The sequence below is a fragment of the Chryseobacterium formosense genome, assembly GCF_900116415.1.
Lineage (GTDB): Bacteria > Bacteroidota > Bacteroidia > Flavobacteriales > Weeksellaceae > Chryseobacterium > Chryseobacterium formosense.
In genome coordinates this window covers 1-57,671 of sequence record NZ_FPAP01000009.1, presented here as the reverse complement: position 1 = coordinate 57,671, position 57,671 = coordinate 1, and the positions used below count along the sequence as shown (strand labels likewise).

57 protein-coding genes (1 of these 57 running past the window's edge) are annotated in these 57,671 nt (G+C 34.4%); 37 read left to right on the top strand and 20 right to left on the bottom strand.

Going from position 1 to position 57,671, the window contains the following annotated elements; translation table 11 throughout:
• Together BM371_RS20180 and BM371_RS20175 are read right to left on the bottom strand one after the other, a co-directional pair.
• Positions 1-92, bottom strand: partial view of a SusD/RagB family nutrient-binding outer membrane lipoprotein gene (locus tag BM371_RS20180; RefSeq protein ID WP_034672435.1) — the 5' portion only. 1,390 nt of this gene lie to the left of the window's left edge; only the first 92 of its 1,482 coding nucleotides appear in the window; it begins with the start codon at positions 90-92; its stop codon lies beyond the left edge, outside the window.
• Positions 93-96: 4 nt separating this feature from the next.
• The gene (locus BM371_RS20175) at positions 97-3,120 is read right to left on the bottom strand and encodes a SusC/RagA family TonB-linked outer membrane protein (RefSeq protein WP_034672436.1); all 3,024 of its coding nucleotides are present in this window, start codon (positions 3,118-3,120) and stop codon (positions 97-99) included.
• Between the two features lie 134 nt (positions 3,121-3,254).
• On the opposite strand from BM371_RS20175, the gene BM371_RS20170 reads away from it, so the two are divergent.
• Positions 3,255-3,839 carry a ribonuclease HII gene (locus BM371_RS20170; protein ID WP_034672437.1) on the top strand — a complete coding sequence of 195 codons (585 nt, stop codon included), beginning with the start codon at positions 3,255-3,257 and terminating at the stop codon, positions 3,837-3,839.
• A 245-nt stretch (positions 3,840-4,084) separates the two neighbouring features.
• Here BM371_RS20170 and yidC read toward each other — a convergent pair whose 3' ends face one another.
• From yidC to BM371_RS20150, 4 genes are all read right to left on the bottom strand, one after another.
• Positions 4,085-5,908: a membrane protein insertase YidC gene (gene yidC, locus BM371_RS20165; protein ID WP_034672439.1), complete on the bottom strand. Its 1,824-nt coding sequence runs from the start codon at positions 5,906-5,908 to the stop codon at positions 4,085-4,087.
• A 446-nt stretch (positions 5,909-6,354) separates the two neighbouring features.
• Positions 6,355-7,962 carry a CTP synthase gene (locus BM371_RS20160; protein WP_034672440.1) on the bottom strand — a complete coding sequence of 536 codons (1,608 nt, stop codon included), beginning with the start codon at positions 7,960-7,962 and terminating at the stop codon, positions 6,355-6,357.
• 176 nt (positions 7,963-8,138) lie between these two features.
• Positions 8,139-8,705 carry a YceI family protein gene (locus BM371_RS20155; protein ID WP_034672441.1) on the bottom strand — a complete coding sequence of 189 codons (567 nt, stop codon included), beginning with the start codon at positions 8,703-8,705 and terminating at the stop codon, positions 8,139-8,141.
• Positions 8,706-8,760: 55 nt separating this feature from the next.
• Positions 8,761-9,174 (bottom strand): hypothetical protein, encoded by a 414-nt coding sequence (locus BM371_RS20150; protein ID WP_034672443.1) that lies wholly within the window; start codon positions 9,172-9,174, stop codon positions 8,761-8,763.
• A 60-nt stretch (positions 9,175-9,234) separates the two neighbouring features.
• Between BM371_RS20150 and radA the strand changes: the two genes are divergently transcribed.
• From radA to BM371_RS20135, 3 genes are all read left to right on the top strand, one after another.
• Entirely contained in the window at positions 9,235-10,584 is a 1,350-nt protein-coding gene (gene radA / locus BM371_RS20145) for a DNA repair protein RadA (RefSeq protein WP_034672444.1), read from the top strand.
• 58 nt (positions 10,585-10,642) lie between these two features.
• The gene (locus BM371_RS20140) at positions 10,643-12,181 is read left to right on the top strand and encodes a M12 family metallo-peptidase (protein WP_051882489.1); all 1,539 of its coding nucleotides are present in this window, start codon (positions 10,643-10,645) and stop codon (positions 12,179-12,181) included.
• 84 nt (positions 12,182-12,265) lie between these two features.
• Complete coding sequence (locus BM371_RS20135) at positions 12,266-12,859, top strand: acyl carrier protein phosphodiesterase (protein WP_034672447.1); 594 nt, start codon at positions 12,266-12,268, stop codon at positions 12,857-12,859.
• 1 nt (position 12,860) lies between these two features.
• On the opposite strand, the gene BM371_RS20130 is transcribed toward BM371_RS20135, so the two are convergent.
• From BM371_RS20130 to BM371_RS20125, 3 genes are all read right to left on the bottom strand, one after another.
• Positions 12,861-13,361 carry a DUF6702 family protein gene (locus BM371_RS20130; RefSeq protein ID WP_034672450.1) on the bottom strand — a complete coding sequence of 167 codons (501 nt, stop codon included), beginning with the start codon at positions 13,359-13,361 and terminating at the stop codon, positions 12,861-12,863.
• A gap of 68 nt (positions 13,362-13,429) precedes the next feature.
• A complete protein-coding gene (locus tag BM371_RS20615) occupies positions 13,430-13,597 on the bottom strand; it encodes a hypothetical protein (RefSeq protein ID WP_177225362.1) in 168 nt (55 codons plus the stop codon).
• Positions 13,598-13,635: 38 nt separating this feature from the next.
• The gene (locus BM371_RS20125) at positions 13,636-13,884 is read right to left on the bottom strand and encodes a hypothetical protein (RefSeq protein ID WP_034672453.1); all 249 of its coding nucleotides are present in this window, start codon (positions 13,882-13,884) and stop codon (positions 13,636-13,638) included.
• A 66-nt stretch (positions 13,885-13,950) separates the two neighbouring features.
• On the opposite strand from BM371_RS20125, the gene BM371_RS20120 reads away from it, so the two are divergent.
• From BM371_RS20120 to BM371_RS20040, 18 genes are all read left to right on the top strand, one after another.
• Positions 13,951-14,529 (top strand): HupE/UreJ family protein, encoded by a 579-nt coding sequence (locus BM371_RS20120; protein WP_034672456.1) that lies wholly within the window; start codon positions 13,951-13,953, stop codon positions 14,527-14,529.
• Positions 14,530-14,590: 61 nt separating this feature from the next.
• Positions 14,591-16,969: a M1 family metallopeptidase gene (locus BM371_RS20115; RefSeq protein ID WP_117601809.1), complete on the top strand. Its 2,379-nt coding sequence runs from the start codon at positions 14,591-14,593 to the stop codon at positions 16,967-16,969.
• Positions 16,970-16,988: 19 nt separating this feature from the next.
• On the top strand, positions 16,989-17,819 hold the full coding sequence (locus tag BM371_RS20110) for a hypothetical protein (protein ID WP_034672459.1): 831 nt from the start codon (positions 16,989-16,991) through the stop codon (positions 17,817-17,819).
• A 145-nt stretch (positions 17,820-17,964) separates the two neighbouring features.
• Positions 17,965-18,243, top strand: a complete 279-nt coding sequence (locus BM371_RS20105) for a co-chaperone GroES (RefSeq protein WP_034672462.1) — start codon at positions 17,965-17,967, stop codon at positions 18,241-18,243.
• Positions 18,244-18,514: 271 nt separating this feature from the next.
• Positions 18,515-20,140, top strand: coding sequence for a chaperonin GroEL (gene groL / locus BM371_RS20100; RefSeq protein ID WP_034672465.1), 1,626 nt, complete (start codon positions 18,515-18,517; stop codon positions 20,138-20,140).
• 142 nt (positions 20,141-20,282) lie between these two features.
• Complete coding sequence (locus tag BM371_RS20095; protein WP_051882490.1) at positions 20,283-21,089, top strand: DUF6602 domain-containing protein; 807 nt, start codon at positions 20,283-20,285, stop codon at positions 21,087-21,089.
• A 129-nt stretch (positions 21,090-21,218) separates the two neighbouring features.
• A complete protein-coding gene (locus tag BM371_RS20090) occupies positions 21,219-21,605 on the top strand; it encodes a hypothetical protein (protein WP_228376689.1) in 387 nt (128 codons plus the stop codon).
• Between the two features lie 112 nt (positions 21,606-21,717).
• Entirely contained in the window at positions 21,718-22,656 is a 939-nt protein-coding gene (locus BM371_RS20085) for a Kelch repeat-containing protein (RefSeq protein ID WP_131430852.1), read from the top strand.
• A 111-nt stretch (positions 22,657-22,767) separates the two neighbouring features.
• Positions 22,768-23,283, top strand: coding sequence for a DinB family protein (locus BM371_RS20080; protein WP_034672471.1), 516 nt, complete (start codon positions 22,768-22,770; stop codon positions 23,281-23,283).
• A 76-nt stretch (positions 23,284-23,359) separates the two neighbouring features.
• A complete protein-coding gene (locus tag BM371_RS20075; protein WP_034672474.1) occupies positions 23,360-24,040 on the top strand; it encodes a hypothetical protein in 681 nt (226 codons plus the stop codon).
• A 150-nt stretch (positions 24,041-24,190) separates the two neighbouring features.
• Complete coding sequence (arr, locus tag BM371_RS20070) at positions 24,191-24,616, top strand: NAD(+)--rifampin ADP-ribosyltransferase (RefSeq protein WP_034672475.1); 426 nt, start codon at positions 24,191-24,193, stop codon at positions 24,614-24,616.
• A gap of 73 nt (positions 24,617-24,689) precedes the next feature.
• Positions 24,690-24,944 (top strand): dihydrofolate reductase family protein, encoded by a 255-nt coding sequence (locus BM371_RS20855; RefSeq protein ID WP_228376690.1) that lies wholly within the window; start codon positions 24,690-24,692, stop codon positions 24,942-24,944.
• A 27-nt stretch (positions 24,945-24,971) separates the two neighbouring features.
• Complete coding sequence (locus BM371_RS20850; protein WP_228423591.1) at positions 24,972-25,235, top strand: dihydrofolate reductase family protein; 264 nt, start codon at positions 24,972-24,974, stop codon at positions 25,233-25,235.
• A 5-nt stretch (positions 25,236-25,240) separates the two neighbouring features.
• Entirely contained in the window at positions 25,241-25,600 is a 360-nt protein-coding gene (locus BM371_RS20060; RefSeq protein WP_034672476.1) for a DUF2200 domain-containing protein, read from the top strand.
• Between the two features lie 42 nt (positions 25,601-25,642).
• Positions 25,643-26,083 carry a DUF1801 domain-containing protein gene (locus tag BM371_RS20055; RefSeq protein WP_034672478.1) on the top strand — a complete coding sequence of 147 codons (441 nt, stop codon included), beginning with the start codon at positions 25,643-25,645 and terminating at the stop codon, positions 26,081-26,083.
• Between the two features lie 53 nt (positions 26,084-26,136).
• Positions 26,137-26,880, top strand: coding sequence for a phytanoyl-CoA dioxygenase family protein (locus BM371_RS20050; protein WP_034672480.1), 744 nt, complete (start codon positions 26,137-26,139; stop codon positions 26,878-26,880).
• A 67-nt stretch (positions 26,881-26,947) separates the two neighbouring features.
• Positions 26,948-27,862, top strand: a complete 915-nt coding sequence (locus BM371_RS20045) for a hypothetical protein (RefSeq protein WP_034672482.1) — start codon at positions 26,948-26,950, stop codon at positions 27,860-27,862.
• Positions 27,863-28,260: 398 nt separating this feature from the next.
• Complete coding sequence (locus tag BM371_RS20040; RefSeq protein WP_034672485.1) at positions 28,261-29,028, top strand: DUF3575 domain-containing protein; 768 nt, start codon at positions 28,261-28,263, stop codon at positions 29,026-29,028.
• A 49-nt stretch (positions 29,029-29,077) separates the two neighbouring features.
• Here BM371_RS20040 and BM371_RS20035 read toward each other — a convergent pair whose 3' ends face one another.
• Positions 29,078-29,293, bottom strand: a complete 216-nt coding sequence (locus BM371_RS20035) for a hypothetical protein (protein ID WP_034676842.1) — start codon at positions 29,291-29,293, stop codon at positions 29,078-29,080.
• Between the two features lie 375 nt (positions 29,294-29,668).
• On the opposite strand from BM371_RS20035, the gene BM371_RS20030 reads away from it, so the two are divergent.
• Positions 29,669-30,019 carry an FEKKY domain-containing protein gene (locus BM371_RS20030; protein ID WP_051882492.1) on the top strand — a complete coding sequence of 117 codons (351 nt, stop codon included), beginning with the start codon at positions 29,669-29,671 and terminating at the stop codon, positions 30,017-30,019.
• On the opposite strand, the gene BM371_RS20025 is transcribed toward BM371_RS20030, so the two are convergent.
• The 5 genes from BM371_RS20025 to truA all read right to left on the bottom strand — a co-directional run bounded on the left by BM371_RS20025 (position 30,014) and on the right by truA (position 34,497).
• On the bottom strand, positions 30,014-31,765 hold the full coding sequence (locus BM371_RS20025; RefSeq protein WP_034672486.1) for an ABC transporter ATP-binding protein: 1,752 nt from the start codon (positions 31,763-31,765) through the stop codon (positions 30,014-30,016). The genes BM371_RS20030 and BM371_RS20025 overlap by 6 nt on opposite strands.
• A 123-nt stretch (positions 31,766-31,888) precedes the next feature.
• Positions 31,889-32,656: an alpha/beta hydrolase gene (locus tag BM371_RS20020; RefSeq protein ID WP_051882496.1), complete on the bottom strand. Its 768-nt coding sequence runs from the start codon at positions 32,654-32,656 to the stop codon at positions 31,889-31,891.
• Between the two features lie 84 nt (positions 32,657-32,740).
• Complete coding sequence (locus BM371_RS20015; RefSeq protein ID WP_034672489.1) at positions 32,741-33,328, bottom strand: Crp/Fnr family transcriptional regulator; 588 nt, start codon at positions 33,326-33,328, stop codon at positions 32,741-32,743.
• 59 nt (positions 33,329-33,387) lie between these two features.
• Positions 33,388-33,729, bottom strand: coding sequence for a hypothetical protein (locus tag BM371_RS20010; protein WP_034672492.1), 342 nt, complete (start codon positions 33,727-33,729; stop codon positions 33,388-33,390).
• A gap of 33 nt (positions 33,730-33,762) precedes the next feature.
• Complete coding sequence (truA, locus tag BM371_RS20005; protein ID WP_081874512.1) at positions 33,763-34,497, bottom strand: tRNA pseudouridine(38-40) synthase TruA; 735 nt, start codon at positions 34,495-34,497, stop codon at positions 33,763-33,765.
• Positions 34,498-34,688: 191 nt separating this feature from the next.
• On the opposite strand from truA, the gene lpxK reads away from it, so the two are divergent.
• The 4 genes from lpxK (at position 34,689) to BM371_RS19985 (ending at position 39,311) form a co-directional block, all read left to right on the top strand.
• Positions 34,689-35,717: a tetraacyldisaccharide 4'-kinase gene (lpxK, locus tag BM371_RS20000; RefSeq protein WP_034672497.1), complete on the top strand. Its 1,029-nt coding sequence runs from the start codon at positions 34,689-34,691 to the stop codon at positions 35,715-35,717.
• 216 nt (positions 35,718-35,933) lie between these two features.
• On the top strand, positions 35,934-36,449 hold the full coding sequence (locus tag BM371_RS19995; protein WP_034676848.1) for a TlpA family protein disulfide reductase: 516 nt from the start codon (positions 35,934-35,936) through the stop codon (positions 36,447-36,449).
• A gap of 254 nt (positions 36,450-36,703) precedes the next feature.
• Entirely contained in the window at positions 36,704-37,795 is a 1,092-nt protein-coding gene (gene dinB / locus BM371_RS19990) for a DNA polymerase IV (RefSeq protein WP_034672501.1), read from the top strand.
• Positions 37,796-37,850: 55 nt separating this feature from the next.
• The gene (locus BM371_RS19985; protein ID WP_228376691.1) at positions 37,851-39,311 is read left to right on the top strand and encodes an alpha-amylase; all 1,461 of its coding nucleotides are present in this window, start codon (positions 37,851-37,853) and stop codon (positions 39,309-39,311) included.
• A gap of 236 nt (positions 39,312-39,547) precedes the next feature.
• Here BM371_RS19985 and BM371_RS19980 read toward each other — a convergent pair whose 3' ends face one another.
• Positions 39,548-41,689: a S9 family peptidase gene (locus BM371_RS19980; protein ID WP_051882498.1), complete on the bottom strand. Its 2,142-nt coding sequence runs from the start codon at positions 41,687-41,689 to the stop codon at positions 39,548-39,550.
• Positions 41,690-42,101: 412 nt separating this feature from the next.
• Here BM371_RS19980 and BM371_RS19975 point away from each other — a divergent pair, with 412 nt between their 5' ends.
• The 3 genes from BM371_RS19975 (at position 42,102) to BM371_RS19965 (ending at position 44,774) form a co-directional block, all read left to right on the top strand.
• A complete protein-coding gene (locus BM371_RS19975; protein ID WP_034672506.1) occupies positions 42,102-42,614 on the top strand; it encodes a YceI family protein in 513 nt (170 codons plus the stop codon).
• A 114-nt stretch (positions 42,615-42,728) separates the two neighbouring features.
• Positions 42,729-43,556 (top strand): 4,5-DOPA-extradiol-dioxygenase, encoded by an 828-nt coding sequence (ygiD, locus tag BM371_RS19970; RefSeq protein ID WP_034676852.1) that lies wholly within the window; start codon positions 42,729-42,731, stop codon positions 43,554-43,556.
• Positions 43,557-43,604: 48 nt separating this feature from the next.
• The gene (locus tag BM371_RS19965; protein ID WP_051882500.1) at positions 43,605-44,774 is read left to right on the top strand and encodes a carboxypeptidase-like regulatory domain-containing protein; all 1,170 of its coding nucleotides are present in this window, start codon (positions 43,605-43,607) and stop codon (positions 44,772-44,774) included.
• A gap of 58 nt (positions 44,775-44,832) precedes the next feature.
• Here BM371_RS19965 and BM371_RS19960 read toward each other — a convergent pair whose 3' ends face one another.
• Positions 44,833-46,338 carry a S8 family serine peptidase gene (locus BM371_RS19960; RefSeq protein ID WP_034672508.1) on the bottom strand — a complete coding sequence of 502 codons (1,506 nt, stop codon included), beginning with the start codon at positions 46,336-46,338 and terminating at the stop codon, positions 44,833-44,835.
• Between the two features lie 282 nt (positions 46,339-46,620).
• Between BM371_RS19960 and pfkA the strand changes: the two genes are divergently transcribed.
• Positions 46,621-47,607: a 6-phosphofructokinase gene (pfkA, locus tag BM371_RS19955; RefSeq protein WP_034672511.1), complete on the top strand. Its 987-nt coding sequence runs from the start codon at positions 46,621-46,623 to the stop codon at positions 47,605-47,607.
• A gap of 33 nt (positions 47,608-47,640) precedes the next feature.
• Entirely contained in the window at positions 47,641-48,645 is a 1,005-nt protein-coding gene (gene gap, locus BM371_RS19950; RefSeq protein WP_034672512.1) for a type I glyceraldehyde-3-phosphate dehydrogenase, read from the top strand.
• A gap of 78 nt (positions 48,646-48,723) precedes the next feature.
• Here the strand turns inward: gap and BM371_RS19945 are convergent, their stop codons facing one another.
• Both BM371_RS19945 and BM371_RS19940 read right to left on the bottom strand, forming a co-directional pair.
• Positions 48,724-50,631 (bottom strand): hypothetical protein, encoded by a 1,908-nt coding sequence (locus BM371_RS19945; protein ID WP_074958914.1) that lies wholly within the window; start codon positions 50,629-50,631, stop codon positions 48,724-48,726.
• Positions 50,632-50,809: 178 nt separating this feature from the next.
• Complete coding sequence (locus BM371_RS19940; protein ID WP_083415642.1) at positions 50,810-51,673, bottom strand: glycoside hydrolase family 25 protein; 864 nt, start codon at positions 51,671-51,673, stop codon at positions 50,810-50,812.
• 64 nt (positions 51,674-51,737) lie between these two features.
• On the opposite strand from BM371_RS19940, the gene BM371_RS19935 reads away from it, so the two are divergent.
• The 5 genes from BM371_RS19935 to deoC all read left to right on the top strand — a co-directional run bounded on the left by BM371_RS19935 (position 51,738) and on the right by deoC (position 56,142).
• Positions 51,738-53,000 carry an NAD(P)/FAD-dependent oxidoreductase gene (locus BM371_RS19935; RefSeq protein ID WP_074958912.1) on the top strand — a complete coding sequence of 421 codons (1,263 nt, stop codon included), beginning with the start codon at positions 51,738-51,740 and terminating at the stop codon, positions 52,998-53,000.
• On the top strand, positions 52,997-53,671 hold the full coding sequence (gene trmD, locus BM371_RS19930) for a tRNA (guanosine(37)-N1)-methyltransferase TrmD (RefSeq protein ID WP_065720771.1): 675 nt from the start codon (positions 52,997-52,999) through the stop codon (positions 53,669-53,671). Before BM371_RS19935 ends, trmD begins: the two co-directional genes overlap by 4 nt.
• Positions 53,672-53,961: 290 nt before the next feature.
• Positions 53,962-54,906 carry an endonuclease/exonuclease/phosphatase family protein gene (locus tag BM371_RS19925; protein WP_074958909.1) on the top strand — a complete coding sequence of 315 codons (945 nt, stop codon included), beginning with the start codon at positions 53,962-53,964 and terminating at the stop codon, positions 54,904-54,906.
• A gap of 16 nt (positions 54,907-54,922) precedes the next feature.
• Positions 54,923-55,393, top strand: coding sequence for an Lrp/AsnC ligand binding domain-containing protein (locus BM371_RS19920; protein ID WP_074958907.1), 471 nt, complete (start codon positions 54,923-54,925; stop codon positions 55,391-55,393).
• Positions 55,394-55,395: 2 nt separating this feature from the next.
• Positions 55,396-56,142, top strand: a complete 747-nt coding sequence (deoC, locus tag BM371_RS19915; RefSeq protein ID WP_074958905.1) for a deoxyribose-phosphate aldolase — start codon at positions 55,396-55,398, stop codon at positions 56,140-56,142.
• 52 nt (positions 56,143-56,194) lie between these two features.
• On the opposite strand, the gene dusB is transcribed toward deoC, so the two are convergent.
• The gene (gene dusB / locus BM371_RS19910; RefSeq protein ID WP_074958904.1) at positions 56,195-57,190 is read right to left on the bottom strand and encodes a tRNA dihydrouridine synthase DusB; all 996 of its coding nucleotides are present in this window, start codon (positions 57,188-57,190) and stop codon (positions 56,195-56,197) included.
• Positions 57,191-57,671 lie beyond the last annotated feature (481 nt).

Genomic DNA, 57,671 nt, shown 5'->3' with positions numbered 1-57,671 from the left:
TTAAGAGAATCATCATTATAAATATCATCTTCACTAGCACAAGAAGTGACTAAAGCTGAGACTGCAAATATTGATAAAAAAAACTTTTTCATAATTCTAAAAATTAACTTTTACATTAAACGATATGGTTCTAACTGTAGGCATTACCCCCGACTGATAACCCTGCACATTACCTCCTGAAGATCCTGCTTCTGGATCAGCCATCGGAAGGTTTTTATGAATAATCCAAAGATTATTTCCTAAAAGACTAAAAGAGGCAGATCTTATCACTGTACCTTCAAAAATTCTATTTGGAAGTGTGTAAGTAATGGAAGCTTCTCTTAGCTTGACATATGAGCCATCATATACAAAAGCTTTTTCAGGATTAATCGAACCAAAAATACCTGTAGAATAACTACCATCAATTCTAATATCATTTGGAGTTCCATCTTCCTTAACTCCCGGTAATATCGTTCCACCACCTTGATCTAAGGTGTTACGAATAGGATTGCCTAAATCATTTAAACCAACCGTATTAGGATATAAGCCTGTCTCTTGTCCGTACATCTGGTCTAATGAAAAAACATCACCACCTTTTCGTATATCAATTAAAAAGCCTACGGAAAAGTTTTTATATTTAAATGTATTTGAAATTCCACCTAACCAATCTGCCTGAATATTACCCAAAACCTGATCATTTTTCAATAAATAATACCCATCTTCACCTACAACCTTATTTCCGTTAGCATCATAAACGAAATCTGTTCCACGTATAGTTCCATAAGCTTCTCCTACTGTTGCATTTAAAGAAGTATGTTGGAAATTCGCCAATTGAAGATTGGTTCTTCCCTCATCCAGATAAATAAGCTTATTTCTGTTTCTAGACCAGTTTACATTAACATTCCAAGAAAAATTTTCTGTTTTGATAGGAGTACCACTTAAAGCGACCTCAATACCTTTGTTTTCCAAATCTCCCGCATTAATCATTTTAAATAAATATTGTGATGCCGCAGTAGTTGGAACAGAAAAAATTTGATCCGTACTATTGGTTTTATAAACTGAAACATCTAAGCCTAATCTATTTTTAAACATTTGCAATTCAATACCAGCTTCCCAAGATTTTGTAATTTCTGGTCTAAGTTGTGAAAAATCCAAATAAGTATTTGAAAGATCAAACAATGCAGCATCAGTTATAGCCCCTCTATTATTTAGCCATCCAAATCGCCCAGGTTCAGGGTCATTACCAACTTCGGCATAATTCAATCTGAACTTACCTAAATTAAGCCAAGGTTGTTTGATCAATTCCGAGAAAATAAAGCTAGTTCCTAAAGCCCAATAACCATAGCCTCCATTTGATGAAGGCAACGCCGTAGATTTATCATAACGGTAAGACCCTTCTAAAAATAGTGTTCTGTCATAATCGAACGATGCTTGTCCGTAAACACCTGATTTTTTATATTCTATATCTGTTTCGATTGGTGCAATAAAGGTTTTAGAGTTTTGTAAAGCATAGAATCCTGGCTTTAAAAGCCCACCGGTAGTAGATGCATTGAAAGCTTCAATATCTCTTTTAATGAAATTATAACCTCCCGTCAGTTTTCCAGTAACTTTTTCACCAACTTTCAAGTCATATGTAGCAATAAAATCGTAATTCTGTTGCATAAAATCTCGTGTGAAAATTTCGTATCCGGAAGATTGATTTGTTTGTGAAAGCCCAAATTCTTCAGCGTGACTTCCTACAGCTTTTCTTATTTCCTGCTTGTCTCTCGAGTAATCAATACCCACTCTTGCTAACAAATTCAAATTTTTAGTAATTTCATAGCTAAGAGATCCACCTGTTAAAAATCTTCTTCTGGTGTCAGATTCATAGTTTTCATATCTGCTCCAGTAAGGATTGTCCCAAAAGTTTGGTGCTAAATTTCCATCTGTAGGGCTTATCATATTCCAGGTAGCATTTTTTTTCGTTCTGAAATATTGCTCTCTTAAATCTAAAACATCAACATTTGTTGCCCACCATTGTCTAAAACCACCGATGATGTTATCACCATATCCTACATTATTTCTACCAACGGTACTCTGATTAGTAAAGGTCATAAAAGCATTAGCCTTTAGTTTACTCGAAAGGTCATATGAATAATTTCCGGTTATGGTATTTTTGTTCAAAGAACTGTTTGGAAGAATACCTGTTTCATAATTATTTGTGTATCCGAAATTATATGTTGATCTATCAGTTCCTCCATTCAATGCGATACTATTAATGATAGAGTATGCTTTTTTAAAAAATTTAGTGGGATCATTTTTTGCAGCTACCCATGGTGTTGCCTTTTGATAATTTGGATGGCCTTCAATAAAAGCATCCCAATTATATACTAAAATACTAGGATTAAAAGCATTTCCGTATGAAGCATCATCTCCGGTAGAAGCAATTAATCCATCATCAATTCCATCACCATTAATATCTCCCATATATGAGCTATCTTCTCCTCCATATCCCTGGCCGTAGTCTTTTTGATATTCTGCAAATGTAGACTTGTCAAAAGTTCCTACAGAAACGGTAGAACTATATGAAATACCTAATCCTGAATTTTTCTTTCCTTTTTTTGTGGTTATCATGATAGCTCCATTCGCAGCCAAACTACCATAAAGAGCTGTTGCTGCTGCGCCTTTAAGAACGTTTACAGATTCAATATTGTTAGGATCAATATCCGATGCCGCGTTTCCGAAGTCAAATCCGTCGCGCCCATTTTTAGCGTCGTTCGTATTAAGATTAGCATTACTTATAGGTATACCATCTACAACAATTAACGCTTGATTATTACCAGTTATGGATTTAATACCTCTCATTACAATATTTGTAGATCCTCCAAAATTGGAATTCATTTTAACATCTAACCCGGCGACTTTACCAGATAGATTATTCAAAAAATTGTTTGTAGGAGATGAATTTACTTGACCAGCGTTTAATTGCTGTGAAGAGTAGCCTAAGGATTTTTTCTCTCTTTTAATTCCGAGTGCAGTAACGACCACACCCTCTATTTCCTGTGTTTTTAAAGTATCTCCTGGCTTTGTTTCTTGCGCATTGGCAACCACAAATGAGGAGGACAGTACTAAAATTAGCACACCTGCTGTTAATTTCTTCATATTAATATTAATTTTGTATGAACAAAGTTGTAAAAAGTTCTTTTATGAAACTGTTAAAATTTAAAAAAATTATTATTTTTAACATAACATTTGGACTTTTACCTCATTTTTGAAAAGACAAACTGTTAAAATTTATGGATTTACTAAAAAAATGGTCAGAAAATTACATCGAAGCGGGATGTGATGAGGTGGGAAGAGGTTGTTTGAGCGGACCTGTTGTGGCAGCAGCTGTAATTTTAGACGAAAAATTTGAGCAAAATCTCGTAAATGATTCCAAAAAACTGAACTTTAAAACCAGGATGGATCTTGATCTTTATATCAAAGAAAATGTAAAATGTTTCGCCATTGCAGAACTTCCTCCTGCGTTTATTGATGAACATAATATACTAAACGCCAGCATTCATGCAATGCACAGAGCTTTAGATCAATTAATCATAAGACCTGAACTTATTTTGGTAGATGGCAATAAATTTCATCCATACAATTTTATTCCGCACCAATGTATTATTAAAGGTGATTCAAAACTTTTATCAATTGCGGCTGCTTCCATTTTAGCAAAAAATTATCGTGACAAGCTCATGATAGAACTGCACGAAGAACATCCCGAATATGGATGGAATACTAACTTTGGTTATGCTACAAAAAAACATCAGGAAGCTCTGATAAAGCATGGTATAACAAAATATCACAGACTTTCTTTCAGGCTTAAGTATGATTAAAAAAATATCAAAAATAAATTATCATGTTAAGAATAGTTCATATTTAAATTTAAAACGATTCTAAATAACAGCTTACTTGTATAAATAATTTAAGTAAAAAATTGGTTATCTGAAATTTACAAATAGATTTTATATTCTTTATTTAAAAATTAATAAAATGAAATTCTGCCTGCTCTCATCAAAATGGCAAAAAAAAAGAGAAGCTACATTAGCTTCTCTTTCTATTTATATATTACAATGAATATTTATTTCTTTTTATTTCTCTGCTGCTCTTGTGTTTTTTGTTGCTCCTGAGCTTTCTCCATCATTTCTCTCATTCGTTTCTGGAACTTCCCTTCAGCTTTTGGCTTTTCTTTATTCGCCTGAATCTGTGCGTGAATTTTCTTCTCATCCAGAATCACATATTTAATGACAAGAATAATCAAAATATTAATCGCATTCGATACAAAATAATACCAAGATAAACCTGATGCAGAAGTATTCAGGAAGAATAAGAAGGTGATCGGGAAAATATACATGATCACTTTCATATTTGGCATACCTTCCTGTTGTGGCTGCTGCATATTTCCTGAAGTCATTACCGTATAAATCAAGATTACAACTGTACAAGCTAATGCAAAAACACTTAAATGGTCTCCTAAGAAAGGAATTTTAAATGGTAATTTAATCAAATCATCATAAGCGGTCAAATCTTTAGCAAACCAGAAACCTTGCCCTCTCAAGTCGATAAAATTCGGAAAGAATCTGAATAATGCATAGAAAATAGGAATCTGTACCAGCGCCGGAAGACATCCCGCCATCTGATTGACACCTGCTTTTCTGTAGATTTCCATAGTTGCCTGCTGCTTTTTCATAGGATCTGCATCCTTGAATTTAGCATTCGCTTCATCAATTTCAGGACGAATTACTTTCATCATGGCACTCAATTTATGCTGTTTATACATAATTGGTGACAAGATTAATTTCACAATAATCGTCATTAAGAAAATTACCCATCCTGCAGATATTCCCCATCCTGCGATAATACTGTATAACCACATGAAGAAATAACGGTTCATTGCTCCGATGAAAGACCAACCTAACGGAAGAATTTCGTCAAAGTTTTTATCGTAAGATTTTAATAATGGTAAATCTAATGGCATAAAGTACCACGTGAAATCCTGATTAAACTCTCCTCCGTTCATGGCAACAAAACCTTCGAAGTTTAATTTTTTCAGATATTCACCTTCTTCAATGGCCTCCTGATTTCCTTTACTTTGCGTGAAACCTGCCTTAGATTCAATTACAGAAGAGAAAAATTGCTGTTTTACACCGATCCAGTTAAGCGTTTCTTTATCTTCCTCCATTGTCGTTCTTCCATCATAATCATAATCCTTATAATTATTAAAAGCATAAGAAAATTCTGAATGCGACTGTTCCTGAGCTCTACCCTTTTCCAGATTTCTCACCTGATAATCCCAGATAAAATCTGCCTTATTATCAGAAGTTACATTAGATAAACCTTGAGTTCTTACTTTAAAATCTAAAGTATACTGATCTTTAAGCTCAGCTTTCGGGTTATTATTTAAAGTATAAATAAACTGAATCGTTGCTCCGTTATAATTTGCAGTGAGCGTTGCAACATTTCCGTTAACCACCGGAGAGAACACCAAATTTTTGGTATTAACTATTTTTCCTGTTTTATCTTTAAACTGAAAACCGTAGCTCGAATTGTTTTTAGTAATTAAATTAAGCGGAAGATCTGCCTTATCGGTTTTGTGGTCGTAAGCTTTATATTTTAAAAGCTCTACTTTTGAAACCTGCCCTCCCAAACTTGAGAACTCAAGCTTCAGTTCGTTGTTTGCCAAATTGGAAACCTGAATCGAATTCGGAGTTACATTGGGGTTGATATTGGCTGCCGGAGTAGGCGTTACTGCTTTCTTCGCCTGTTCTGTTTTCTGTTGTTCAGCTTTTACTTTTTCTTCTTCAGCGCTATTTCTTTGGAAATAAAACATGAATCCGAAAAGAACCAAACATAAAACCGCAAAACTGATAATCTGACTTTTATCGAGTCCGTTGTTCTGTTGCATTTTATTTTTATTAAAATTTTTAAATATTTATTTTAAAACATTTCAAATAATTTTAAACTAAAAGCCTGAAATTATCCGAAACATCAAGAAAAATAAGCTGTAAAGATTTATTAAGAAATATCTAAAGATATTTTTAAGTATACCATCTTAAAATTCGCTTGCGAATTCTTAATAATTCTTCTATTCTTAATGCCTTAATGTTTTAAAAACTAAAACATAATTACATTTATAGTATTCCTATATTTTAGAGTCGACAAAAATACTGTTTTTTTATCAAAACTCTATACTATAATGTGTTACTATATAATAAACTCAGGCTGAGAATAATCAGTCTGAGTTTATCTATGACGTTTGTAATTTCAGAATTACTTTATTTTCAAACCTTATAGGTTTTTGAAACTTATAAGGTTTCGCAAAACTATAAATCTATCAATTTAATTTTACAATTATTTCGAAGTACAAGCTTTTATAAAGGCTCTGAACAAAGGATGCGGTGTTGCAACCGTACTCTTATATTCAGGGTGATATTGTACCCCGACATAGAACGGATGATCCGGCATTTCTAATGCTTCTACCAATCCTGTTTCCGGGTTTGTACCTGTTGCTAAAAAGCCGTTTTTCTCGAATTCTCCGACATAATCACTATTGAATTCATATCTGTGACGGTGTCTTTCGGTAATATTTTTTGAACCGTAGATATCGTTTAGTTTTGAACCGTTCTTCAAAGAACATTTCCACGCTCCAAGACGCATTGTTCCACCTTTATCTACCACATTTTTCTGCTCTTCCATTAAAGAAATTACAGGATGTTCCGTAGAAGTATCAAATTCCATTGAGTTGGCTTTAGAATATCCTAAGACGTTTCTTGCGAATTCAACCGTCATGATCTGCATTCCCAGACAAATTCCCAACATTGGAACTTTATTTTCTCTTGCATATTGAGCGGTAAGCACTTTACCTTCAATTCCTCTGTCGCCAAAACCTGGTGCTACCAAAATACCAGAAACTCCTTCTAAGGATTCTTTGATATTTTCTTTAGTTAAATCTCCACTGTAAACCCATCTTACTTTTACTTCCGTTTCAAGATCTGCACCTGCATGTTTAAAAGCTTCGGCGATTGAAATATAAGAGTCCTGAAGAGAAACATATTTTCCGACCAATGCGATTTCAACAGATTTTTTAGGATTCTGGAATTTTTTAAGGAATGTTTTCCAGTCTTTAAGATCAGCTTCTTTGTCACTTTTCAGATCTAATTCTTTAAGAACTACATCATCAAAGTTTTGTTTCTGAAGGTACATCGGAACTTCATAGATGGTTTCCAAATCTTTACATTCAATCACATTATCCAAAGGAACGTTACAGAACTGAGCCAGTTTTGCTCTTTGATCTTTAGGAATTTTGTGCTCTGTACGGCAAACCAAAACATCCGCCATAATTCCGCTTTCCATTAACTGACGAACAGAATGCTGAGAAGGTTTTGTTTTTAATTCTCCACTTGAAGCCAAATATGGCAATAAAGTAAGGTGGATTACCATAGAGTTTTTCTCGCCCAATTCCCACTTCAACTGACGAACAGTTTCGATGTAAGGCAAAGATTCAATATCTCCCACAGTTCCGCCGATCTCTGTAATAATGATATCGTAATTCTGTTTCGATAAGATTTTAATTCTACGTTTGATTTCGTTCGTAATATGAGGAATTACCTGAACTGTTTTTCCAAGGAAATCTCCTTTTCTTTCTTTTTCGATGACAGTCTGGTAGATTTTTCCTGTCGTAACGTTGTTGTTTTGAGAAGTCGGCGCATCAAGATAGCGCTCGTAGTGACCTAAATCCAGATCCGTCTCCGCACCATCTTCGGTTACATAACATTCTCCGTGCTCATAAGGATTCAAAGTTCCCGGATCGATATTGATATAAGGATCAAGTTTTTGGATGGTTACATTGAAGCCGCGTGATTTTAGCAGAAGTCCCAGAGAAGCAGAAACGATTCCCTTTCCCAAAGATGAAGTCACACCTCCTGTCACAAAGATGTACTTTGTATTCTTTTTACTCATTAGATTAGGTTTGTGCAAAGTTAGGGGAAAAAGAAATGCAAAGCAATTTTGTTATCATTTTAAATTCTGAATTTAATTTAATTTTAATTGAAACACCAAGTATTTAAAAGAAAAAAGGCTTCCCAAAAAAACTTCGAGAAACCTTTACCTAAACCAAATTATATATATGAAAATTATTATTTCACTAATTCAAAAAACAAATTAACCTCAACATCTTTTCCAATCCCTGCTCCTGTCGGATCAAATTTAATATTATAATCTAAACGGTTAACCGTAAACTTCGCCTGAAAACCAGCAACCTCTTTTCCCTGTTGGTTTTTTGTAACCCCACCAAAAGTTACCGGAATACTTACTTCTTTAGTAACGTCTTTTATAGTCAATTTACCTTTCAAAGTATAAGTATTATTTTTACCTTTTATTAAAGAACTGCTTTCAAACTGCATAGCTGGGAATTTTTCAGCATCAAAGAAATCTGCGCTTTTCAAATGCTTATCTCTCGGCTCCACTCCCGTATTAATAGATTCAGTTTGAACTGAAAAGTTAAATTTAGCATTATCTAAAGTAGCTCCCGGCGTAGAAACTGTTCCTTCAAATTTATCAAACCTGCCCTGCACAAAGCTGATCCCCATATGCTTGATATTGAAATTCACAGATGAATGCATAGGATCTACTGTCCAAGTAGATTGTGCAAAAGTGATCATGCTTACAAAAGCAAAAACAAAACTTAGTATTATTTTTTTCATTTCTTTTTTAAATTATATTACAAATGTATGCAGCGTTTCTTAATGAATCATTGATCTATGATAAGTTCTTATTTTTGGATGAAATTATTTTCATATAAAATAAATGAGTAAAGAACATCAGAAAAAATACTAGTCCTGAAATTCCATACATCATTATCATTAAAAGATTTTCATTTGTAGAATCTGAAAAATACAAGAATGGATTATTCCCTGAAATTAGTATGAAAAACAAATATATAATCTCAAACAGAATTGCAATCTTCAATATAGAGCCATAACTTCTTTTAAAAATAATTACTGTTACCAAACCTATTCCTGTTATAATCGAACACATGATAAGAATAAATATAGAATACATTCCAAAACTCCCTCCCGGTAATTTCAAAAGCTTAACAGTCGATTCCGTAAACTGAGTATGCAAAAGCGACATGACTACAAAAATCATCAAACTCAAAAAAATATTTTTCATAACTGAAAATTAATCAAAAATTGAAAAGAAATATTCAAAAAAAATTTTGAAATTCGCAGTATGGCAAAACTCAAAACAGCATATTTCTGTCAGAACTGCGGTTCGCAATATCCACAATGGACCGGGCAATGTAAAAACTGCGGCGAATGGAATACTTTAGTAGAAGAAGTTTTAGAAAAAACCTCATCCAAAACACCTCCATTTTCTAAATCAAAACAGCATGTTATTAATATTATTGAGGTTGAAGCGATTGAAGAACCGAGAATAAAAACTCCCTCGGATGAACTCAACAGAGTTTTAGGTGGTGGAATTGTTTTAGGTTCCGTCACATTAATTGGTGGTGAACCGGGAATAGGGAAATCAACATTACTTTTGCAGCTTGCCTTGAAAATGAAAAAGAGAATTTTTTATGTTTCAGGAGAAGAAAGTGCTTCACAGATTAAAATGAGAGCCGACCGTTTAGCCGAAATTAAAAACCCGAACTGTTTTCTTTATACAGAAACTTCGCTGGAAAAAATTCTTCACGAAGCAAAAAAATTAGAGCCTGATTTTGTCATTATCGATTCTATTCAGACCTTACAGTCACAGTTGATAGAAAGTTCTCCCGGAACCGTTTCGCAAATCCGTGAATGTTCCAATGAAATTATTAAATATGCCAAAGAAAACAATGTTCCTGTATTTTTAGTCGGTCATATCACAAAAGACGGCCAAATTGCAGGCCCGAAAGTTTTAGAACACATGGTTGATGTTGTTTTGAATTTTGACGGGGACAGAAACCATCTTTTCAGGTTGCTAAGAGCCAATAAAAACCGTTTTGGTTCAACCTCAGAAATCGGCATCTATGAAATGATTTCGCAGGGTTTAAAGGAAATTAAAAACCCTTCTGAAATTTTAATTACTAAAAAATCTGAAGAACTTTCCGGAAATTCCGTTGCCGTAACTTTAGAAGGAAACCGACCGATGCTTTTAGAAATCCAGGCTCTGGTAAGTACGGCAGTTTACGGAACTCCGCAGAGAAGCTGCACCGGTTTCGATTCAAAAAGGCTGAATATGTTATTGGCTGTCCTTGAAAAACGTGCAGGTTTTCAATTGGGCGCAAAAGATGTTTTCCTCAATATTACAGGCGGAATTAAGACTGATGATCCTGCTCTGGATCTTGCTGTTGTTGCCTCTATTCTTTCTTCCAATGAAGATATTGCCATTTCCGAGCATTATTGCTTTGCCGGAGAAATTGGTTTAAGCGGAGAAATCCGTCCCATTGCACAAGCCGAACAAAGAATTACGGAAGCCGAAAAACTGGGTTATGAGAAAATTTTCATTTCTAATTTAAATAAACTTCCAAAGAAAAAGTTCGGAATCAAGATTGAAGAAGTGAGCAAAGTAGAGGATTTTCATGAAAGACTTTTTTAATTAAATTGATATTAAAAACTTTATATTTACAAAACAAAACTCTTAACCTCACATGATTATGAAAAATAGCATTATTCTTTTTATGTTATTTTGCAGCATTACCTTTTTTGCTCAGAACAAAATATTTCAGAATACGATTAATGAAAATAATCTCGAAGAGCAGCAAAAACTTAATAAAAATTTAGCGTCGACTTATATGCTGACGAAATATTATACTCAATCTTTATTTAATATAAAATCTGATCTTGAAATAAATTTACCCAGCGACAGAATCATCAAGGCAAAATTTTCAAAGTCTTTTCTGTATAGCAACAAATCTGAATCTTCTGTTTTCACTATCGAAAACGAACCAAAATCTGAACTTGTTCTTTCAAAGGCAGAAAACGCAATTACGGGGATGTACACATCAGTTTCAGGAGAAAAAATAATTTTCCATCAGCTTGACAGCAATCTGTTTGCAGTTTCGGTAGTAAGTGAATCAGCTTTAATCAATAAAGATGCAACAACAGATTTCATTTTGAACGAATCTTCTGTTTCACAAAAGGTTAATTCTAATATTTGCTTAGAATCTACTGCAATTTGCCCTGCAACCACCATTGATGTACTAATTGTTTACACTTCTGCAGCAAGAGCATCTTGGGGCGGTGTTGCACAAAGCAACTCTTTTGTAGCAACGGCAATTACAAATTTTAATACGGCGCTGATTAATTCCGGCGTTACAAACACTTCCATTAATCTTGTATATTCGGGGGAGATCATTTATACAGAGTCAGGAGATATTTATACAGACTTACCAAGATTCAGAAATAATAATGATGGATTCATGGATGATGTTCATAGCTTAAGAACCACATACGGAGCCGATCTTTGTGCTCTTGTTACCTCTACCCCCACCAACATTTGCGGGTTAGGATATTTGAACTCTAACCCGACTAACTATACAGCCAACAGTGCGTTTACCGTAACATTATTCAATTGTGTTGTTTCCAATTACAGTTTAGCGCACGAAATGGGGCACAATATGGGACTTAATCACGACTGGTATGTTTCATCTTCTACAACGCCTTGTGAAAATCATCACGGATACATCAACCAGACATCAATAAGTTTAGGAACTTCAAGCTTGCCTTCGCAACGATGGAGAACAATCATGGCGTATAATAATGAGTGTGCAGACTCCGGATTTTCTTGTACAAGAATAAACAGATGGGCGAATCCGAATGTAAATTTCAATTCTGAACCTACCGGAATTGCAACGGGAAACATCAATCCTTCAAATGAAGCCTTTGGTTTTGCTCGTTTTGCCTGTGTCGTTTCTCAATTTATGCCGACTGCCAATCTGGGAACGTTTGAAATAAAAAATCAGAATATCACAGATTTTACTGTATTTCCGAATCCTGCAAAAGATGAAATCAATATATGGATTAAAAATGATGAAATTTATTCTTTCAAAGTAATCAATGCTTTAGGACAGATCGTTCTAACGACTGATAAAAAAAGTATTAATCTGCAAGGTTTGCCTTCAGGAGAATATTTTCTGAGTGTTTATTCGGATAAAAATTCTTTAGTAGGTAGTAAAAAGTTTATTAAAAAATAAAAATATTTACTTTAAAATTGTAAATTAATCCTCCTTAAAAATAATTTCGGAGGATTTTTTTGTTTTTAAATTCTAAATTGCAGTATGAACTATCTCGCCCACTCGTTTCTCTCTTTTTCTGACGGACAAATTGTCGGACAGTTTTTGGAAGACTTCATCCGAAACAAAGAACGTTTTTCTTTTCCGAAAGAAATTCAGGACGGAATTACGATGCACCGAGCAATTGATACGTTTACCGATTCTCATCCTGCAATTCATGAAGCAAAAAAAGTTTTCAGTCCGCTTGTGAGATTATATGCAGGAGCTTTTGTAGATGTTTCGATGGATTATTTTCTGGCAACCGATTTTTCTTTAAACTCATTAAAAGGCTGGAAAGAACATTCATTAAAAGTGTACCGTGTTTTGAATGAAAACAAGCAATTTCTTCCTGAAAACTTCAAAAAAATGCTTGCAAAAATGGAACACGACGACTGGCTATTCAATTATCGTGAAGATTGGGGAATTAAATTCAGCATTCAGAATGTTTTGAATAAGGCGAAATATTTAGATAAAGACATTCCTGTTTTTCAGGCATTTTTAGACAACAAAGACATTTTGCAGAAATGTTATGATGATTTTTTTCCTGATTTATTAGCACATGCAAAAGCAGAAAATGTATTTTTACAATTAGAAAAATAGCTTAAAATTGCTGATATAAATATCTATTGGGATACGTTAGTTTTTCACTTTTCCTTTCTCCATCAACAATAATATGAACGATGTTGATCTGATCATCAAACAGATTGTATAAAAAACTTACGGCAGCTTCAATTTTTTTCGGATTTGAGACAGATTCAGATTCTAAATAAACATTTACAGACTCACTGTCTTCTTCATAGCCGACAAAGTTGATTTTAAGAAACTGATTATTGGTTTTCAGCTTAAAATATTCTGAACTGTAATTTTTTAAAGCCTCGTTAAGTTGAGGTTTGTATTTCGGATCATTAAAATGAAAAGGCTTACCATATTTTTTGGATAATCCGTTTTCTAAATCATCAAGAAAAAACCTTCCGGTAATCTCAAAATTTTTAGATTTTGAATTGTAATTCATTTCTACCGAACCAACATGATAAGGATGTTTTTTGCTGAATGAAGCCATCACAAATAAGGAAATAATAAAGAAGACAAAATATTTTTTCATTTCAGTAAATCAATAATTTTTCGGGATCTTGTCTCATATCAAAGAATAGAAGAATACGTATTTTGTTTTCATTTTCTTTTCTGAAATACATTCTTACGTGTTTTTTTGCCGATTAATGCAGAACGAATATCTTTTGAATATCTTTGAAATTGATTAAACTTTCCATTCTTCAAATCTAAAGTCACTTTATTCACATCCTGAAGTAAACTCACGATTTGTTTGTTAGTCCAAGTCATTTCAAGAAACTCTATTTGATTTCTTAAAGTAAGCTGAGCTATTTTTGAGAATTCAATCTGCATATTTCTTCGTCAACATATTTAAGAAATTGTTCTTCAGAAACCATATCTTTCTCTTCAAGACGATCTGCATAATCTGCAAGTTTATCAATAAACCATTTTGGCGTTCCATCTTCATAAAATTCTTCCTCTTGCACAGAAACAGATTTCACTCCTTTTAGTTTTTCTAAAAGTTGCTTGATAAACGCAAAATCCTCAGAATTTTCAAGTTCTATATTCACAATCATGACATCGAAATTTATACAAAGTTAAAATAAATTTTGTATCATCGCATTTCCTTAAAATTATTAGAAATGCAGGATTTTTTATTCTATCTGAATCTCGGTTGGGAACATATTATCTCATTGGACGCTTTGGATCATCAACTTTTTGTGCTGGCTTTAATTGCTATTTATTCTTATTCCGATTGGAAGAAAATTTTGGTTTTGGTAACAGCTTTTACGATTGGACACTCGGTAACTTTAGCCTTAAGCATTTTAGATGTCGTAAGAGTTCCTTCTGCATGGGTAGAATTTCTGATTCCTTTGACGATTGTTTTAACTTCACTTGGTAATATTTTAATGAAAAGTAAGAAGCAGTCACAAAATAACATCAATTATTATTTAGCCTTATTTTTTGGCTTGATCCATGGGATGGGTTTTGCCAATACTGCAAGAGTGATGATCGCCAAAAGTCAGAGCATCGCATTGCCGCTTTTAGGGTTTAATATTGGCTTGGAAGTCGGGCAAATTGTGATTGTTCTTGGTATTTTAGTTTTACTTTTTGTCCTTTTAAATATATTTAAAGTCAACAAAAAAGACTGGGTTTTATTTGTGTCATCGGGAGTTTTTGCGCTTTCATTAAAAATGACCTTAGAACGACTTCCATTCTAAAAAAATCTGATATATTTTCAACGACTTATTATTATATTTGAATATTATTAAATCATCCGAAATGAAATTTACAATTTCTGCACTTTCAGTTCTTTTTTTTACAGGCGTTTTTGCCCAAAACATTCAGAATAATCCGGGAAGCAATCACGGAAACCGTTTTGAGCAGCTGGGAACAATTCTCCCGACTCCGAATGTTTACAGAACAGCTTCCGGAGCTCCTGGACAAGCGTATTGGCAGAACAGAGCAGATTATGACATCGTGGCATATCTTGATGAAGATAAAAGAAATTTGAAAGGTTCAGAAACGGTAACCTATCACAACAATTCTCCGGATGATTTGGATTATATCTGGCTTCAATTAGACGAAAACCAACAGTCGACGGTAAAAAAAGCAGATTATCAGTTCTCTTCTACCCTGCCAAAATCTTTAAATGACGAGCAAGTGAAAGTTTCAGAATTGCCTGTAAAAGATAATGGATATGGTGTAAATCTTGAAAAAGTGACGGATGCTTCAGGAAATCCTTTGAAATACACGGTCAATAAAACGATGATGCGTATTGATCTGCCTAAAGTTTTAAAAAAAGGTGAAAAATTCATTTTCAAAATCGATTGGAATTACAATATTCCCAACCGAATAAAAATGGGAGGTCGTGGCGGTTATGAAAATTTTGCTGAAGACGGAAACGACCTTTACACAATTACCCAATGGTTTCCGAGAATGTGTGTCTACAGTGATTTTGAAGGATGGCAAAATCATCAGTTTACAGGAAGAGGGGAATTTGCTTTAGTTTTCGGAAATTATAAAGTCTCGATAAATGTTCCTGCAGACCATGTGATCGGAGGAACAGGAGAATGTAAAAATTATGAACAGGTTTTAAGTTCAGAACAATTAGCGAGATATAAAAAAGCTCAGACTTCAAACGAACCTGTAGAAATTGTCACTTTGGATGAAGCTAAAAAAGCAGAAAAAAATCATTCAAAACAAAGAAAAACATGGGTTTTTGAGGCAAAAGATGTAAGAGATTTTGCCTGGACGGCTTCAAGGAAGTTTGTTTGGGACGCAATGGGTGTTACCATCCCTGAAAACAATAATAAAGTAATGGCAATGAGTTTCTATCCTAAAGAAGCTTATGGTTTGTACAGAAAATATTCTACGAAAGCAGTTGCGCATACGATAAAAACATATTCTGAATTTACGATTCCTTATCCTTATCCGGTGGCGCAGTCTGTGGAAGCTTCCAATGGGATGGAATATCCGATGATCTGCTTCAATTTCGGAAGAACGGAAAAAGACGGAACGTATTCCGAAGGGGTGAAAAACGGGATGATAGGAGTAATCATTCATGAGGTAGGGCACAACTTTTTCCCGATGATCATCAATTCAGACGAAAGACAATGGAGCTGGATGGATGAAGGATTAAACACATTTACCGAATATTTAACGGAAGAAAAATGGGATAACAAATTCCCTTCAAAACGTGGTCCGGCCTGGACGATCGTTGATTACATGAAACTCCCGAAAGATCAATTGGAACCCATCATGAGCAATTCTGAAAATATTATTCAGTTTGGTCCGAATGCTTATGCAAAACCGGCGACAGGTTTAAATATTCTTCGGGAAACGATTATGGGAAGAGAACTTTTCGATAAAGCTTTTAAAACCTATTCTAAAAGATGGGCATTCAAACATCCTGAACCCGCAGATTTTTTCAGGACAATGGAAGATGCAAGTGGTGAGGATCTCGACTGGTTCTGGAGAGGATGGTTCTACGGAACAGATCCTGTAGATATTTCCATTGATAAAGTAACCGTTGCCAATCCTGATTTTGAAGTTACAGCTTCTTCAACCGAAGAAAAATATAAAGTTGAAAAACCTTTGCAAAATGAGTTTGAAGACATTTCGAAAATCAGAAATAAAGAAGATAAAACAATTAATTTCGAAGTAGAAAAAGACAAAGATCTTCAGGATTTTTATTACCGTTATGACCGAGGTCAGGAGAAAGTTGACACCAATAAAGAATATTCTTTAAAGTCTGAACCAAATGCTGCTTTAGACAAAAAAGAACAGGAGAAATTCAAAAATATTAATGCTTATCAAATTGATTTTGTGAACAAAGGCGGATTAGTGATGCCTATTATCCTTGAGTTTACCTTTGAAGACGGTTCAAAATTACGAGATAGAACTTCAGCCCAAATCTGGAGACACAACGAAAAGAAAGTTTCGAAGACTTTTTATTTCGATAAAAAATTAAAATCAATTCAGCTTGACCCGATGAGAGAAACGGCGGACATTAATACATCAAACAATTTCTGGAACAACGACGGCGGCTCTTCCGAAACTTCAAAATTCCAGGTATTTAAAGAAAAACAGAAAGCCACAGTAAGAGGCGGCGCCAACGGAAAGGTAAATCCGATGCAGGCTGCAGGAAAGAAAAACTAAACAATCTATCAGAATAAACATGAAAAAATCCATTATACTGTTATTTATCTTTTCATTCTCTTTTGTTTTTTCCCAAGAAGATGTCTACTTCGGTAAAAAGCCCTCTGTAGCGGCAGAAATCATCATGGAGAACGGTGATGTAAAAACCGGTTATCTACAAAATTTTCAGAATCCAAGATTCGTACATGCAGACATGCTATTGTTGGGAAATATTGAGAAAAAGCTGAGATTTGAAATTGATGAATTTAAGTTTAAAGAAGAGCAATCTTCAGCTATTGAAAAAATTGGTATAAACGATATTAAGAGAATTATCATTCTCGACAAAAAAGACGGTTCTGAGAAACTTGTTTATGACAAAATGAAGCTTAAAACAATTAATGTAAAAGGTGAAATTATTGATGTTAACAAAACAGTTATTTTACCTTTAGAACAGGAAGGAAAAGCAAATCTTTACGGAATAAACATTGTTTTCACCCAGAATAACAGATATACAAACAACATTTATCTGCCGTATATGAAAAAACCAGATGAAGAATATGGATATATCGTCATTGATCTTAACAGAGTAAATTTCTTCAACTTAGGAAAAATTGATGATAAGTTGAAGAAAGCAATTTATGAAGTAACGAAAGATTGTATTCCTTTTGCAGACAATTTAGATAAACGCATAAAAGAATTTGAAGATGATGTAAAAACCGCAAGAAAAGAAGGCTTTGAAAAAAAGAAAGAATTAAGAAAATTAGCCAAAAACAGAGGAGAAGGTTTTGATGCAATGAAAATTGACTATGAATATGCCAGTAAACCTTACATGGATCTTCTTGACGAATACGAGCAAAAATGCAGAAAATAAAATACAGGCTTCCTAAATTCAGGAAGCTTTTTTTCTGCCAAAATTTCACACTTCCCCTCAAAAGTCTGCCAAAATTTTTAAATAAGCCTCTTGGCATACAATTAGCGAAAGACTATACAGAAATAATTAAAAAATTAAATATATTATGTCAGTAAACTTTAAACCATTAGCAGACAGAGTTTTGATCGAGCCGATCGCTGCAGAAACTAAAACAGCTTCAGGTATTATTATTCCGGACACCGCAAAAGAAAAACCACAGGAAGGTACAGTAGTAGCAGTTGGATCAGGGAAAAAAGATGAGCCAACAACTGTAAAAGTGGGTGACAAAGTTCTTTATGGAAAATATTCAGGTTCTGAATTGAAACTGGAAGGAAAGGATTATTTAATTGTAAAAGAAGGAGATCTTTTAGGAATCATCGGGTAAGATTTTTTCTTGATTTAAATTTTAAACATTAAGAAATTTAGTTAGTTAAATTTCATCTTAAAGACTGATTAAGAATATCTTCGACATTTAAGCGTCCTGCTTAATTTTGCCAAAGGCAAATTCTTAAAATATCTTTTAATAAATTTTTTTTCTTAAATTCTTAATGTTAATATATAAATCTAACAAGCTAAAATTAAAATCAAATTATAAAATTAAACACGCGAATCGCTAAGGACAAAAGCCAAAAGCTATTCGCCAAAAGCTTAAAACAATGGCAAAAGAAATAAAATTCGATATTGAATCAAGAGACGCTTTAAAAAGAGGGGTTGATGCATTGGCTAATGCAGTAAAAGTAACATTGGGACCAAAAGGTAGAAACGTGGTAATCGAAAAATCTTTCGGTGCACCTCACGTAACGAAAGACGGTGTTTCTGTAGCAAAAGAAATCGAACTTGAAGACAGAGTAGAAAACATGGGAGCACAAATGGTAAAAGAAGTGGCTTCCAAAACCAATGATATCGCAGGAGACGGTACAACTACCGCTACTGTTTTGGCACAGGCTATCGTAAGAGAAGGTCTTAAGAACGTAGCTGCTGGTGCAAACCCAATGGATTTGAAAAGAGGAATCGACAAAGCGGTAACTGCAGTTGTTGAAAATCTAAAATCTCAATCTAAAACGGTTGGAGATTCTACAGAAATGGTAAAACAGGTTGCTTCAGTTTCTGCTAACAACGACGAAACAATTGGATCTTTGATCGCTGAAGCTTTCGGAAAAGTAGGTAAAGAAGGTGTTATCACTGTAGAAGAAGCTAAAGGTATCGATACAACTGTTGACGTTGTTGAAGGTATGCAGTTTGACAGAGGTTACCAATCTCCATATTTCGTAACGAATCCTGAAAAAATGGTTGCTGAGGTAGAAAATCCTTACATCCTTTTAGTAGAGAAGAAAATTTCTTCAATGAAAGAATTGCTTCCTGTTCTTGAACCAATTGCTCAAGGTGGAAAATCTTTATTAATTATCTCTGAAGAAGTTGAAGGTGAAGCTTTAGCAACTTTAGTGGTAAACAAATTGAGAGGTTCTCTTAAAATTGCTGCGGTAAAAGCTCCAGGATTCGGAGACAGAAGAAAAGCAATGTTGGAAGATATCGCAATCCTTACAGGAGGTACAGTTATTTCTGAAGAGCAGGGTTTCACTATGGAAAACATTACGTTGGATATGTTGGGAACTGCTGAGAAAGTATCAATCGATAAAGATAATACTACAATCGTAAACGGTGGTGGTGAAGAAAGCAAAATCAAAGGAAGAGTGGCACAGATCAAAGCTCAGATGGAAACCTCTACTTCTGATTACGATAAAGAAAAATTGCAGGAAAGACTGGCTAAATTAGCAGGTGGTGTTGCCGTTCTTTATGTAGGTGCAGCTTCTGAAGTTGAAATGAAGGAGAAAAAAGACAGAGTAGATGATGCACTTCACGCTACAAGAGCAGCAGTTGAAGAAGGTATTGTTGCAGGTGGTGGTGTTGCTTTGGTGAGAGCTATTGCTGCTTTGGAAAACCTTACAGGAATCAATTCTGATGAGTCTACAGGGATCAAAATCGTGAAAAGAGCGATCGAAGAGCCATTGAGACAAATCGTTGCTAACGCAGGTGGTGAAGGTTCTGTAATTGTTGCTAAAGTTGCGGAAGGAAGTGGAGACTTCGGATACAACGCTAAAACTGACGAGTATGTCAACATGCTTGAAGCAGGTATCATCGACCCTACGAAAGTAACAAGAGTTGCCCTTGAAAATGCAGCTTCTGTTTCTGGAATGCTTCTTACGACTGAGTGTGTAATCACTGAAGTGAAAAAAGACGAGCCAGCTATGCCAATGGGTGGTGGAATGCCGGGAATGATGTAACGCGGCGTGTCGCTGAGACAATATTTTTTAAAACCGTTCAGATTTTTCTGGGCGGTTTTTTGTTGGATTCAATATAGTAAAGAAGTTTCTTTGAAGCTTTAACTTTTATATTTAAATTTGATAAACTAATAACAACTTTAATATGCCAAATTATGTATACAAAGCTATTTTAAAATCCGAAATTGAAAAATTTTGTCATGAATTTTCAAATACCTCAAGAGAAGTATTTTATAATGATGAAGTTGGAAGAATTTTTCATAATGCAGAATATGGCAAATATCGAGAACGAATTGTAAAACAGTTTTTAAGGTTTGTAATTCCTAAAAGATTAGATATTAATTCAGGCTTTGTATTGACATCTAATAATGAAATAAGTACTGAATGTGATATTATAATATATGATCAAAACTCCACTCCTCTGATCCAAGATTCAGAAAAACAAAATTTTTACCCTGTTGAAACTGTCGTGGGAATCGGAGAAATTAAATCTACTTTGAATAAAACAGATTTGAAAATCGCATTAAATAAACTTGCCAGAAATAAATCACTTCGCAAATCGGTTAATAGTTCTAATACAACGATAAGGAGAGAAGCGACAGGAAATTTTGATCTAAAAATGCATCCCGCAGATAATATTTTTTCTTTTTTAGTTTGCGAAAAACTAGATTTTAACATTGATAATTTTAACATAAATGAATTGTATGATAATGATATAGATTTTTATTTAAAACACAATTTATTATTGAGTATTAAAGACGGTATTTTTTTACACAGATATAATTTCAGAGGAGAATTAAAGCTTGGATTGTATCCAACTCAACAGAGCGAAATGGTATGTATACAGATTGATGATGATGGAATGAGTGCTCTTGAGATCTTTTCACACTATATGTTTATGGGAACTTCAACAGCTACAATATATTACCCTGATCTCATTCAATACCTCTAAATTCTCCCAGCTCCTCAAAGTCTCCCGACTTTGAGGCATTAAAACAAATTCCAAAACATGAACAAACTCCAAATTATAACAACCTTACTCGTATTTATTTTCCTAACTAACTGCAAAAACTCAGAAACCATGAAATACAAAGTCGGTCAAGAGTGGAATTATAAAACTCGCAAAGGAGAAGAAAACTCTACTCTGAAAATTTTAAAAATAGAAGAATATCCAAAACATGGAAAGGTCATTCATATTTCAATTGGTGGATTGAAGGTGGGAAATCCTGATGTGGAAAAAGGTTTTGCAAATGAATTTACGCACATTCCAATTTCTGAAATAGCATTAGATAAAAGTGTTACTAAATTAAAAAATGAAAAAGTCAAACTGCCCGACTCTATTGATGGATATTCTTATTGGAAAAAAGAATTTGACCAGGGAATTGCCGGTATATTTTCAATCTCAGTTTATGAAATTGTAGATTTAATGGAAGAATCAATCATCACTAGAAATGGTGTTATTGAATAGATTACATTATTTTAATGTGCTCGATGTCGCGGATTTCCAATCCATGACTTTTCCCTATATTTAAAAAATATTTCTCCACACAGGAAATCAATTAAACCAAACCTCAACGTCATTGAAAACAAAATTATTCCTCATTTCACTTTTCGGTTTATGTTTAGCCAATGCGCAAATCCTAAACTTTAAACATCTTTCGGATATGTCTATGCGCAGAGGAGCTGTAACCAGTGCCATTGCAGGTGACAATATCTATGTGAGCAATGGGTATAAAGATTCGGATGGCAATGCTACAATTATTGAGAAATACAGCATTAAAGATAACCGTTGGAGTGTCATTAACTCCAGTCTGGTTCCTAAAAGATTTGCCAATTCGGAGACTTACAATAATAAAATTTATATTTTTAACGGTTGGGGAAACAGCCATCTTGAAATTGTGGATCTTGAAACTCATAAAGTAACAAAGGGAGCTGTCAATCGTGCCTATACAGGAAATGCAGGTTCTGCCATCCATAACGGAAAAATATATGTATTCGGCGGCAGTGGGCTAAATAATGCTGCCACCACAGTATTTTCTGACAGATTTCAATATTACGATATTGCTTCAGATACATGGAATCCGTTACCGAATATGCCAACTGCCAGAGAAACAAGAGGCAAAATTGTGAATGATAAGCTGTATGTCATTGGTGGTTTTAACGGTACATCATCTCGTCTGGTCAACGTATTCGATCTCAATAAAAATGAGTGGACTGAGCAATATACGATGCCTGCCGCGATATCCGGTCATTCATTAGCGGTTTCCGGTAATAAGATTTTCATTGCAGGCGGTTATAATAATCAGAATTTCTTGGCCTACTTTGATACAGAAACCAATACGTTGCATCGGTTATCATCCAATATGATTCCCAGACGACATGCTGCTGCGGAAATATATAACAATAAATTATACATCATGGGTGGAAGTACAGCATCCTCAACCAAATCAGCGATTAAAAGCATTCAGGTTGCGGATATTAGCGAAGAAGCACTTTCCTCTCGTGGCCAATCAAATTAAAAACAGATATTCATCAAATAATAGAATACCGCTCTTTAATTAATAGAGTTTTTTCTTTATTCCAAATCAAAGACTTTTCATTAATTTTATAATACCAAACTATAAAATATCATGAATCTAAAAACATTAATGACACACACCGCTCAGTACAACAACTGGGTAGTCAACAAGTACATCGACTGGCTTTCGACAAAGTCCGATGAACAGCTTAATCAGGAAGTTATTTCAAGTTTTCCGACCATCCTGAAAACATTGCATCATATTTGGCAAACGCAGGAATATTGGTGGAGCCACATTGGAGAAAATGATGATTTTGATTTTGAAAAAATCTCTGCAACTATCGACAAAGAAGGAATTTTCAACGGCATCAGAAACAATTCAAAAAAATTGGTGGATTATGTCGAAAGTTTATCCGAAGAAGACCTTGCAAAAAATGTAAAAATCGAATCTCAATGGTTTCAGTGTGATTTTTCAAAGTATGAATATATTCAGCACATTGTTTTGCACGGAACGTATCACAGAGGACAAATTGTAACGATGGGACGAAATGTCGGAATCACCGATGCCCCAATGACCGATTATAACTTTTGGAATATTTATAAAGATTCTGAGGTGACAGTAGGTTAATTAAATATGATTTAAATATTCAAACCGTTTAGAATTCTGAGCGGTTTTTTATATTTTTACGACAAAATCATTATTGATGAAACAAAGATTAATCTTTCTTTTTCTTTTGATATGTAGTTTGCTAATTGCTCAACATTTTCCTTTTAAAAATGAGAATAAATTTGATACTAAAGAATACAAAAGAATTCGAGATTCGTTGATTACCAATCCTCAAAAAAATACATCTCAGACTGTACAAGAAAATAGTATCTTTTACGATACTCACGATGGAACAAATATCATCATGCAATACAATAAAGATGGCGGTCTTTTACAGATAACCAAAGGCTCTTATTGGATTCTCTATAGTTATTTTGATAATCTGCAATTACGATCAAAAAAAGAAAATATAAGTCGGCATTATTCAACAGGTATTTGGAAAGAATTTGACGAAAATGGAAAATTGCTGAAAGAAGAAGATATGGATATAATGCATGATGACAGACCCGAGTATATTGACAAGAAAATAAAGCTTATAAGCATAAGAGAAATTGCCACAAAACTCAATGCTACTTTTCAAAAAAACATGTTCAACGATATTAATTTTTTTGATTTAAGACCTTTCATTGATGACAAAACAGGTAAATGGGTATATCGAATATTATTTACAGATAAAACAAAAGAGAACACTCTTCTATTTTTCGATTATGATGCCCATAATGGGAACTTTATAACGAAAAATTTAATTACAATACCAGAGGGATTTGAATGGCATTAAATTTATTCCTGCTTAAAACTGACACATCCGCTTAAGCAAAAATCGTTTTTATATTCCATACTCAAAACTATTCATTCCAAGAGCGGTTTTCCAATTTAAAAACAAATTCCTAAGTTTACAAGTTGTTCCAACCCTAAAAAAACTCCCACAATGGAAAACAAAAAAGACGAACAGGTTCTTGATAACGGCCCATTTTATCACGGTACAAAGGCTGATCTTCAGATCGGAGATTTGCTGAATGCAGGATTCGGATCGAATTATCATTCTGAAATCATCATGAATCATATCTACTTTACGGCGTTACAAAACGGAGCCGGTTTGGCTGCCGCACTGGCAAAAGGTGATGGTCGCGAAAGAATTTATATCGTAGAACCGACAGGTAAATTTGAAAATGATCCCAATGTAACCGACAAAAAATTTCCGGGAAACCCTACCCGATCTTATCGCAGCACTGAACCTCTCAAAATTGTCGGTGAAATAAAAGAATGGATCAGACTAACGGATGAAGAACTTCAAAACTGGAAAGAAAGGATAGCAAAACTTCATGAAAATCCGGATGCCGAAATAATCAATTAATTTTAGTTGATAGTTGATGGTTTTTAGTTGCTTGCTAAGACAATATCTAATCACATTTCAGTTATAATTAAATATGAAAAAAATAATTCTGGATCTTGCCACCACTTTAGATGGGTTTATAGAAGGACCAAACGGAGAAATCGATTGGTGTATTATGGATGATGACATGAATTTTGATGGTTTTCTTTCAAATATTGATTCCATTTTCTATGGAAGGGTAAGTTACGATTCTTGGGGAAATTATCAACCCGATGAAAATACAGGTTCCGAAGAAATCAATCTTTGGGAAACCATTCATTCAAAAAATAAATTCGTATTTTCAAGTTAGGAAAGAGAAGATCAGAATGCAACTTTTATTAATTCTGATATTGCAGAAAAAGTTACAGAAATAAAACAACAAGAAGGAAAAGACATTTGGCTTTACGGTGGCGCAAGTCTTATTAAAATTTTTATTGAGCTAAATTTAATTGATGTTTACAGAATCTCTCTTCATCCGGTTGCTTTAGGAAGCGGGAAACCTTTATTTGAAGATTTGAAAAGCAGGCTAAATTTAAAGCTATTAAAAACCAATATTTTCAGATCAGGAGTTGTACAATTGATCTACAAACCTGTAAAATAAAAACCATGCAAAGCAAAAATTTCGAAAGGGTTTACAAAATGTCATTTGCCGGAGTTTATCCGCATTATATTGAAAAGGCAGAAAAGAAAGGGCGTACAAAGGAAGAAGTGCACGAAATTATTTTCTGGCTGACTGGCTACAATGAAAAAAGCTTTCAGAAAATTCTGGAAAACAAAACCAGTTTTAAAGATTTTTTTGAACAGGCTCCTAAGATCAATCCCAATGTTTCATTGATCAAAGGGGTAATCTGTGGTTATCGTGTAGAAGAAATTGAAGACGAACTTATGAGAAACATCCGTTATCTTGATAAGCTGATCGATGAACTGGCAAAAGGTAAACCAATGGAAAAGATTTTAAGGAAATAAAGTCATGATGATTTTTCAAAAGAATTTTTAAATTTTAATACGATGGCAAAACCCAACAAAACCACCGAAACACAAGAAAATGTAAGTGATTTTATCAATTCTTATGTAGAGCAGGATCAAAAAAAAGCCGACAGTTTCGAGTTGATTAAACTCATGAGCAAATGGTCTGGCTTTGAGCCTAAAATGTGGGGACCAACCATTATCGGATTTGGCAGCTATCACTACAAATATGCAAGCGGGCACGAAGGTGATATGCCACTCATCGGTTTTTCACCCCGCAAAACAGAATTTTCATTGTATGTTCATTCTCCAAATGAAAACAACCAACATTTATTGGATGATTTAGGTAAATTTAAAATGGGAAAAGCTTGTATTTACGTGAAAAAGTTATCTGACATTAATATTGATGCATTAGAGAAAATCTGCAAAGCCACCATTGCGTATCTCAACGAACATCATGAATGTGCTTGCAGAGAAAAATAATATATCTGTCTAAATAATTTTCTTCATTTTGACGACAATTAACAACTAACATTATGGAAAACATACTATTTCAAGATTATAAAGACTCGGGTTATATCTATTTAGAAAATTATTTTTCTGAAGAAGATTTAAAAGATCTGGAATTAATCTTACATAAATTCCATGATAACTGGTTGAAAGAAAATGAAAAATATTATCAATCCGGGTTAATCAACAGCCATAGTCTTACTTCAAGCAAATTCATTACGCAAGACGAGCGGCTTGATATTTTTAAATTCATTATTCAGGATAAAATTTCAGAGATTGTTCGTTCACTATTTCACGAAAAAGCTATATTTCTGAATACACAGCTGTTCTTTGATCCATTTAATAAAAATCAGGACAATTATTGGCATCGTGATATTCAGTACACCGGAATGAGTATCGACGAACAAAAAGAAAAAATCAAAACACAAAATGTTATTCATTTCAGAATTCCTTTGCAACCTGAAATAGGAATTGAACTTATTCCTTCCACACACAAGAACTGGGATTTGCAGGAAGAAGAGGAAACCAGACTTTCATTAAATGGAAGAAAACCAAATAACAATCTTCAGCGAGGAAAAACAGTCAGCCTAAATCGTAGCGACCTGTTAATTTTTTCCGCCAACATGATTCACAGAGGTTTGTACGGAAATAACCGTTTTGCTTTCGACGTAATTTTCTGTGACGACACCCCTGAATTTCGGACTTTTATTGATTTTAAAAATCATCCGTCTCAAGATGAATTGCAATTTTTAAATTCTGAACTTTTTTGATGTAATATCTACCAATCGTGAATTGTCTTTAAGGTAAATTAAACTTAAACCAAACGCTTTTCCGATTATGAAATACAAATTACTGATCATATTATTCATCGCATTTTTTTCTAATGCATTTGCTCAGGAAGCAGAAAAAGTAACTTTTAAAGACAGCAAGAATTTTTATTACAGAATTGTACCAGAAGGAAAACCTCAAGGAATGATCGTTGTTTTACCGGGAGGAGGCGAAAATGCAGAAAGAGTAATGAATCAAATTTACCTGGATGAATTAGCTTATGCAAAAGACATGCTCGTTCTGTTTACAAATTGGGAAGAAGACGGAGACTTTTTTTACAATGCCGATCAAAAATTTTTAGACAGAATTGTTAAAGATAATGTTGAAAAATATGGCATTCCAAAAAACAAAATTTCTATTGGCGGACTTTCTGGTGGCGGAATGTTAGCGATCACTTATGCAGAAAGAGCTGTTAGAGACAAAAATACATACTTCGTTCCGAGTTCAGTTTTTGCTATCGATCCGCCACTCGATTATGAAAATATGTATTACAGGCTCGAAAGAGATATTGAAAGAAATTTTTCTGATGCTGCTGTGAATGAAGCAAAAATGTTCAACAAAGAATTAGTCGCTGCAATTGGAACTCCCGATAAAAACAGAGATAAATATTTGAAAGAATCGATGTTCACTTACCGAGACAAAGATGGTGGAAATGCAAAATATTTAATGAATATTCCAATCTTAATGTATACTGAAGCCGGCATTATGTGGCAAATGAAAAATAGAGGAAGGAATATTTATGACCTCAACTGTGCTGATATTACAGCAATGATGAATTTACTAAAATTAAGAGGGCACAAAAACGCCGACCTTATTATTACGAATGATCGTGGGATAAGACCAGAAGGTTTCAGACACCCTCATTCCTGGAGTATTATGGATTCTGAAGAATGCTTAAACTGGATTTTAAAGCATTTTAATTAAGGTTTTTTAGTTATGGTATAATGAGCGTTGAAGCGTGATGCCATTTTCCAATTTATCCCAATGTTGTTCAAATTACAAGTTTATTATAGACACCTTAAAATCTTCACAACTTTGATCACCCAACTTCCATCAATCATCAAAAATCTTCTCTGTTTCATACAATAATTTTAAGTAACTAAAGATATAATTTTAACGTAGAGAAAAATCCATCTGAATATTTCAGGTGGTTTTTTTAAGAAAAATTACCAAAGAATTCGCAAACAAAAATGATTATTATTAAAAAATTTACATCAAAAATAAAATTTTAGAACGGTTTTTGATTGAACGGTTCTGTAGACCATGTTTTCATTGAAAATATCGCCAATTACTACCACACCATTTAATCAAAATTTGAAGCTATGAAAAAAATATTGCTATTTGTCCCTTGCTTTCTGCTGTCGGAAGTCACTGCACAGGAAATCACTACCATGTCACAGGCACACTCTACTCCTGAAGATAAAATGAATATCATAAAAACGAACATTACGGGATATGCTTTCAGAAATATTAATTTGTCATATGAAAGATCGATCAACCGTTGGTTTGCGATCAATGTAGGTTTTGGAACCGTTGTAGAAGGAAAAGTTCCCTTTATGAATGCTTTTTTGAGTGAAGAAGATGAAAAAGATTTTCAGAATCTGAGAATTAAAGCAACGAATTTCACCATCGAACCGAGATTTTATATTGGTGAAGGCTATGGAAAAGGATTTTATTTTGCGCCATATTATCGTTATTCCAAAGTTTCATCCAATACTTTTGATTTTACATATGATTATACCGCATTAAACACAACCTACCCTATTCCGCTAAAAGGAAACGGAGAAGCAAGCGGAAACAGCGGCGGATTGATGATCGGTGCACAGTTTTTCTTAAACAAACAGCACAATCTTGTCCTAGATTTCTGGATTGCAGGAGCACATTACGGTTCAGGAAGAGGTGATTTTAATCTTACCAGTGATGTCATTTTGACGCCCGATATGCAGGCTCAGCTAAAAAAAGAAATTGAAAATCTCGATATCCCTTTCGTTGAATATACGGTAGAAACCAATTCTAACGGCGCAAGGGTAAAAGTAGACGGTCCTTGGGCAGGTTTCAGAAGCGGGTTTTCTTTGGGTTATAGATTTTAAAAGAATATAAAATAAAAAACGCCTTCGATTTTGGAGGCGTTTGATATTTTTAACTGGCATAACATTCTTTAAATCTCGAAATAAGATGATCTAAGGTATGTCTCTGTACATAAACTGTTTTTACTTCTTCGTATCTGGGAGATTTGTAAAACACTTCATGGAAATCCATACTGCCGTTACCTACTTTTACAATTTTTTGAACATCGATGTTCAACTTTTTCAATTCATCTTTTAAGACCTGAAATTCGTCTTGGATATTATTCATCTTTATATTTTTGTTTTTAATTAAAAAAATAACAAAATTCACATAACTAACCCCTGTTAAAAACAACAAAAAGCTAATTTTTTAATAAATTTAGCAATTCTATCTGAAATAACCATAGGGTTAGCCATATTTTTTATAGTTCTTCTAAATAACAAAAACTATACCTAAGTTCTTAATTGTGAATTTAAAGTGAATTTAATATTAACTCAATGTTAACAAATGCAGCATTAATGATGCTTTGCATAATTGTTTCTTAATGAATCATTTAGATCATTTTTTGAAAAGAGTTCTTTATACAGAGAAAAAATTTGAGTAGGATTTATTAAAATTTTTAACCTAGACACCATTTAATCATCAAAAAGGAAAATAGAAGCCATGAATTTCATCAAAACAACTTTTGCTTTAGGATTAATTGTATCTTCAACTTTCATTTTTGCACAGAAATATGAACCTGTCGTTCTCGAAACCAAAAAAGGAAATGAAAATAAAAGTGTTTCAGACAAAAAAGAAGACGTTAAATATTTCATACAGTTTGGGATCATGTCTAGAAATCATGATCAGTTTAAAAACAAATATGGCGTTGGTGTCGTTTACGAAAACTGCGTTATCACTACTTACATGTCTGAAAAAGCAAAAAAGAACAATCAGGAAGTTGCCCGATATTTAACCGAAAAATATGGTGAAAGCTGGAAAAAAGATTTAGAAATAATTCCTTACGGATTATAACTTTTCTTCTACTTCAATTTCATGCCTTAGCTGAGCCTTGTATAGCGTGGCATAATATCCGTTTTTATCAAGAAGCTCAAGATGTTTGCCTTCTTCAACGATTTTACCGTGCTCCATCACAATGATTTTATCAGCTTTTTCTATAGTTGAAAGTCTATGCGCGATGATGATTGACGTTCTGTTTTTGGTAATCTTTTCGGTAGCTCTTTGGATTAATTTTTCACTTTCGTGATCAATTGAAGATGTAGCTTCATCCAGAATAAGAATTTTCGGATCAGATAAATACGCTCTGAGGAAAGACAGCAATTGTCTTTGTCCTAATGAAATTGAAGAACCTCTTTCGCTCACCACATACTCATAACCTCCCGGAAGCTGCTCGATAAACTGATCTACTTCAATTTCTTTTGCCGCCGATTTTATTTTTTCTAAAGTAATCTCATCATCGCCGAACGCAAGATTTTCATAAATGCTTCCGTGGAAAAGAAATACATCCTGCAAAACGACACCGATATGACTTCTGAGATTGTACAGTTCGTAATCTTTTAATTCAACATCATCAATAAAAATCTCTCCTGAATTGATGTCGTATAATCTTGTAATCAAACTGATGATTGTAGATTTTCCTGCTCCGGTAGCTCCGACAATCGCAACAGTTTCTCCCGGATTTACTTTAAAATCTATTCCTTTTAAAACTTCCTGCTTTTCATCATAAGAAAAACGGACGTTTTTGAATTCTATCTTTCCGTGGAAATGGTCCTTTTTTACCGTTCCCGTATTGGGCATCGCATAGTCTTCATCCATTATACCCAAAACTCTTTCTGCACCAACAATGCCACGCTGAATATTGTTGAAACGGTCTGCAATCTGTCGCAAAGGACGAATCAGCATCGAAATAAACTGAATAAACGCAATCACAACACCTGCACTGATGGTAATATAGCCTCCGTAAAAAAGGACAAATCCGATGAACAGGGAAGAAATCAGTTCAACAACAGGGAAAAACAAAGAGAAAATAAAAACGGTTCTCAGCAAAGCGCTTTTTAAAGTGATATTGATCTCATCAAATTTTTTAAATTCCGCCTGTTGCCTGTTGAACACCTGAATGATCGGCATTCCCGCCAATCTTTCCTGAACGAATGAGTTTTGATTGGAAGTCCATGTTCTTTCATCGCCAAAAGCTTTTTTTAATCTCTTTTGAAAAAATCGCGTAATGACAACCATTAAGGGTAAAATCGCAAGAGAAATATAACTCAGATGCACATCGACCTGGAACATCATAAAAAGTACAAAAATAATTCTCAGAACATCGCCAAAAACCATCAGAAAACCGTCTGTATAAACTGTCGCAATAGTTTCAACATCACCAACGGCTCTTGTCACCAGCTGACCGATCGGAGTTTTATCAAAAAAAGCAGTTCTGAAATAAATCAGCTTATTATAAAGTTTCTCACGAATATCTCTGATCACATTTTGAGAAATATAATTGGAGAAATAAACCAGAAAGAAATTTAAAATCGTTTCCGCAAAAACAAGCCCTACCAAAATATAAATATGTCTTATCATCAAAGCTTCATCTTTCAGCTTTGTAATGTCGTTATCTACAATCTGCATCGTAAGATAAGGTCTGTAAGTAGAAACAACGGATAATATAACGGAAATAATCAGGGTAAAAATAAACCAACTACGAAACTTCATCCCAATGAAGAACAGCCTTTTTACAATTGCCCACGTATCTTGTTTTTTCATTATAGAAATTGACGTAAAGAATTAATTTGAAAAAATTCTATGCAAAAATACGGCTTTCTAACTTTACAACCTTTACATGGATGTAAAATAGTCATAGAAAAAACAAGATTAGATGATATATTTTTATTGTTTTTCAATCCAGTTCAAAACATACCCTGCAACTTCTTCCCAACCTTTTTCACCCGCAATAAAATGACTTCTTCCTTCAAATTCTTTAAAATCAACAACACTGTTTTTATCTTTATAAGCGTCAGCAATTTTTTTTGAAAATTTTGCCGGGAAAATATGATCATTAGAACCTGCAATGAACAACAATGGCTCATGAGGTTTGTTTAAATCTAATTTTGCTGAAGATTTGAAAAGCGGATCTCTCGCCAGTTTTCTGCTTTCGGGAGCAGCAACGGTTTCATACAGTTTATCGCTCTCTTCTTTTGAATAATTGTTGAAAAATGCCTTATGATACCACTCTTTTGAACCTAAAAATGCAGTATTTCCTTTAAAGAAATTCACAACCGGCCAGACAATTTTTACTGTAGAAAAAGGAGCCATTACGTTTTTGGGAGGCGCACCATCAATGCTTACTCCTGCAACTGCTTTACCCATATCAATCAGTTTCTGAACCATCAATCCGCCGAACGAATGTCCGATGATAATTGGTTTCTCGGGAAGTGAATCGATGAACCCCGACAAATGAGCAACCACTTCATCAAAACCTACATCTTTCAAATGCGACGGTATATTTTTCTTTAAATCTGAAGTATTTCCATCATGCCCCGGGTTTGCCGGAGTGTGTACGGTGTAGCCTTTTGTTTCGAAATAAGTTTTCCATTCTTTCCAGCTTGTATTGTTCACAAATAATCCATGAATTAATACGATAGTTTTTGTTTTCATAACTTTTATTTTAATTGGTTTTAAATTATGAGACAAAGTTCTGCGAATAAAACGAGGATAATTTTAACCTTGGTTAAAATCGTATTACTTACCCGAAATTCTTTTCCGGATCCTGCTCAATGATGGCCCCTGAATTCCCAAATAAGAAGAAATATGATACAACGGAACATTATTAAAAATATCGGGATGCTGTTTGATCAGGTCTAAATATCGTTCTTCAGGAGATTTTAAAATAAACCCTTCAATTCTCGACATGGTAATGTTGAATGCTTCCTGTGCCAATAATCTTCCAAATTTTTCCCAACGGTGCGACTGATTATATAATGAAAGCAAATCGGTATATCGAATAAAAATAATCGAAGCATCCGTTAAAGCCTGAGTATGGTAATCACACGGAATCTGATTGATGAAACTTTTAAAAGAAACCACAAAACCATTGGCAGAATACAAGAAAACATTTTTTTCTTCCCCCGATTTCTCATCAATTGTGTAAGAACGGAAAACACCCTCAATAATAAACCCAAAATAGGTACAAACCGTTCCCCGAAGATTATAGAAATCTCCTTTTTTATAAATTTTAGGCAACCAGTAATTTTCAGATAACTTGAAATCCTCTTCTGTGAGTCCTGCAAAATGATTGAGGGCAAATGCTAGTTTGTCGCTTTCATCCATGTTTTTAGTTCTTAAAAATTAAAATGGCGACTTTGAAACATCAAGTCATCATTATTTGTTTATAATTCCTTATTTCCTATTTCCTCGATTTCCAAAGCCGGATTTTTTGTAATTGCTTTTTTAAATCTGTTTTCAAGAACTCTGTAGATTCCGTATACACCTGCTATTGCAAACAACCAGCTGATAATATTAATTCCTGAAAAACCTGTGTAATTATTTTCGTTTAGGTAATTCGGGTTCTTAAAAACCATGAAAACTTCGTACGAAGTCATAAAGAAAATCTGAAAACCTATATAAAGACCAATCGCCAAAAGACCGAAATGCCATTTTGTTTTGCCGAATCTTTCAGCCAAACCCGCATAATAACGATAAGCTCCCACAAGAATAATTATTGACATCATCGTTTTTAGTTTGGTATAAATTTAATCATTTATTTAAAATTCATACCCAACATCCACCAAAAAAAGTGCATGAGCCGGAGCAGAAGTTCCTGCCGAGTTCCGGTCTTTGTTTTCGATCACTTTTCTCACATCTTCTGGCTGAATTTTTCCTGAACCCACCTCAACCATCGTTCCGACAATTGCTCTTACCATATTTCTAAGAAAACGGTTTGCTGAAATGGTAAATTTCAATTCAGTTCCGTTCTGTTCCCATTCTGCTTTGTACATTTTGCAGAGATTGGTTTTGTTGTCGGTGTGAAGCTTTGCAAAACTCGTAAAATCTTCATATTCAAATAAAATTTTACAGGCTTCATTCATTTTATTAATATCTAAAGGCTTTCTCCAATATTGCCATGCTGAATCCTGAGTGAACGGATTTTTTTCTAAAGAAATATAATACTCATATGTTCTGAAGGTCGCATCAAAACGGGCATGAAAATCATCTTTAACCTGAAAAATTCGTTTGATCCCAATATCTGCAGGTAAAAAACTGTTGAGCTGATGAACCAGTTTGTCATTCAGAATCTGCTCGGTATCAAAATGGGCAAACATTTTTTTGGCGTGAACTCCGGTATCGGTTCGTCCTGCTCCGGTTGTTTTAATTTTTTCCCTTAAAATTGTTGAAAGCGCTTTTTCCAGTTCCTCCTGTACAGAAATATCTTTCGGCTGAATCTGATAGCCAAAATAATTTTTACCATTGTAAGAAAACTCAATAAAATATCTCAATATAATACTATTTGAATGGTATGAAACAATCTTTTACAGTATGACCGGAATCATAAAGTAATTTCAGTTTAAATCGCATCTTAAACCTTTTGCAAAAATACTTTAATTTGATGATAAAAAAATATAGAATTTTGTTGAAAACTCATTCAAAATAGCTTCCTAAAACCTATGAAAATTCTTATTTTTGCAAACGTATGAAAAGATGGTATCTCTATCCTTTTTCTTTAGGTTATCATATGGTTACGGGCATCCGAAATACCATGTATGATCTGGGAATTTTTAAATCTACGAAATTCAAGACTCCGATTATCAATGTCGGCAACCTTTCTGTGGGCGGAAGCGGAAAATCACCAATGGTAATGTATCTCGCAAAATCTCTGTCTAAATATTACAGAACAGGGGTACTTTCCAGAGGTTACGGAAGATTAACGAAAGGATATGATGTGACCAACTACGACAGTAATTACAAAACTGTAGGTGATGAAGCGATGCAGCTTTTCGAGCGTTTTAAAAACCGTTTTGTAATCGCTGTTTCCGAAGAGCGTGTTCCCGGAGCCAAAAAAGTAATCGATGATATGGATCTTGATGTTTTGATTCTTGATGATGCGATGCAGCACAGAGCGATCAAAGCAGGATTTAATATTCTGATGACCGATTTTAATGATCCTTATTTTAAAGATCATCTTCTTCCTGCGGGAGATTTAAGAGAATCCAGAGCGGGAGCAAATCGTGCCGATATTATCATGGTCAGCAAATGTCCTGATGAACTGACCGAAGAAACCAAGCAGTATTACATCTCAAGAATCCGTCCGACAAAATCTCAAAAGGTATTTTTCTCATCAATCGGATATGATGAAAATGTTTACGGAACAAGAGATAAAATGCTTCCCGACAACAATCTGAATTATTACGATATTCTATTAATAACAGGAATTGCCAACCCCAAACCGTTGTTGACGCATTTGGCTAAATTTTCCCAGCGTGTAAAACATCTGAAGTTTAGAGATCATCATAATTTTTCTGATGCTGACATTAAAAATATTGTCGCAGAATATAAAAAACTGGGCGAGTACAAATTAATTCTGACCACAGAAAAAGATTACGTTCGTCTGAAAACTTTCGATTATCTGCGTGACCTGGTTTATTACTGGCCAATCAACGTGGTGATTGATAGAAAGGAGGAATTCAATCAGGTGATTATGAATTATGTGAATAGAAAATAATTTCTGTTTGTCATTGACTTCGTCGAATCTTCGATTTCTGAATGGAACGAAGTGAAATGAAGAATCTCTAATTACTTTTTAGATTCTTCCTTCGTCAGAATGACAAAGCTGCTGAATTTTCTTTTATAGATTATTTCAATCCTTAAATTTCTGCCAATTCATATTATTTCATTCCTATATTCCATTTCAATGTTTAGATTTGTAAAAAATTTAGATATGAAGCAGATCATGACGGTCATGATGTTGAGCATGTTCACTTTGGGTTGTGCACAGGAAACTCCTCAGGTTTCAAAAACCGAATTTTCAAAAGAAGCACTCAATCAAAAGCTGGAAGATGAAAACGGAAAAAGCACCAGCGTTCAGGAAATATTAGATCAACATAAAGGCAAAGTTTTGGTGATTGACTTTTGGGCAGGTTGGTGTAGAGATTGCCTTAAAGCTTTACCTAAAGCTGAAGAATTAGAGAAAAACAATCCGAATATTGATTTTGTATTCTTTTCTTTAGAAAGATCAAAAGAGAAATTCGACAGCAGCTTGGAAAGATTCAGCATGAAAGAAAAAGAAAATTACTGGTTTGCTGAAGGTTGGAAAAACGATTTCAACAATTACATCGACCTCAACTGGATTCCGAGATATATGGTGATTGATCAAAAATCGGGCATCGCAAAATATTACGCAATTTCTCCGGAAGACCCGGAAATTCAGGCAACGATCGATAAACTTTTAAAGTGAGGTTGAGACTAAGGTTTATGGTGATTAAACCTACAAAAATTCATTGAATTTCATAATTAAACTACAAAAGTCACAAAAGTTTTTTTTAAGCTTAAAATTTTGAAAGCAGAAAATTCACAAAACATGAAAATCAAAGATTTTCAAAAACTTAAGTGTTCTTTCAATTATTTTCTTTAACAACTTTAAATTAGAACTAAAGCTTTTGTGACTTTTGTGGTTAGACTAAAGAATCTAAGAATCCATATCTTTGTGATATGGATTCTCCGTTTCCGCTCCGCAAAATAATTCATGTTGATATGGATGCATTTTATGCCTCCGTGGAGCAATATGACAATCCTGCTTTGCGTGGAAAAGCAATTGCCGTGGGTGGTGGTCATCGCGGAGTGGTTTCTGCAGCGAGTTATGAAGCGAGAAAATTTGGAGTTCGTTCTGCAATGCCGAGTAAGACAGCCAAAGAAAAATGTCCGCATCTGATTTTTGTTCCGCCCAGATTTGCACGATATAAAGAGATTTCAAAAAAAATCCGTGAGATCTTTCACGAATATACCGACTTGGTAGAACCACTTTCTTTGGATGAAGCTTATCTCGATGTTACCGAAAACAAAAAAGGAATTGAATCTGCCAATCAGATTGCAAAAGAAATCCGCCAGAAAATATTTGAACAGACCGGCTTAACTGCTTCTGCAGGAATTTCGATCAATAAATTTTTAGCAAAAGTCGCTTCAGATATTAATAAACCGAACGGACAAAAAACCATTCATCCCGAAAAAGCCGAACAATTTCTTGAAGAGTTGCCTATTGAGAAATTTTACGGGGTAGGAAAAGTGACCGCCAATAAAATGTTCAGTCTGGCAATTTATAAAGGAAAAGACCTTAAAAAAAGATCTCTTGAAGATTTAACGAGACTTTTCGGGAAATCAGGCACTTATTATTATAATGTAGTCCGTGGAATTCATCTTTCGGAAGTGAAGCCTCACCGCATCCAGAAAAGTGTTGCTGTAGAACGTACTTTTTTTGAAGATCTTTTTGATGAACAGCAGATCAATGAAAAACTTCAGAATTTGAGCGAAGAACTCCACAACCGACTGCAAAAGAACAATATTTTCGGAAGATCTTTAACGTTGAAAATTAAGTACAAAGATTTCTCATTATTTACTAGAAGTTTTACGAAAGAAGAGTATTTCAGTTCGCCGGAACAATATTTTACGACGGCAAAAAAACTTTGGGAACTCCGCCCTTTCGATAAAGCGGTACGATTATTGGGACTATCATTATCACACCTCAACACAGAAGAAAAAAAGCAGATTTCGGTACAGCTTAAAATTCCGTTTGAGGATTTTGAATAATTATAAAATCAAACTACTTGATATCACAAAATTTACTTTTATTATGAACCAAACCATGATACAATTTTTCCATTGGTATTCTGAAGGAAAAGGAAAGCTATGGAACCACGCTAAAAAACAGGCAGAATATTTATCCGGTTTAGGAATTACCTCAGTTTGGTTTCCCCCGGCTTACAAAGGTACAGATGGAGAGAATTCTATCGGCTATGACGCATATGATCTTTTCGACCTTGGAGAATTTGAACAAAAAAATTCTGTTTCTACAAAATACGGAACCAAAGAAAATTATATAAATGCCATTCGAGCCTTAAAAGAGAAAAATATTCAGGTTATTGTGGATGTTGTTTTAGGACATAAAGCCGGTGGCGACGAGCTTGAAAAATTCAAAGCAGTAAAAGTTGACGAAAACAACCGTGAAAAAGTGATTTCTGATGTTATTGAAATTGAATCTTATACCAAATTTACATTTCCCGGAAGAGGTAAAAAATATTCTGAATTTGAATGGAATTTCACCTGTTTCAGCGGTGTAGATTATGCCGAAGGAAGAGATTCGCACATCTATAAAATCAAATCGGAATACGGTGATGACTGGGAAGAAATGATCGATGACGAGAAAGGAAATTATGATTATCTTATGTTTAACGATATTGAGCATAGAAATCCGCACGTTCGGGAAGAACTCAATAATTGGGCAAAATGGTATTTTGATGAAACCGATTTTGACGGCGTGAGATTAGACGCTCTAAAACATATTTCTTTTGATTTTTATAAAGAATGGCTTACTTTACTTCGTTCCAATTCAGGGAAAAACATCTTTGCGGTTGGAGAATATTGGGCTCCAGGATATTTGAATTTACTGCAAAAATATATTGAAGCCACAGAAGGCTGCATGAGTCTTTTTGACAGTTCACTTCAGAATAATTTTCATACGGCATCCAAAGAAGGCGACTCTTATGATTTGCGAAATATTTTAGCTGAAACTTTGACGGAAGCTGATCCGCTACATTCGGTAAGCCTTGTTGATAATCACGATACACAACCGCTGCAGGACTTGGAAGCTCCTGTTGAAGCATGGTTTAAACCAATTGCATATGCACTGATTTTATTAAGAGAAAAAGGTTATCCGTGTATTTTTTATCCTGATTTGTACGGAGCACATTATAAGGATAATGACCGTGAAGGAAACGAGCAGGAAATTTTTCTTGATAAAGTAGATGGTATTGAAGAACTTCTAAAAGCACGTAAAGAAAATGCTTACGGAATCCAAAGAGATTATTTCGAAGATGCCAATTGTTTGGGTTGGGTACGTGAAGGAGATGATGAACATGATGGCTGCGCAGTTGTTTTGAGCAATAAAGACGCTTACACAAAGCCTATGGAAATGGGTGAAAAATATATCGGAAAAACATTTTATGATGTATTGGGACGGTCTGAAGAAAAAGTGATAATCAGAGAAGACGGATGGGCAGATTTTCCTGTTCCTGCAGGAAATGTGAGTGTTTGGATTCCGGAATAATATCTTTTTTTGACTCTCAGATTTTGCTGATGACGCAGATTTTTAGATTCAATAGGAACGGGCTTTAGCCCGTTTTACTTTAAAGAGATCTCAAATGGCTTTAGCCGAAATCTATAATAAGTTTTGGCTAAATCCTAAATTGGATAATGATTGTGTAGTTGGGCTAAAGCCCAACTTTATTGATAAAACTTTAATCAAACAAAAAATCCAGTCTAAAATTAGACTGGATTTTGTTATTATTTCTTTAGATACAAATCAAAATAGTCGGTGACTTTCTGCATCAGATGCACTCTGTCTTTTCCGATTACATTGTGCGGATGTCCCGGATAAACAAAATAATCCATCTGAATGCCGTGGTCAACTGCAGACTTAATGAACTTCATCGAATGCTGCCAAACAACCACATCATCCTGCGCACCATGAATCATCAGTAATTTTCCTTTTAAGTTCTGAACTTTATCCAGAAGATTTGATGTCGCATATCCTTGAGGATTTTCCTGTGGAGAATCCATATATCTTTCGCCGTACATAATTTCGTACATGCTCCAGTCGATTACCGGACCACCTGCAACACCAACTTTGAAAACATCTGGTTGACGAAGCATGAAGCTTGTCGTCATAAATCCACCGAAACTCCAGCCGTGAATACCCATTCTTTCTGAATCTACATAAGGAAGCGATTTCAGATAATCAACTCCTTTCATCTGATCGTTCATTTCCGTTGTTCCCAAGTTTCTGAAAACAGCCTGCTCAAATTTAAGTCCACGGTTTGCAGAACCTCTTCCATCCATGGTAAAAATGATATAACCGTTCTGAGCCATATATTCATACCATAGGTTTCCTGAAGCCGGGAAAGAATTGGTTATAAGCTGTAAATGCGGCCCGTTGTATAAATAAACAATCGCAGGATATTTTTTATTAGGATCAAAATTGGTCGGAAGAATAATCTTACCGTACAATAAAGTTCCGTCATCAGCTTTCAGGTTGATGCTCTTTACTTCCGGACGAAGGTAATTCTTTAGTGGGTTTTCAGATTTTAGAAGATTTGTAGCTTTTAAAGTGGTTGTATTAAGAATATCTGCAACTCTTGGCATTGTTGCGTTGCTGTAAGTGTCATATAAATAATTACCGTCATTGCTCAATATTCCTGAATGCATTCCTTCTGCATTATCTAATCTTTGTGTCTTGAAAGTATTCCAGTTGATTCTGTATAAATGTCTTTCGGTAGGACTTTCCTGTGTAGAAGCGTAATAAATCTCTTTTTTATTTTCATTAAAACCTAAAATATCGGTTACCAACCACTCCCCTTTTGTAATCTGAGCGATAAGACCTTTTTCTAAGCTATAATGGAACAAATGGTTGTAGCCCGTTCTCTGACTTTGCCAGATGAAATCTGTATTTGAATTCGGGAAAAATACCAACGGATGTTGAGGCTCCACATATTTATCACTTGTTTCTTCGAATAATGTATTGATGAAATTTCCTGTAACAGCATCATACTTATTCATTCTTAAATGATTCTGACCTCTGTTTAAAACACCCACAAAGATGAATTTAGAATCAGGACTCCATGTAACCGCAGTTAAATACTGATCTTTTTCGCCTTCAATTTTCAGGAAAGTCGTTGACTGGTTTTTGATATTATAAACACCCAAAGTCACCTCATGAGAAGTTTTTCCTGCCATCGGATATTTTATATTGGTATTTACAGCAGGCGTTACAGACCAGTCAATAATCGGGTAATCTGCAACCATGGTCTGATCCATTCTGTAGAACGCTATATTTTCAGAATTGGGAGAAGGGAAAATTCCCGTATCGATTCCGAATTCGTTTCGGTGAACATTAGAAGCTCCGTTGAGAATATTTTCATTGGTATCATTTGTTACCGCAACTTCTTTTCCGTTTTTATTAATAAACAGATTATTACCTCTCGTGTACACCAAAGTCTGATTATCCGCTAAAGTTTTTACATTTTCAGAACGATCTCCAAGAACTACTGAACGTTTCACTTTCCAGTCACTACCCGATTTTTCTAACCAATACATTTGATTATTAGCTGTAAAATAGGCATCAGAATTGGTCGTAAACTTTACAGGAGGAAGTCCTTTCAGCTTGTTATCTGCAAAATTTTTGTTTACCTGTGTAAGGGAGATCAACGTATCCTGCTTATTGGTTTTAATATCGGTGATCAGATAACCTCCTTTTACCCCATGAATGTAAGATTTGCCATCGTCCGACCATGAGAACTGTGAAATATTTTTCACAGCAAGATTGGTTCTTGTACCATTTACTGCTTCAGCCATGGTAAATTTCTGGGTTTGCGCCAAAGCTGTACCACCCAAAACTACCATTAATAAAGAAAATTGATGTAGTTTCATTTTTAAAAATTGAATCTGTCAAAAGTAAGAAATAAAATGCACACGTTAAGAAATGTTAAAATAAAACATTCATAAACTATGCTTTTACTAATTAAATTTTAATATTAAACTTTATAGGTTTTGATAAGACTCCTGATTTTTTCTTTTAAATGACAAGTATTTTAATGAAAACTGAAATCATAGCCGCGATTGAACGGCCTGTCTGAGCTCTTTCTCGAATCTTTAGCGCGGCGGCTTTGCCGCCGCGCTAAAGATCTTGGAAAGCGAGTAGTGAAAGCGGGAATAGCTCCTAAAAAAATGACACACCATGAAATTCAAGCTGCAAGTGATTTTCTTATCCTAAATCAATGTTTAGGGTATCATTATTGCCGTAGATTTGCTTCAATAAATAACAACATAAAAAACAACAACAATGGCTACAAAATGGAATTTAGATCCGGCTCACAGTGAAATTACTTTCAAAGTAAAACACATGATGATCTCTAATATTAAAGGAAACTTCACCAATTTCAATGCTGAAATTGATGCTGATGATGATACTTTTGCCAACGCAAAAACTACGGCAACGATTCAGGTAGATTCTATCTCTACACATAATGCAGACAGAGACAATCACTTGAAATCTGCAGAATTCTTCAACGCAGAAGCAAACCCTACAATTACTTTCGAATCTACTGCGCTAAACAATTCTATCACAGGAAATCTTACCATCAATGGTGTAACTAAGCCTGTAACTTTAGATGTAGACTTTGGCGGAATCAATGTAGATCCGTGGGGAAATACAAAGGCTGGATTCTCTTTCGAGGGGAAAATTAACAGAAAAGATTTTGGTCTGAACTGGAATGCAGCTCTTGAAGCAGGAGGTGTAATGGTAAGCGAAGATGTGAAAATTGCAGGTGAACTGCAGTTTGTAAAACAAGCTTAATTTAATCGATTTCTACAAGCCGAAAAGTTGCAGAATAATGAAATCAATTATTTTTTAAATCATAAAGGTTCAGGGCATTTTAAAAACCTTGAACCTTTTTTAATCTCAACAAAAATGAATCTTAACGATCTACAGAATATCAGCAATGAATTGAATAATTCGGAGAAAATGCCGGTTCTTTTTCTCGGACATGGTTCTCCGATGAATGCAATTGAGGAAAATCAATTCGTTCAGGGATTCCGGAATGTGGCGAAAGAAATCCCGAAACCGAGTGTGATTCTCTGTATTTCTGCCCATTGGTTTACTCGTGGAACGAAAGTTACTGCGATGGATATGCCTAAAACCATTCATGATTTTGGTGGTTTTCCGCAAGCCTTGTTTGATGTACAATATCCCGCTCCCGGAAATCCCGAATTGGCGCATGAAACAAGAGAACTTCTGAAACCTGTTTTAGTAGAAGAAGATCACAATTGGGGACTCGATCATGGTGCGTGGTCGGTCATTAAACATATGTATCCGAATGCAGACATTCCTGTGATTCAGTTGAGTATTGATTACACAAAACCTCCGCAGTATCATTTTGATTTAGCTAAAAAATTAGAAAAACTGAGAGAAAAAGGTATTTTAATTATCGGCAGCGGAAATATTGTTCATAATCTTAGAATGATCGACTGGCGAAATATCAACACCGTTGGAACGGGCTGGGACTGGGCAATCGAAGCCCGCGAAAAAACAAACAACTGGCTTCTCGACGGAAATTTTCAGAATCTGATCGATTATCAGAAGCAAGGAACTTCATTACAGTATGCAATTCCTACACCCGATCATTATCTCCCACTCATATATTCTTTAGGTTTAAAAAATAAATCGGAAGATCTGGTTTTGTTTAATGACGATTTAATCGGAGGTTCTTTGAGCATGACAAGTGTAAAAATAGGTTAACGACCAAATATTTTCATTATCACTATAAATTTAGTAATATTGTTTACCATGAAAAAAATAATATTACTTTACTTACTGTTGCATCCCCTATTCCTACTTTTTTCTCAAACGATAAAAGGCAGAGTCGTTAATGATATTGACAAACCTATTGCGAATGTCAATATTTATCTCGACGGAACCACAACAGGAACAATTTCTGCTGCAGATGGGACATTTGTATTGAATATTCCTCCAAAGACAAACAACAGTGTCGTCTTCAAAAAAGATGATTACGAATCTTTCACTGCAAACAGCTCAGATGTTATGAATAAAAACCTGAAGGTTGTTCTGCTAAGAGCTAAAGAAATTGAAGAAGTTGTAATCATTCCTTTTACTGAAACTGCCTACAAAAACTACATTCATTATTTTCTAAATAATTTCATTGGTGAAGATAAAGCCAATGTTAAAATAAAAAACCAACGCACCTTAAAATTCTCTTATGATAAGCAGAATAAAATTTTAAGGGTAAAAGCTCCACAAACTTTAATAATAGAAAATAAAAACCTGGGTTATACAATTGAATATAAGTTAGAAGAGTTTGTAGCAGATTTTGAAAATAAAATTACCACTTACTATGGAACCAGCTATTTCAAATCAACAAAAAATACGGATAAAATAAAACTCAACAGAATGAATGCTTATGACGGAAGTGCATTTCATTTTATGAGAAGTCTCTATCAAGGAAAAGTAAAGGATGAAGGATTTGTAGTAAATCAGATAACCAAATTCCCAAATTCAAAATATCCTACTGATGAGGAATTAGAACAGCTTAAAGATTTTACGAAAACCTTTAAAGCCACAAAAACGATTACTGTCCCTGATAACATTCAGGATATTATGAACCGTAAGAATAATGAACCAAAATATCGAGTTGCTGTTACGAAACCTAATATTTCTGAAACAGATTATACAAAAAAAATTGATGACAGAGTGATTTTAGATTTTAAAGATATTATTGAAATAAAACACGATAAATATTTTTATGAGTTTAATAAAAATGAAATTGTAAAGAGCAAACTTCCTATAAAACAGATGTCTCATGTACATTCTAATGACGAAACCTTTGAAATATACAGCAACGGAAACAATTCGAACCCTACCAATCTTTTGTATCAGGGAGATTTTACTAAAAATAAAATAGAATTTCTTCTTCCTTTAGATTATCAGTTAGGAGATTAATTTAAGCCAAAAAAGCTTCCAAAACGGAAGCTTTTTTATATTTAAAAACAACTTAAAATTATTGTACAGCCTGTAAAACATTAATATTTCCATAGCCGTAATCAGCATTTTTAGTCGGATAATAGGTTGCAGACTGTCTCATTTTATTTAAAACCTGCTCTCTCGTCCATGACGGATTTTTAGACCAGACCAAAGCTGCAATTCCTGCTGTAGAAGCGGTTGCGACAGAAGAACCACCCACATAATCGGTTTGGCCATTGTAATAACTCAGCACTGGAATATTATTTCCTGAAGATCTTTCCATCTGATAGGTAAAATCAATTTCTGATCCTGAATGACAGACATCGCACTTCTGATTCGAAGTATTTTCTTTTACTCCTGTAATAGCCTGCGTTTCGGACATCCAAGCCGGAAAAATTACGCCAACAAAAGTTGTAAAGTTTGTGGAAGTTCCGCCTGCGCAGAAAATCAGTTTTCCTTTTGAATACGCATATTTTACACCGTCTTCAATTTTTCCGACAGAAAAAATATGTCCCATTGACATAGATATTATTTTTACACTTGTCGTATTGGCAAGATTGGTAAAAGCGATTTTTACCCCTTCCTGTTCGTGGTATCCGTCCAAAACAACATTTGATGCTGCTCGGTAAGAAATCAAATTTGCATTATAAGCAACACCAACCGGTTGTCCCTGATTATTTCTCGGAGCCGCCATCGCCGAAGCCATACTCGTTCCGTGACCACATTTATCATCTGCTCCGTCATAGCCAGAGCTCCACGGCCAAACCGAATCTACGTAAACTCCATTTTTGCTGATTGTTCTTCCTGAAGATAAGCCATTATTAAAACTCCCGCTCAATAAACTTTGGTTAAAAGAAACTCCGGAATCAATCAATCCGATGGTAACACCTGATCCTGTACTGTAATTCCATGCGCTTGTAATATTGTGCTTTGCAAATGACCAAGGCGCTTTTGCATTTGGGGAAACTGTAGTATAATCTGATGCATTTAAAGCTGTGGATTCAAGACCGCAACCTGATGAACTGCTGCTGGATTTCGCCGAAGCTCCGTTAATTTTGTTTTCATTTTCAAAATAACGGTAATCTGCAGGCTCAAAATAACGGATTGATTTAAGTTTTCTTAATGCTATAACGGTTTCCTGTTTTTCAATATAAACATCAATCTGATTTAGATATTCATCGGAAGCCATAAGAACTCTTTCTTTATTCCCTTCATATTGTTTTATAACTTCTAAAATTTCATTCTGCAAAGCTTCAGAATTGGAAGATTTGCTTCTGTCAAAATCGTCTTTTGAATCGCCAAAACCGATAGAAGCTATTTTATTTCCCTGAATAATTCCGCTCCACAAAAAATGCGAAGAAGCTTCATTCCAAGAGAATCTCCCTTTCGTTTTTGTGGTTTCATTAATCTGTTCATTGATTTGTCTTGCACTCAGCGGATCAGTCTGAATAATCTCCGCCTCGACCTGATTGGTTTGAATTTCTTCTCTGGAACATGAACCCAACGCAAAAAGCGTGAGTACATAGAATACACATTTCTTCATAGTAATAGATTTTAAATTTGGTATCACAAGATATTAATTTCTAATGATATACAACCATTAATACTATGCTTTACAGAACAGTTTTCTGTATCTTTAACTAAATAATGATTCCATTTTTGTTTTTGCAATTAATATAAAACACGCACAAAAAGAGATTGGTAATCTTGTATTTAACCATAATTTAGATGCATACAATTAATTTTTCTTTATCAAAGTTATTCAGAAGAATCTGCTATTATCTGAACTTGTTTTCGTAAATTTGTGTTTGAAATTTTTTACTAAATGAGAGAAAGTGCTGTAAAAAAAATTGCAGTTCTTACTTCGGGAGGTGATTCTCCCGGGATGAACGCAGCATTAAGAGCGGTGGTAAGAACCGCAAACTATTACAATATCGAATGTTACGGAGTAAGAGAAGGCTACAATGGTCTTATTCATGATGATTTCCTTAAAATGGGGCCTCGTTCCGTAAAAAATATAATCAATCAGGGTGGAACTATTCTAAAATCTGCCCGTTCTCAGGAATTCAGAACCAAAGAGGGTCGCCAGAAAGCTTTTGAAAACTGCCAGAAATTAGGTATCGACGGCTTGGTTTGTATTGGCGGTGACGGAACTTTTACCGGTGCAAAAATTTTCAACGAAGAATTCGGAGTCAGAGTAATCGGAGTTCCAGGAACTATTGACAACGATATTTTCGGAACAGATAACACGATCGGATACGATACTGCTTTGAACACAGCAATGGATGCCATCGATAAAATTCGTGACACCGCAACTTCGCACAACAGAGTTTTCTTTGTAGAAGTAATGGGTCGTGATGCTGGTTTTATTGCTTTAAACAGCGGTTTGGCAACCGGTGCTCTGGAAATTTTAATTCCTGAAAGAAAAGACAGTATTGACGATTTATTCATTAAATTCAGAAATGCCGAGAAAACAGGAAAAGCTTCAAGCATCGTGGTTGTTGCTGAAGGTGAAAAATTAGCGAACGTTTACGAACTGGCAGAAAAAACAAAATCAGAATTTCCTGATTATGATATTCGTGTTGCAGTTTTGGGACACATGCAAAGAGGTGGTTCACCAAGCTGTGCAGACCGAGTTTTGGCAAGCAGACTGGGTTATGGAGCAGTCGTTGGATTAATGGACGGAAAAACCAATGTAATGGCAGGAATGCGTTCAAATGATCTGACCTACACTCCGATTGAGGAAGCCATCAAAAAACACAATGAAATCAATAAAGATCTATTATTGATCTCAGAAATTTTAGCAATCTAATATTTTATATAATTTTTAAAAAATCAAAACACTATGTCAACAATTAAAGTAGGTATTAACGGGTTTGGTAGAATTGGTCGTCTTGTTTTCAGAGCAATGACTGAAAGAGACAACATCGAAGTAGTAGGAATTAATGACCTTATCGATGCTACATACATGGCTTACATGCTTAAATATGATTCAGTTCACGGGATTTTCCCGGGCGAAGTTTCTGTAGAAGGTAACGACCTTGTAGTTAACGGAAAAAGAATCAGAGTAACTGCTGAAAAAGACCCAAGCAACCTAAAATGGGATGCAATTGGTGCAGATTACGTTGTAGAATCTACTGGTTTATTTTTAGATAAAGAAAGTGCTGCAAAACACATCGCTGCAGGTGCAAAAAAAGTAATTCTTTCTGCTCCTTCTAAAGATGATACGCCAATGTTCGTAATGGGTGTAAACCACAAAGAACTTACTGATGATGTAAAAATCTTATCAAACGCTTCTTGTACCACAAACTGTTTAGCTCCTTTGGCTAAAGTAATTCACGATAACTTCGGAATCGTAGAAGGTTTGATGACAACAGTACACGCTACAACAGCAACTCAGAAAACAGTTGACGGTCCTTCAATGAAAGACTGGAGAGGTGGTAGAGCTGCTCTAAACAATATTATCCCTTCTTCTACAGGTGCTGCAAAAGCGGTAGGAAAAGTAATTCCTTCTTTGAACGGAAAACTTACAGGTATGTCTTTCAGAGTACCAACGGTTGACGTTTCTGTAGTGGATTTAACGGTGAGAATCGAAAAAGCTGCTTCTTACGAAGAGATTTGTGCTGTAATCAAAGCCGCTTCTGAAGGTGAATTGAAAGGTATTCTTGGATACACTGAAGATGCTGTAGTTTCTCAAGACTTCATCGGAGATAAGAGAACTTCAATCTTCGATAAAGATGCAGGGATCATGCTTTCTCCAAACTTCGTAAAACTTGTTTCTTGGTATGACAACGAAATGGGTTATTCAAACAAGTTGGTAGATATGTTGATTCATGCAGCTTCTTTGTAATTGATAATTCATCATCGACAAATGATAAAAAACCTTCCAAATGGAAGGTTTTTTTGTTTTATTTATTAGTCAGTCTTGTCAATCTTTACCACTCACGGTTCTATTTCCAATCGCAAATTTATATCCAAACTGAAATTGATAAAATGCCTGATTATTTGAACTTCCCAAGTAATTATAGGTAATTAGTCGTGCAAATATTGCCTGATTGGGACTTCCGTTAGGATGATAAAAAACCTCCACTTCATTTCTAAAAATAGGAATAATAGGTGGTAACATAATTTTTTCGGATTGATAAGTATTAAAATTCTGAAAATCATACCATGAAAATTCAGCTTTATAATCAAACCCGAAGTTGTTAAACCTTTTTGTCGACAAATGTAAACCACCACCAAATCCCATAGCTTTGACACTTTTAGTAATGGTATCACTTACAGTATGAATATTCATTTCAGAAATATTATAATTGAGTAAACCATACAAACTCAAACTTACCGGAGCGTTTTTATTCTGCCATTTTAAGATTTCCAGATCCAATCCCATAACCAGATAACGTTTTTCTACTAAATCTATATCGTTTTTCACCTCATAATTCGTATTTGTGCTGTCTAATTTTGTCTGCACATAGCGCGAATCTTTTTCAAAACGAGAATAATTTACAGAGGGAGAAACAGCCGGAAAATATTCAATCTGTCCTAAAGTTTTTTTACTTCCAAAAAATCGGAAAGGATAAGGAAATAAATAAAATTTAGCTCTTCCTTCAACTTGTGCTAAACCATTTTGAGAATCTCCGAAAAGGGTCAGAAAATCTGTATAAGCTCTTAGTTCTAGTATTTTTTCTAAATAAGTCTCCTGTTTTATCTGATAAACAGCATTCCCTTTTTCATTTTCTTCAGGTTTTGTAGGAAGCTCTAAAGCTATATCATGAGGAATGTAATGGTTTCCAACTTTATAATTGTAGCTCATAACATCAGATAAACTTATAAACAAATCCTTCATTTTTTCATCAGTGTATTCCCTATATGCATCGTATGAAACTTTTCTGACAGAGCTTTTATAATTCATCATTTTTCTCGTACCAAAACTTGAAAAGAATAAAATACTTATTCCTATCTGATTTGTAAAAATATGCTCATTCCCTTCACCATCCTCTACAAAAACTCTTATATCACAAAAATAGCCGTCTTTAATTTCGACATCTAATTTTTTGAATTTATACCTTAATTCCGGCTGCAATATGTAATCTCCACAGTCATATTTCTTTTCAAGAACAAAATGATTAATCTTTTTAAGCTCCGTTATGCTATCCTCTATTATTTTTCTTCTATTGACATCTAAATTTTTATTCTTATCAAGAAAAATCTGTTTGGTTTTCACTTCATTTTTGGCTGCTCTTATCTCTTTACTTTTAAAGTATTTATAAAAATAAAATTCTTCTTTATTTTTCGGGACTATAATATCCCCAAAATAGCTTTTTTCACCTTTGTTATTAATGACACTTCGAAGGATTTGGGAAGTTTCATCATTTTTACCTTTAAAAATATCTTCTTCTAAAACTTTATTTTTACCAAAATACATATAGACATTTGTATCGACTTCTTCATCTTTCTTAGCAGTTTTACTAAAAACATCGCTTTTATAACCAAACCATTCATCAATTTCCTGCTCACTAATTCCTTTATCGAGTAAGATCGTTTTATTAGCTAAATAAAGCTGATAATTTCTAGCAAGCGTATCATTATATACTTTTGCATCTTTATACTGTTTCTGTAATTTTGTAAAATCTTCATCAAGAGACTGTCCGGAAAAATTTTGTTTAAGCTGAGTTAATTTCTCATTCGTTTCATCATAAAGTGCTCGGAATTTTTTGTGAAAACTATTCAGCTTTAGAATTTCTTTTTTGGCGTTTTCTTTTTCGGCTTGGGAAATTTGGGAGAAAACCATTCCCGCCCATCCAAGCAGAAACAGCAATACAATTTTTGTTCTCATAGTTATTTTGTTTTTTAGTTATGATTTAACTACACACAAAAAACATCAACTATGAATTACAATAATTATAGCCGAGTTTTCAGGTTTATTAGTTTATCACAAATTTTGGAATTTTTATTAAATAAAAAAATCACCCTTTTGGGCGATTTTTACTATAATTTAAAATATTAATATTTCATTAATCCAAAGTCATACTTTTCAGAGACCAGATTCCACCATTGTAAATATTCAAATCGATTTTAGAATTAATTCCATACACAATTCCGTTTTCTGTGAACTGCCAAAAATGCCATTGATCTTCGGGAGATGGCTGTGGAACATCATTATAATTGGCAAGCCAGATCGGGTAATCATCAAACTCACCTCTCAAAAAATCTTTGTAATAATGATAATAGGTATAGATAATAGGTTTTTCACCATATGTTTCTTCCACAATTTTGCACCAGACTTTTAAATCTTCAATCAGCTTTTTATTAGATTTGCTTCTTGGCATTTTTTCAATATCTAAAACGGGTGGTAAATCTCCGCTTTCAAGCTTCACATTCTCTAGAAAATTATTAGCCTGAATGACCGGATCTTCATCTGCTCTGTAAAAATGGTATGCCCCACGAATCAGATTATGTTCTTTTGCAGAAGTCCAGAATTCATCAAAATTTTTATCGGCACTTCGATTACCCATTGTTGCTCTCATCACAACAAATTCAAGCGGAATGGTTTTATTTCCGATACTTAAACTATCCCATTTTATATCTTCTGTATTTTGATAATGAGAAATATCAAAACCATAAGTCTTATCGAGATTATTTGAAATAATTTTCTGAATTCTCAGAGTTTCGTTTTCGCTGTTTTTCAGCTTTTTATGAGTGAATTTATTAAAATAAAGAGCATAATAATAACTTATTGATTGCTTTAGATATAAACCTGTTCCGATAAGTGCAATTAGCAAAATGACAAGCAGGATTCTGCGACGGAAAAAATAGTTCTTCCGCCTTGTTTTATGAAGGTTTCTGGCAGTTTTTTTGGTGTACTTTTTCGGGCTCATAAAGTTTTGCAAAACTAACTTTTTAAGTCTGAAAATACTAAAAAAATCAGTAAATTTGAGTATTATGGAAACACGCGAAAAGATCATCATCATCGGAGGAGGTTTTGCGGGACTGCAGCTTGCAAAAACGCTGAACAATAAAAATAAAAAAGTCATTGTTCTCGACAGAGTAAACCATCACATGTTTCAGCCGCTTTTCTATCAGGTTGCTTGTGGACGAATAGAACCTTCGAATATTTCTTTTCCTTTCAGAAAAATCTTTCAGCAATCCAGAAATACCCAGTTTCGTTTGACGGATGTGAAATCAATCGATCATGCCAACAATAAAGTCATCACCAACGAAGCAGAGTTTACTTATGACAAATTAATCATCGCAACCGGCTGCAAAACCAATTTCTTCGGAAACAAAGAGCTTGAAAGTAAAGCTTTCGGTATGAAAAATACTCAGGAAGCCATCAGTATCAGAAATCATGTATTGATGACTTTCGAAAAACTGATTCTTGAGAAAAGCCGCAGCGACGACGGAAACTGGAATATTGTTATTGTCGGAAGCGGACCAACCGGTGTAGAATTGGCAGGTGCATTTTCGGAAATGAAAAAAGAAATCCTTCCGCGTGATTATCCTTACATGAACTTTGATCATCTTGAGATCATTCTAGTAAGCTCCACCGAAAAGCCACTGGCTGTAATGAGCCCGGAAGCTCAGGAAAAATCTGAAAAATATTTAAAAGAATTAGGCGTAAAATTTCTCAGTGGTGAAGTTGTAACTGATTATGATGGTGATAAGGTTTACTTAAAGAGCGGAAAAGATATTCCTTCAAATAATGTAATCTGGGCCGCAGGAGTTACCGGAAATGTCGTTGATGGTTTTCCTTTCGAAAATTTAATTCGAAACAGATATATTGTTGACCGTTACAATAAGGTAAAAGGCTACGAAAATATTTACGCAATCGGTGATATTGCTTATATGGAAACTCCAAAATATCCGCAAGGTCATCCGCAAGTTGCCAATGTTGCCATCAATCAGGCAAAAAATTTAGGTAAAAACTTTCTGAAGAAAAATAAAAGCGAATGGGTAGAATATGAGTATAAAGATCAGGGATCTTTAGCCACCATCGGAAAGCACAGAGCCGTTGTAGATCTTCCATTCATAAAATTTCAGGGACTTTTTGCATGGTATTTTTGGATGTTCTTACATTTAATGCTTATTTTGAGCGTTCGAAACAAACTGGCCATATTTTTTAACTGGATGTGGAGTTATTTCAACAAAGATTCTTCACTTCGTTTAATCATAGCGCCAAACAAAAAAAATAATACGCAGCAATGAGAATTGACATTATAAGCGTACTTCCCGAGTTGATGGAAAGTCCGTTTAAAACTTCTATTTTGAAAAGAGCAATAGATAAAGGAATCGTAGAAGTACATTTTCATCAGTTGAGAGACTGGTCGGTAAACAAACACCGACAAATTGATGATGAACCTTATGGAGGAGGCGCAGGAATGGTAATGATGATCGAGCCTTTGGATAAGTGTATATCTGAGCTTAAATCTCAAAGAGATTATGATGAAATCATTTATTTAACGCCGGACGGAGAAACTTTAAACCAGAAAATAGCCAATACGCTTTCTATAAAAAATAATCTGATCTTTTTGTGCGGTCATTATAAAGGTATCGACCAGCGTGTAAGAGATTTACATATCACAAAAGAAATTTCTATCGGGGATTTTGTTTTAACAGGCGGTGAATTGGCAGCTTGTGTTTTAGCAGATTCGATCATTCGCCTTGTTCCCGGGGTTTTGAATGATGAGCAAAGTGCATTGACTGACAGTTTTCAGGATGATTTGCTTTCGCCACCAATCTATACAAGACCGGAATCCTACAAAGGACTGGATGTTCCGAAGATTCTTCTCAGCGGAAATTTCGCTAAAATAGAGGAATGGAGACACGAACAAGCCGTAAAAATTACCTCTGAAAAGCGACCTGATCTTTTAGAATAGCTTCAAAACCTTTTATGGTACTTAGTTTTCGATTAAAAATTTACATTCTTTATCACACCAGATAGATTTTCATTCTACCTATATCACTTTTACATGGATTATTTTTTAATGATTAATCCGTGTTTTTTTTCGGAATTTATGTTGTAGATTTGTGACTTATTTGTCATTATAATAATATTTTAAGTTTTAAAAGATAAATTTAATTTAAATCTTATTTTATATTAAAATTTTTAATATATTTAAAATGACAAATGAGATTTAAAGTTTACTGCAATTAGAAAAATGTGTTGATGGAGCTTTTTGCTTTTTACAATGTAGAAAATTTATTCTTGCCTGATCCGCCACAGATTCACAAACTCGATCCTACCAAATCAGGATTAAGAAGCTGGGACGATAGAAAGTACAGAGTAAAGCTTTCGAAAATTGCTCATGTTTTTCGACTGATGAAAGAAGAAAACGGGGTTTTACCTGCCATCATCGGCTTATGTGAAATTTCCGGGAAAAAAGTTCTCGAAGACCTTATACAGCTCGATCCTTTCGATTCTCAATACGGAATTGTGCATTACAATTCTCTCGATGAAAGAAAGGTAGATGTCGCACTTCTATACGACAAATCTAAAGTTGAGATCATAGATTCTGAAGCCATCACCTTCTTTTTTGAAATTGTAGATAACAGACCGGATAATTATGACACCACAAGGGATGTTCTTTATGCAAAATTAAAATGCAACGGAGAACTGATGAATGTTTTTGTAGCTCACTTGCCCTCAAAGCGGGAAAAAGACATCAATCAGCCCAAACGAAACTTTATAATGAAAGAAATTCGTAACAGAATTATAAGCATCATTCATAAAGATCAGGAAAATGTCATTTTGTGCGGTGATTTTAATCAAAACCCGGATGATGAAAATTTAATTAACATTCTTTACGATGATTCACAGGAAAAGATTTTACACAATCCTTTTCAAAAGCTGTTTTCAACTAAAAAATATTCAACTTTTCATTATAAATCCGGATTACTGTTTGACCAGATTATGCTCTCAGATTCTTTTTTCAGAGGTGATGCGGCATTATCTTTTCAGGAGGCTAAAATTTTTAACCCTGAAAGTATGAGTACCAAAAATAAGGGATTTGAAGGCAGGCCTTTCAGAACCTATGCAGGAACAAGGTATCTTGGCGGATTCAGTGATCATTTTCCGGTTTTGGTGACTTTTAAAAGAAAAGATTTGAGTTAAAATAATAAATATTAAGATGAAAAACACAAACAACACAGTTTATCAGTTAGACCCTCTGGATAAAGAAATTATTTATATGTTAATGGATAATTCTAAAAGTTCCCTGGCTTATATTTCTAAACAAGTAGGTATTTCTACAACAGCTGTGCACCAAAGAATCAAAAAACTGGAACAGGCGGGTGTTATTGAAAATTCCATCTCATTTTTGAATCCCAGAAAAATAGGATATAAAGTAGTTTCATACATAGGAATGTTTCTGGATCAGCCAAGTCATTACAATGAAGTAGTAAAGTCTTTAAAAGAAGTAAATGAAGTTGTGGAAGCACATTACACTACCGGAAATTACACCATATTCATTAAAGTATTATGTAAAGACAACGACCATTTAATGCAGATTTTAAGCAAACTCCAAAAGTTAAAAGGCGTTACCAGAACTGAAACTTTCATATCTTTGGAACAAAGTATTTCAAGACAACTGAAAGTATAATTATCATGAACATTGCGCAATATTTAGATTCAACCTATTTAAAAACACCACAACAATCTGGTCTTTCTGAAGCAGAAACATTACAAAAAGTGAAAGATTTAGCTCAGGAAGCGATCGATCATAAAATTTTCGCCGTGATGATTCGCCCTGATTATGTCTCAGAAATTAAGAGTTTTTTAAATGAAAGGAAATCTGATGTTGTATTAGGAACAGTGATTGGTTTTCATGAAGGAACTTACTCTGTTGAAGAAAAATTAGCTGAAGCAGAAAAAGCAATTCATGACGGAGCGGATGAGCTGGATTTTGTCATTAATTATAATGCATACCTTAAAATTGATCTGGAGCTAATTAAGAATGAATTTTTAAAATGCACACAATTGTGCCTTCTTCATCATAAGATTGCCAAGTGGATTATTGAAATCGCTGCTTTGACAGATCAGCAAATTGCAGATATTACCAAACATATTTCCTCTTGGGCAGAAGAAAATTTCAATCCGGAAGATTTAAAGAATATTTTCGTAAAGTCTTCTACCGGTTTTTTTGAAACTCACGATGGAAAACCTAATGGAGCTACTTTTGAAGGAATAAAAATAATGCTTGATAATGCAGGTAAACTTCCCGTAAAAGCTGCGGGTGGAGTAAGAACTTCCGATGATGCCGAAAAGATGATTAAAATGGGTGTTAAAAGAATCGGAACATCTTCTGCATTAGCTTTAATCAGGAATGAATCTTCATCAGGCGGATATTAAACTAAAACTTTCTGAAATAATAAAACCCATCGTAATGATGGGTTTATGTTTTTTATATTTGAGCTTGATATTCTGCGTAAAACTCCTGAGTTTCTTGAATCACAGCGTCCATTTCCTCTAAAGTAAATACTTCGAGGAATTTTCTTCTGAAATCTTTAAAATGCGGTATTCCACGGAAATAATTACTGTAATGCTGTCTCATTTCAATTAATCCTAATTTCTCGCCTTTCCATTCTGCACTCCATTCGGCGTGTTGACGAACCGCCAATAAACGATCTGAGATCGTTGGAGCAGCCAGGTTTTCACCAGTCTTAAAGAAATGTTTTATTTCATTAAAAATCCACGGATATCCGATGGCAGCACGGCCGATCATAATACCGTCACAAGCGTATTTCTTTTTATATTCTAATGCTTTTTCAGGAGAATCGATATCACCGTTCCCAAAAATAGGAATCTCAATATTTGGATTTTGCTTAATTCTTGAAATATGATTCCAATCGGCTTCACCTTTATACATTTGTCCACGCGTTCTTGCGTGAATGGTTAAAGCTTTAATACCTGTTTCCTGAAGACGTTCTGCCACTTCATCAATGTTGATTGAATGACTGTCCCATCCCAAACGGGTTTTCACCGTCACCGGTAAACTTGTAGAATTAACAACAGCTTTCGTTAAACGAACCATCATGTCTACATCTTTCAAAACGCCCGCTCCAGCTCCCTTACAAACTACTTTTTTTACAGGACAACCGAAATTAATATCAACCAAATCCGGATTCACCGTTTCCACAATCCTTGCAGACATAGCCATCGCTTCTTCATCTCCCCCGAAAATCTGAATTCCAACTGGTCTTTCATAATCGAAAATATCCAGCTTTTTTCTGCTCTTAATGGCATCACGAATTAACCCTTCAGAAGAAATAAACTCTGAATACATCAAATCTGCGCCATGTATCTTACAAAGACGTCTGAAAGGTGGGTCACTCACATCCTCCATCGGAGCCAACAAAAGCGGAAATTCCGGCAGTTCTATATTGCCAATTTTTATCATGGTGCAAATTTACGAATTTTCAGACTTTATACAATTTAATAATATCTATTACTCTAATTCTTAAAGAAAGTATTATAACTCATTATCATTAAACATACACAGTTGTTTCGCTCCTACGGTGCTCAGATTCTTACCGCACACATTTTCCTACAAAAGTACCGCTCCATCGGAGCGGCACATTCATTAGTATTTGAAATATTAAATATCAAATCAAGGATTTAGATTTTTTAATACTGGATATTGAGTTTTTAAATATTGAGCTTTAAATACTGAATTTTAAATGTTGAATACCAAATCTTAAATCTCGGATTTTGAATATGGAATTTTGAATATTCTGTTATAAACGAAAAAAGTCTCATACAAATACATGTATGAGACTTTAGCATAAAAAAGTCCTCTAATCTTACGATTGAGGACTTAAAAAAAAACTGGCGGCGACCTACTCTCCCGCTTTCGCAGTACCATCGGCGCTGGTGGGCTT

Bases quoted from the DNA above. Each gene is read 5' to 3' on its own strand.
- BM371_RS20175 (WP_034672436.1), bottom strand. From the start codon at position 3,120: ATGAAGAAATTAACAGCAGGTGTGCTAATTTTAGTACTGTCCTCCTCA.
- BM371_RS20170 (WP_034672437.1), top strand. From the start codon at position 3,255: ATGGATTTACTAAAAAAATGGTCAGAAAATTACATCGAAGCGGGATGT.
- yidC (WP_034672439.1), bottom strand. From the start codon at position 5,908: ATGCAACAGAACAACGGACTCGATAAAAGTCAGATTATCAGTTTTGCG.
- BM371_RS20160 (WP_034672440.1), bottom strand. From the start codon at position 7,962: ATGAGTAAAAAGAATACAAAGTACATCTTTGTGACAGGAGGTGTGACT.
- BM371_RS20155 (WP_034672441.1), bottom strand. From the start codon at position 8,705: ATGAAAAAAATAATACTAAGTTTTGTTTTTGCTTTTGTAAGCATGATC.
- BM371_RS20150 (WP_034672443.1), bottom strand. From the start codon at position 9,174: ATGAAAAATATTTTTTTGAGTTTGATGATTTTTGTAGTCATGTCGCTT.
- radA (WP_034672444.1), top strand. From the start codon at position 9,235: ATGGCAAAACTCAAAACAGCATATTTCTGTCAGAACTGCGGTTCGCAA.
- BM371_RS20140 (WP_051882489.1), top strand. From the start codon at position 10,643: ATGAAAAATAGCATTATTCTTTTTATGTTATTTTGCAGCATTACCTTT.
- BM371_RS20135 (WP_034672447.1), top strand. From the start codon at position 12,266: ATGAACTATCTCGCCCACTCGTTTCTCTCTTTTTCTGACGGACAAATT.
- BM371_RS20130 (WP_034672450.1), bottom strand. From the start codon at position 13,361: ATGAAAAAATATTTTGTCTTCTTTATTATTTCCTTATTTGTGATGGCT.
- BM371_RS20615 (WP_177225362.1), bottom strand. From the start codon at position 13,597: ATGACTTGGACTAACAAACAAATCGTGAGTTTACTTCAGGATGTGAAT.
- BM371_RS20125 (WP_034672453.1), bottom strand. From the start codon at position 13,884: ATGATTGTGAATATAGAACTTGAAAATTCTGAGGATTTTGCGTTTATC.
- BM371_RS20120 (WP_034672456.1), top strand. From the start codon at position 13,951: ATGCAGGATTTTTTATTCTATCTGAATCTCGGTTGGGAACATATTATC.
- BM371_RS20115 (WP_117601809.1), top strand. From the start codon at position 14,591: ATGAAATTTACAATTTCTGCACTTTCAGTTCTTTTTTTTACAGGCGTT.
- BM371_RS20110 (WP_034672459.1), top strand. From the start codon at position 16,989: ATGAAAAAATCCATTATACTGTTATTTATCTTTTCATTCTCTTTTGTT.
- BM371_RS20105 (WP_034672462.1), top strand. From the start codon at position 17,965: ATGTCAGTAAACTTTAAACCATTAGCAGACAGAGTTTTGATCGAGCCG.
- groL (WP_034672465.1), top strand. From the start codon at position 18,515: ATGGCAAAAGAAATAAAATTCGATATTGAATCAAGAGACGCTTTAAAA.
- BM371_RS20095 (WP_051882490.1), top strand. From the start codon at position 20,283: ATGCCAAATTATGTATACAAAGCTATTTTAAAATCCGAAATTGAAAAA.
- BM371_RS20090 (WP_228376689.1), top strand. From the start codon at position 21,219: ATGAAATACAAAGTCGGTCAAGAGTGGAATTATAAAACTCGCAAAGGA.
- BM371_RS20080 (WP_034672471.1), top strand. From the start codon at position 22,768: ATGAATCTAAAAACATTAATGACACACACCGCTCAGTACAACAACTGG.
- BM371_RS20075 (WP_034672474.1), top strand. From the start codon at position 23,360: ATGAAACAAAGATTAATCTTTCTTTTTCTTTTGATATGTAGTTTGCTA.
- arr (WP_034672475.1), top strand. From the start codon at position 24,191: ATGGAAAACAAAAAAGACGAACAGGTTCTTGATAACGGCCCATTTTAT.
- BM371_RS20855 (WP_228376690.1), top strand. From the start codon at position 24,690: ATGAAAAAAATAATTCTGGATCTTGCCACCACTTTAGATGGGTTTATA.
- BM371_RS20060 (WP_034672476.1), top strand. From the start codon at position 25,241: ATGCAAAGCAAAAATTTCGAAAGGGTTTACAAAATGTCATTTGCCGGA.
- BM371_RS20055 (WP_034672478.1), top strand. From the start codon at position 25,643: ATGGCAAAACCCAACAAAACCACCGAAACACAAGAAAATGTAAGTGAT.
- BM371_RS20050 (WP_034672480.1), top strand. From the start codon at position 26,137: ATGGAAAACATACTATTTCAAGATTATAAAGACTCGGGTTATATCTAT.
- BM371_RS20045 (WP_034672482.1), top strand. From the start codon at position 26,948: ATGAAATACAAATTACTGATCATATTATTCATCGCATTTTTTTCTAAT.
- BM371_RS20040 (WP_034672485.1), top strand. From the start codon at position 28,261: ATGAAAAAAATATTGCTATTTGTCCCTTGCTTTCTGCTGTCGGAAGTC.
- BM371_RS20035 (WP_034676842.1), bottom strand. From the start codon at position 29,293: ATGAATAATATCCAAGACGAATTTCAGGTCTTAAAAGATGAATTGAAA.
- BM371_RS20030 (WP_051882492.1), top strand. From the start codon at position 29,669: ATGAATTTCATCAAAACAACTTTTGCTTTAGGATTAATTGTATCTTCA.
- BM371_RS20025 (WP_034672486.1), bottom strand. From the start codon at position 31,765: ATGAAAAAACAAGATACGTGGGCAATTGTAAAAAGGCTGTTCTTCATT.
- BM371_RS20020 (WP_051882496.1), bottom strand. From the start codon at position 32,656: ATGAAAACAAAAACTATCGTATTAATTCATGGATTATTTGTGAACAAT.
- BM371_RS20015 (WP_034672489.1), bottom strand. From the start codon at position 33,328: ATGGATGAAAGCGACAAACTAGCATTTGCCCTCAATCATTTTGCAGGA.
- BM371_RS20010 (WP_034672492.1), bottom strand. From the start codon at position 33,729: ATGATGTCAATAATTATTCTTGTGGGAGCTTATCGTTATTATGCGGGT.
- lpxK (WP_034672497.1), top strand. From the start codon at position 34,689: ATGAAAAGATGGTATCTCTATCCTTTTTCTTTAGGTTATCATATGGTT.
- BM371_RS19995 (WP_034676848.1), top strand. From the start codon at position 35,934: ATGAAGCAGATCATGACGGTCATGATGTTGAGCATGTTCACTTTGGGT.
- dinB (WP_034672501.1), top strand. From the start codon at position 36,704: ATGGATTCTCCGTTTCCGCTCCGCAAAATAATTCATGTTGATATGGAT.
- BM371_RS19985 (WP_228376691.1), top strand. From the start codon at position 37,851: ATGATACAATTTTTCCATTGGTATTCTGAAGGAAAAGGAAAGCTATGG.
- BM371_RS19980 (WP_051882498.1), bottom strand. From the start codon at position 41,689: ATGAAACTACATCAATTTTCTTTATTAATGGTAGTTTTGGGTGGTACA.
- BM371_RS19975 (WP_034672506.1), top strand. From the start codon at position 42,102: ATGGCTACAAAATGGAATTTAGATCCGGCTCACAGTGAAATTACTTTC.
- ygiD (WP_034676852.1), top strand. From the start codon at position 42,729: ATGAATCTTAACGATCTACAGAATATCAGCAATGAATTGAATAATTCG.
- BM371_RS19965 (WP_051882500.1), top strand. From the start codon at position 43,605: ATGAAAAAAATAATATTACTTTACTTACTGTTGCATCCCCTATTCCTA.
- BM371_RS19960 (WP_034672508.1), bottom strand. From the start codon at position 46,338: ATGAAGAAATGTGTATTCTATGTACTCACGCTTTTTGCGTTGGGTTCA.
- pfkA (WP_034672511.1), top strand. From the start codon at position 46,621: ATGAGAGAAAGTGCTGTAAAAAAAATTGCAGTTCTTACTTCGGGAGGT.
- gap (WP_034672512.1), top strand. From the start codon at position 47,641: ATGTCAACAATTAAAGTAGGTATTAACGGGTTTGGTAGAATTGGTCGT.
- BM371_RS19945 (WP_074958914.1), bottom strand. From the start codon at position 50,631: ATGAGAACAAAAATTGTATTGCTGTTTCTGCTTGGATGGGCGGGAATG.
- BM371_RS19940 (WP_083415642.1), bottom strand. From the start codon at position 51,673: ATGAGCCCGAAAAAGTACACCAAAAAAACTGCCAGAAACCTTCATAAA.
- BM371_RS19935 (WP_074958912.1), top strand. From the start codon at position 51,738: ATGGAAACACGCGAAAAGATCATCATCATCGGAGGAGGTTTTGCGGGA.
- trmD (WP_065720771.1), top strand. From the start codon at position 52,997: ATGAGAATTGACATTATAAGCGTACTTCCCGAGTTGATGGAAAGTCCG.
- BM371_RS19925 (WP_074958909.1), top strand. From the start codon at position 53,962: ATGGAGCTTTTTGCTTTTTACAATGTAGAAAATTTATTCTTGCCTGAT.
- BM371_RS19920 (WP_074958907.1), top strand. From the start codon at position 54,923: ATGAAAAACACAAACAACACAGTTTATCAGTTAGACCCTCTGGATAAA.
- dusB (WP_074958904.1), bottom strand. From the start codon at position 57,190: ATGATAAAAATTGGCAATATAGAACTGCCGGAATTTCCGCTTTTGTTG.